This window comes from Pseudomonas helleri (genome assembly GCF_009600315.1).
In the GTDB taxonomy this organism is placed as follows: Bacteria; Pseudomonadota; Gammaproteobacteria; order Pseudomonadales; family Pseudomonadaceae; genus Aquipseudomonas; species Aquipseudomonas helleri_A.
This window is the reverse complement of the sequence record NZ_WIWC01000038.1, coordinates 1-50,977: the sequence shown is the minus strand read 5'-3', so window position 1 is coordinate 50,977 and position 50,977 is coordinate 1. Positions and strand designations below refer to the sequence as shown.

39 protein-coding genes and 1 pseudogene are annotated in these 50,977 nt (G+C 57.7%); 19 read left to right on the top strand and 21 right to left on the bottom strand.

Translation table 11 applies throughout. The features are described from left to right. Nucleotides 1-104, bottom strand: a pseudogene (locus GHN86_RS18670) (electron transfer flavoprotein subunit beta/FixA family protein); the annotation flags it as partial. 349 nt (nucleotides 105-453) lie between these two features. Here GHN86_RS18670 and GHN86_RS18665 point away from each other — a divergent pair. The 4 genes from GHN86_RS18665 (at nucleotide 454) to GHN86_RS18650 (ending at nucleotide 4,128) form a co-directional block, all read left to right on the top strand. Further along, entirely contained in the window at nucleotides 454-1,128 is a 675-nt protein-coding gene (locus GHN86_RS18665; RefSeq protein WP_153380661.1) for a histidine phosphatase family protein, read from the top strand. A 163-nt stretch (nucleotides 1,129-1,291) separates the two neighbouring features. Continuing rightward, nucleotides 1,292-1,513 carry a YgdI/YgdR family lipoprotein gene (locus GHN86_RS18660; RefSeq protein ID WP_153380659.1) on the top strand — a complete coding sequence of 74 codons (222 nt, stop codon included), beginning with the start codon at nucleotides 1,292-1,294 and terminating at the stop codon, nucleotides 1,511-1,513. Between the two features lie 281 nt (nucleotides 1,514-1,794). Next, a complete protein-coding gene (locus GHN86_RS18655; RefSeq protein ID WP_153380673.1) occupies nucleotides 1,795-2,523 on the top strand; it encodes a carbonic anhydrase in 729 nt (242 codons plus the stop codon). Nucleotides 2,524-2,607: 84 nt separating this feature from the next. Next, on the top strand, nucleotides 2,608-4,128 hold the full coding sequence (locus tag GHN86_RS18650) for a SulP family inorganic anion transporter (protein ID WP_153380657.1): 1,521 nt from the start codon (nucleotides 2,608-2,610) through the stop codon (nucleotides 4,126-4,128). 255 nt (nucleotides 4,129-4,383) lie between these two features. Here the strand turns inward: GHN86_RS18650 and GHN86_RS18645 are convergent, their stop codons facing one another. The 10 genes from GHN86_RS18645 to GHN86_RS18600 all read right to left on the bottom strand — a co-directional run bounded on the left by GHN86_RS18645 (nucleotide 4,384) and on the right by GHN86_RS18600 (nucleotide 21,419). Continuing rightward, nucleotides 4,384-5,412: an AraC family transcriptional regulator gene (locus GHN86_RS18645; RefSeq protein WP_153380655.1), complete on the bottom strand. Its 1,029-nt coding sequence runs from the start codon at nucleotides 5,410-5,412 to the stop codon at nucleotides 4,384-4,386. Nucleotides 5,413-5,503: 91 nt separating this feature from the next. Further along, nucleotides 5,504-6,541, bottom strand: coding sequence for a Rieske 2Fe-2S domain-containing protein (locus GHN86_RS18640; protein WP_153380653.1), 1,038 nt, complete (start codon nucleotides 6,539-6,541; stop codon nucleotides 5,504-5,506). Nucleotides 6,542-6,850: 309 nt separating this feature from the next. Beyond that, nucleotides 6,851-7,684: an SDR family NAD(P)-dependent oxidoreductase gene (locus GHN86_RS18635; protein WP_153380651.1), complete on the bottom strand. Its 834-nt coding sequence runs from the start codon at nucleotides 7,682-7,684 to the stop codon at nucleotides 6,851-6,853. Nucleotides 7,685-7,700: 16 nt separating this feature from the next. Continuing rightward, complete coding sequence (locus tag GHN86_RS18630) at nucleotides 7,701-8,468, bottom strand: SDR family oxidoreductase (RefSeq protein ID WP_153380649.1); 768 nt, start codon at nucleotides 8,466-8,468, stop codon at nucleotides 7,701-7,703. Nucleotides 8,469-8,561: 93 nt separating this feature from the next. Next, nucleotides 8,562-9,806, bottom strand: a complete 1,245-nt coding sequence (locus GHN86_RS18625) for a helix-turn-helix transcriptional regulator (protein WP_323369434.1) — start codon at nucleotides 9,804-9,806, stop codon at nucleotides 8,562-8,564. Between the two features lie 156 nt (nucleotides 9,807-9,962). Continuing rightward, nucleotides 9,963-12,392, bottom strand: a complete 2,430-nt coding sequence (locus GHN86_RS18620) for an efflux RND transporter permease subunit (RefSeq protein ID WP_153380645.1) — start codon at nucleotides 12,390-12,392, stop codon at nucleotides 9,963-9,965. Further along, a complete protein-coding gene (locus tag GHN86_RS18615) occupies nucleotides 12,389-13,369 on the bottom strand; it encodes a WD40/YVTN/BNR-like repeat-containing protein (protein WP_153380643.1) in 981 nt (326 codons plus the stop codon). Before GHN86_RS18615 ends, GHN86_RS18620 begins: the two co-directional genes overlap by 4 nt. Before the next feature lie 433 nt (nucleotides 13,370-13,802). Beyond that, on the bottom strand, nucleotides 13,803-16,031 hold the full coding sequence (gene glgB, locus GHN86_RS18610; protein WP_153380641.1) for a 1,4-alpha-glucan branching protein GlgB: 2,229 nt from the start codon (nucleotides 16,029-16,031) through the stop codon (nucleotides 13,803-13,805). Next, nucleotides 16,031-19,375 (bottom strand): maltose alpha-D-glucosyltransferase, encoded by a 3,345-nt coding sequence (gene treS / locus GHN86_RS18605; protein ID WP_153387101.1) that lies wholly within the window; start codon nucleotides 19,373-19,375, stop codon nucleotides 16,031-16,033. The genes glgB and treS overlap by 1 nt, the downstream gene beginning before the upstream one ends. A gap of 46 nt (nucleotides 19,376-19,421) precedes the next feature. Further along, nucleotides 19,422-21,419: an alpha-1,4-glucan--maltose-1-phosphate maltosyltransferase gene (locus GHN86_RS18600; protein WP_153380638.1), complete on the bottom strand. Its 1,998-nt coding sequence runs from the start codon at nucleotides 21,417-21,419 to the stop codon at nucleotides 19,422-19,424. A gap of 211 nt (nucleotides 21,420-21,630) precedes the next feature. Between GHN86_RS18600 and GHN86_RS23450 the strand changes: the two genes are divergently transcribed. Further along, nucleotides 21,631-21,795 carry a hypothetical protein gene (locus GHN86_RS23450; protein WP_194286250.1) on the top strand — a complete coding sequence of 55 codons (165 nt, stop codon included), beginning with the start codon at nucleotides 21,631-21,633 and terminating at the stop codon, nucleotides 21,793-21,795. A 4-nt stretch (nucleotides 21,796-21,799) separates the two neighbouring features. On the opposite strand, the gene GHN86_RS18595 is transcribed toward GHN86_RS23450, so the two are convergent. Then, complete coding sequence (locus tag GHN86_RS18595) at nucleotides 21,800-22,297, bottom strand: MgtC/SapB family protein (protein ID WP_153380636.1); 498 nt, start codon at nucleotides 22,295-22,297, stop codon at nucleotides 21,800-21,802. 742 nt (nucleotides 22,298-23,039) lie between these two features. Here GHN86_RS18595 and GHN86_RS18590 point away from each other — a divergent pair. The 3 genes from GHN86_RS18590 (at nucleotide 23,040) to mapR (ending at nucleotide 26,352) form a co-directional block, all read left to right on the top strand. After that, on the top strand, nucleotides 23,040-23,780 hold the full coding sequence (locus GHN86_RS18590; protein ID WP_153380634.1) for an ABC transporter permease: 741 nt from the start codon (nucleotides 23,040-23,042) through the stop codon (nucleotides 23,778-23,780). Next, complete coding sequence (locus GHN86_RS18585; protein WP_153387098.1) at nucleotides 23,780-24,487, top strand: ATP-binding cassette domain-containing protein; 708 nt, start codon at nucleotides 23,780-23,782, stop codon at nucleotides 24,485-24,487. Before GHN86_RS18590 ends, GHN86_RS18585 begins: the two co-directional genes overlap by 1 nt. 455 nt (nucleotides 24,488-24,942) lie before the next feature. After that, nucleotides 24,943-26,352 (top strand): GntR family transcriptional regulator MpaR, encoded by a 1,410-nt coding sequence (mapR, locus tag GHN86_RS18580; protein ID WP_153380630.1) that lies wholly within the window; start codon nucleotides 24,943-24,945, stop codon nucleotides 26,350-26,352. Between the two features lie 12 nt (nucleotides 26,353-26,364). On the opposite strand, the gene GHN86_RS18575 is transcribed toward mapR, so the two are convergent. Then, the gene (locus tag GHN86_RS18575) at nucleotides 26,365-26,778 is read right to left on the bottom strand and encodes a hypothetical protein (RefSeq protein WP_323369433.1); all 414 of its coding nucleotides are present in this window, start codon (nucleotides 26,776-26,778) and stop codon (nucleotides 26,365-26,367) included. Between the two features lie 220 nt (nucleotides 26,779-26,998). Between GHN86_RS18575 and GHN86_RS18570 the strand changes: the two genes are divergently transcribed. From GHN86_RS18570 to GHN86_RS18560, 3 genes are read left to right on the top strand one after another with little or no spacing between them, the layout of a single operon-like run. Further along, complete coding sequence (locus GHN86_RS18570; RefSeq protein ID WP_153380626.1) at nucleotides 26,999-30,220, top strand: efflux RND transporter permease subunit; 3,222 nt, start codon at nucleotides 26,999-27,001, stop codon at nucleotides 30,218-30,220. After that, nucleotides 30,210-31,376: an efflux RND transporter periplasmic adaptor subunit gene (locus tag GHN86_RS18565; protein ID WP_153380624.1), complete on the top strand. Its 1,167-nt coding sequence runs from the start codon at nucleotides 30,210-30,212 to the stop codon at nucleotides 31,374-31,376. The genes GHN86_RS18570 and GHN86_RS18565 overlap by 11 nt, the downstream gene beginning before the upstream one ends. After that, nucleotides 31,360-32,772, top strand: a complete 1,413-nt coding sequence (locus GHN86_RS18560) for an efflux transporter outer membrane subunit (protein WP_153380621.1) — start codon at nucleotides 31,360-31,362, stop codon at nucleotides 32,770-32,772. Before GHN86_RS18565 ends, GHN86_RS18560 begins: the two co-directional genes overlap by 17 nt. A gap of 102 nt (nucleotides 32,773-32,874) precedes the next feature. On the opposite strand, the gene GHN86_RS18555 is transcribed toward GHN86_RS18560, so the two are convergent. After that, nucleotides 32,875-34,152: a Zn-dependent hydrolase gene (locus GHN86_RS18555; protein WP_153380620.1), complete on the bottom strand. Its 1,278-nt coding sequence runs from the start codon at nucleotides 34,150-34,152 to the stop codon at nucleotides 32,875-32,877. A gap of 40 nt (nucleotides 34,153-34,192) precedes the next feature. Beyond that, the gene (locus GHN86_RS18550; protein ID WP_153380618.1) at nucleotides 34,193-35,680 is read right to left on the bottom strand and encodes an NCS1 family nucleobase:cation symporter-1; all 1,488 of its coding nucleotides are present in this window, start codon (nucleotides 35,678-35,680) and stop codon (nucleotides 34,193-34,195) included. Nucleotides 35,681-36,273: 593 nt separating this feature from the next. Between GHN86_RS18550 and hydA the strand changes: the two genes are divergently transcribed. The 3 genes from hydA to preA are packed head-to-tail and all read left to right on the top strand — an operon-like array spanning nucleotide 36,274 to nucleotide 40,414. Beyond that, the gene (hydA, locus tag GHN86_RS18545; RefSeq protein ID WP_153380616.1) at nucleotides 36,274-37,713 is read left to right on the top strand and encodes a dihydropyrimidinase; all 1,440 of its coding nucleotides are present in this window, start codon (nucleotides 36,274-36,276) and stop codon (nucleotides 37,711-37,713) included. Between the two features lie 58 nt (nucleotides 37,714-37,771). Beyond that, a complete protein-coding gene (locus GHN86_RS18540) occupies nucleotides 37,772-39,139 on the top strand; it encodes an NAD(P)-dependent oxidoreductase (protein ID WP_323369432.1) in 1,368 nt (455 codons plus the stop codon). Next, entirely contained in the window at nucleotides 39,140-40,414 is a 1,275-nt protein-coding gene (preA, locus tag GHN86_RS18535; RefSeq protein ID WP_153387096.1) for an NAD-dependent dihydropyrimidine dehydrogenase subunit PreA, read from the top strand. It abuts the gene before it with no gap. Between the two features lie 218 nt (nucleotides 40,415-40,632). Here preA and GHN86_RS18530 read toward each other — a convergent pair whose 3' ends face one another. Beyond that, a complete protein-coding gene (locus GHN86_RS18530) occupies nucleotides 40,633-41,253 on the bottom strand; it encodes a TetR family transcriptional regulator C-terminal domain-containing protein (RefSeq protein WP_153380669.1) in 621 nt (206 codons plus the stop codon). Between the two features lie 118 nt (nucleotides 41,254-41,371). Further along, a complete protein-coding gene (locus tag GHN86_RS18525) occupies nucleotides 41,372-41,731 on the bottom strand; it encodes a hypothetical protein (RefSeq protein ID WP_323369431.1) in 360 nt (119 codons plus the stop codon). Between the two features lie 251 nt (nucleotides 41,732-41,982). Here GHN86_RS18525 and csrA point away from each other — a divergent pair, with 251 nt between their 5' ends. Then, entirely contained in the window at nucleotides 41,983-42,177 is a 195-nt protein-coding gene (gene csrA, locus GHN86_RS18520; protein ID WP_153380612.1) for a carbon storage regulator CsrA, read from the top strand. 257 nt (nucleotides 42,178-42,434) lie between these two features. Continuing rightward, nucleotides 42,435-42,980: a DUF1269 domain-containing protein gene (locus GHN86_RS18515; RefSeq protein WP_153380610.1), complete on the top strand. Its 546-nt coding sequence runs from the start codon at nucleotides 42,435-42,437 to the stop codon at nucleotides 42,978-42,980. Between the two features lie 114 nt (nucleotides 42,981-43,094). Here GHN86_RS18515 and GHN86_RS18510 read toward each other — a convergent pair whose 3' ends face one another. Beyond that, complete coding sequence (locus GHN86_RS18510; protein ID WP_153380608.1) at nucleotides 43,095-43,415, bottom strand: YbjQ family protein; 321 nt, start codon at nucleotides 43,413-43,415, stop codon at nucleotides 43,095-43,097. Between the two features lie 287 nt (nucleotides 43,416-43,702). Here GHN86_RS18510 and ppnN point away from each other — a divergent pair, with 287 nt between their 5' ends. Continuing rightward, the gene (gene ppnN, locus GHN86_RS18505; RefSeq protein ID WP_153387093.1) at nucleotides 43,703-45,076 is read left to right on the top strand and encodes a nucleotide 5'-monophosphate nucleosidase PpnN; all 1,374 of its coding nucleotides are present in this window, start codon (nucleotides 43,703-43,705) and stop codon (nucleotides 45,074-45,076) included. An 84-nt stretch (nucleotides 45,077-45,160) separates the two neighbouring features. Here the strand turns inward: ppnN and GHN86_RS18500 are convergent, their stop codons facing one another. Together GHN86_RS18500 and GHN86_RS18495 are read right to left on the bottom strand one after the other, a co-directional pair. After that, on the bottom strand, nucleotides 45,161-45,838 hold the full coding sequence (locus GHN86_RS18500; protein ID WP_153380603.1) for a glycoside hydrolase family 19 protein: 678 nt from the start codon (nucleotides 45,836-45,838) through the stop codon (nucleotides 45,161-45,163). Between the two features lie 389 nt (nucleotides 45,839-46,227). Beyond that, nucleotides 46,228-47,148, bottom strand: a complete 921-nt coding sequence (locus tag GHN86_RS18495; RefSeq protein ID WP_153387091.1) for a LysR family transcriptional regulator — start codon at nucleotides 47,146-47,148, stop codon at nucleotides 46,228-46,230. A gap of 305 nt (nucleotides 47,149-47,453) precedes the next feature. On the opposite strand from GHN86_RS18495, the gene GHN86_RS18490 reads away from it, so the two are divergent. Then, on the top strand, nucleotides 47,454-48,179 hold the full coding sequence (locus tag GHN86_RS18490; RefSeq protein ID WP_153380599.1) for a DUF969 domain-containing protein: 726 nt from the start codon (nucleotides 47,454-47,456) through the stop codon (nucleotides 48,177-48,179). Beyond that, nucleotides 48,176-49,126: a DUF979 domain-containing protein gene (locus GHN86_RS18485; RefSeq protein ID WP_153380598.1), complete on the top strand. Its 951-nt coding sequence runs from the start codon at nucleotides 48,176-48,178 to the stop codon at nucleotides 49,124-49,126. The genes GHN86_RS18490 and GHN86_RS18485 overlap by 4 nt, the downstream gene beginning before the upstream one ends. Before the next feature lie 24 nt (nucleotides 49,127-49,150). On the opposite strand, the gene GHN86_RS18480 is transcribed toward GHN86_RS18485, so the two are convergent. Then, nucleotides 49,151-50,890, bottom strand: a complete 1,740-nt coding sequence (locus tag GHN86_RS18480) for a TonB-dependent receptor family protein (protein ID WP_228389628.1) — start codon at nucleotides 50,888-50,890, stop codon at nucleotides 49,151-49,153. Nucleotides 50,891-50,977: the final 87 nt, after the last annotated feature.

Below are 50,977 nucleotides of genomic sequence, written 5' to 3'. Positions count from 1 at the left end.
ATCGACATCTTGACGTTGGCGAGGTCAACGCCGGAGTTGTCCGCTTTGACGCGCACTTTAACGTTGTAATCGACCACGCGCTTGATACAGGCCAGCACCTTCATTGCTTCTCCCCCGATAGATCCCGTGAGTACAGACACGGCACCATAACGCTGGCCTCTGCCCTGCGTATCGACCATTCGGATTAGGTGGCACGGCCTTCGGTGGCGATATGATCCAAACCACTGAATGATTCAGTCACACAAAAACAGCTGTAATTACCTCATCGCGTAGGCCAAATCGTCATTTGACGTAAGTAGAATCGAACCAATAGTGGAATAGGCGTCTAATAAACACTTCATTAAAAGGAAGGAAAGCAACAGGACTTGCGTTAACGACAGGGATCAACACACGACGCAACCCGCTCGATGTGCCAGGCCGGTCGGCCTTAATAGCAGTAGACAGAAGACCCTCATGAACCTGTCCGTCTGGATCAAACCTCGACTCAAACCGTATGCACTGGCGCTTAGCTCGCTGTTTCTGATCACAGGTGCAACCACCCTCGCGGTACATGCCGATAAAGTCTTTGCCCATCCAGTGGACGGTGTGCAGACGCTGGTATTTATGCGTCACGCTGAAAAACCGTCCGATGGCCTTGGGCAACTCAACTGCCAGGGTTTAAACCGGGCCATCGACCTGGCCACTTTGCTGCCACAACGTTACGGCAGCGCTGACTATGTCTTTGCCGCCAATCCCTCACGGGAAGTCGAAGAAGGCGCAGCGGATGATGCCTACAGTTATGTACGCCCACTGATGACCATCAACCCCAGCGCCATAAAATTGGGCTTACCCATCAATCTGCAATACTCCGCCAACGACACCCGCGCCCTCGCCAACGAATTGACTGACGACAAGTATCACAACTCGACCATCTACACCGCCTGGTCCCACGGCTACTTGCCCGAACTGATCAACAGCGTTGCTGGCAAGGCGTTGGGCAAGAAGACCACATTGACCGAAGATTGGTCTGGCGATGACTTTGACTCACTGTACGTGCTGACCCTGACCTGGAAAGACGGCAAGGCCACGCTGGTCAGTCGCCTTGATAAGCAAGGCCTTGATCATGGCACGCAGGTTTGCCCAACCTGAACAGCTCACTAACAGTTTTGAATTCATACGTGAAAACGACCACAATCTGACGCACTCTTAGGAAAAATCGCTGTCATACCCGGCAATTACTGTTTCAAACAGTGGTTGAAGCGATTCTGGCTCGATCTCCCCCTAATTATTTGCGAACGACTCAAGGACTGGCATGAAGCTCAACGTTATTGGTTTGCCGTGGGTCATGGTGGCGGCATTGGCATTGGCGGGCTGCGCCACCCCCACCGTGGTGACCCTGCAAAATGGCACGCAATACCTGACTAAAGATCTGCCCAAAACGACCAACAAGGATGGTTTTTACGAGTTTGTAGACATTGCCGGCAAACACATCAAGGTCAAGGCCGATGATGTAGCCACCGTCAAATCCGAATAGGGCAACGCCTCGGCGGGTTCGTTTACGTGGTTTTCCCGGCTCGGATAAGGCTTGCAAGATTGCTTTGTGCCATCATCAAACCCCCGTTCCAGAGCGGTTAATTAAGGTTTAGTTAAGTTTGGCCCGCTACTGTGGCCTTGAGTCACCCCTGACTCGAACTTACTAGGGTCTGTACGAAATGTTTTCGAGCGAAGGTTAGGCGAGCCTGTTTTCAACGCCGTATAACCGAGCGCAGATACAATTTGTACAGAGCCAAACCTGACTCCGCGAGAGGATGCATGATGGATCATAAAGTCACACAGCTGTCGGCTGCAGCACCTGCCCATCCCGCAACGGAGCATGTCGACGCAGCGCTGCAGCAGATCGTAGAAGGATTTCTGCATTTTCATCACGAGGTCTTTCCCCAACAGAAAGACCTGTTCAAAAAGCTGGCGACGGCACAACGACCACGGGCCATGTTCATTGCCTGTGCCGACTCCCGAATCGTTCCCGAACTGATCACCCAAAGCGCCCCCGGCGATTTGTTCGTCACCCGTAATGTTGGCAATGTGGTGCCGCCCTATGGCGAGATGAACGGCGGCGTCTCCACGGCCATTGAATACGCCAATCTGGCGCTGGGTGTTCAGCACATCATCGTCTGCGGGCACTCTGACTGTGGCGCCATGCGCGCCGTGCTCAATCCACAAAGCCTGAGCAAAATGCCCACCGTCAAAGCCTGGCTGCGCCATGCCGAAGTCGCCAACAGCATGCTGCAAGACCACTGCAACTGCACCACTGAAGCGGACAGCATGCACGTCCTGACCGAAGAGAATGTGATCGCGCAGTTACAGCACCTGCGAACTCACCCCTCAGTGGCGTCGCGCATCGCCAACGGCCAGTTGTTTATCCACGGCTGGGTCTACAACATCGAGACCAGCCAGATCAAAGCCTACGACGCAGAACTGGGGCATTTCCTGCCCTTGGACAATGCACAGGCAATCCCTTGCGCGACCCCTAAGGCGCGCTTCTAAACCATCACCCACGGGTTAAGGCAGTGGCCGCTATTCAAGCCGCCAGGTTTCGCTGCGCCTCAACAATCCTTAGGGAGAATCATCATGCGTGCTGCCCAATTAAAAGCGGTACTGCCACGGGAGCTGTTGGCCTCTGTGGTTGTGTTTCTGGTCGCCCTGCCCTTGTGCATGGGCATTGCAATCGCCTCCGGGATGCCACCGGCCAAAGGCTTGATCACCGGCATCATCGGCGGTCTGGTGGTGGGCTGGCTGGCCGGTTCGCCCCTGCAAGTCAGTGGCCCGGCAGCCGGTCTGGCTGTGCTGGTGTTCGAGTTGGTGCGCCAGCATGGCATCGCCATGCTCGGACCGATTCTGCTATTGGCCGGTTTTTTACAACTGGTGGCCGGGCGACTTCGTCTGGGCTGCTGGTTTCGTGTAACCGCCCCGGCCGTGGTCTACGGGATGCTCGCGGGTATTGGTGTGTTGATCGTGTTATCGCAAGTCCATGTGATGCTCGACGGTGTGCCCAAACCGTCAGGGCTGGACAACCTCTCGGGCTTTCCGGCAGCCGTCGCTCAAGCCATTCCAAGCCTTGGCTGGCAAGCTGGCCTGCTGGGCCTGGGCACCATGCTGGTGATGTGGACATGGGATAAGTGGCGCCCGCAAAAACTGCGTTTCGTGCCCGGCGCCTTGCTCGGCGTGGGCTTGACCACCGGGGTCAGCCTGCTGCTGGCCTTGCAGGTTAAACGCGTTGAAGTCCCGAACAATCTGGCCGAAGCGATTGACTGGTTGCGCCCTGCCGATCTGTTGAACCTGGCCGATCCCAACCTGCTTATCGCAGCCTTTGCGGTCGCCTTTATCGCCAGTGCTGAAACCCTGTTATCGGCGGCTGCGGTAGATCGCATGCACAACGGTCAACGTTCCGATTTCGACAAGGAACTGACCGCCCAAGGCGTGGGCAACATGCTCTGTGGCATTGTCGGTGCGCTGCCGATGACCGGGGTCATTGTGCGCAGCTCAGCCAATGTTCAGGCCGGTGCAACTACGCGTTTTTCCGCTATTTTTCATGGGGTGTGGCTGCTGGCCTTTGTGTTGCTGCTGTCCAGTGTGCTGCAAAGCATTCCCATTGCGAGTCTGGCGGGCGTGTTGGTCTATACCGGTTTCAAGTTGGTCGATCTGAAGGCCTTTCGCGGTTTGGCACGCTATGGTCGCATGCCGATGTTTACCTACGCGGCCACCGCGCTGGCAATCATCTTCACCGACCTGTTGACTGGGGTACTGGTGGGGTTCGGCCTCACGCTGGCAAAACTGGCGTGGAAGGCATCGAGGCTCAAAATCAGTCTGGTTGATTTGCCGCAGGCAAACGAAATGGAATTACGTTTGAACGGTGCTGCGACCTTTCTCAAAGTACCCGCCTTGACTCAGATACTGGCCCAGGTGCCTGCTGGAAACACCCTGCATGTGCCGCTCAACTACCTGAGCTACATCGACCACGCCTGCCTTGAGCTGTTTGAAGAATGGGGCCGGGCCAATGCGGCCAAAGGGTCTAAATTGATGATCGAACCTCGGGGACTTAAACGCCGGCTGGAGGGACGGCTGCGAACCACGCGCAGCATGGCCACTTAAGGTAGCAGCTGCCGAAGGCTGCGTTCGGCGGCGCAGCCGTCGTAAATCCGGAATGTGCGGTGTGACAGGTCTACGACTGCTCCGCAGCCGGACGCAGCCTTCGTTCCTCGTCAGCTGCTACAGGAATATCTGCAACCGCCGACGAGCAGCGCGAAGCGATCGTAAACCGGGCACTGACGTTTTATCTGCTGTACCGGATTGAATGGCTTTGCGACGGCTGCGCCGCCGATCGCAGTCTTCGTTCCTCGACAGCGACTACAGGTTTGCGGTGCGCGGGTTAGCCAAAATCAAACTGCGGTAATGCCCCGGATTAGACCCGCTCCATTTGCGGAAGGCCTTGTAAAACGAACTGGTGTCAGCAAAACCCAAACGCTGGGCAATGTCGGCAAAGCTCAATTGCGGCTCGCTCAGCCACTGGATCGCCAGTTCCTTGCGCACGCCGTCTTTAAGCCCTTGGTAAGTCTGCCCCTCGTCGGCCAAGCGCCGACGCAGGGTGGACGCTGACATGTGAAGCCCTTGTGCCACACCCTCTGTTTCCGGCCACTGCTGAGCAGGCAACACCCGCAGATCCTGTTTGATCTGGCTGGCCAAACTGAGCGGGTCACGGTATTTGACCAGAATGTTGGCGGGCGCCTCTGCCAGAAAGCATTGCAGCTCCTGTGCGCTGCGTTTGAGGGGCGCATCCAGACAGTCAGCCGCGATAATCATGCGCGTGCGCGGACGATCAAAACGCAGGTTTTCGGAAAACATCACGCGGTAATCATCGCCGTATTCGGGGGCCGCACAGCGCAATTCGATGGCCAGAATCGGAATTCGTCGCCCGGCCAACCAGCAGGCCACGCCATGCACGATCATCCAGTAGGTAAAGTAGGTGAACGCCCGATTCGGCTCTGTCTCTGGCTCGTGCAAGACGATTTCTGCCAAGCTTTGCTGGCGAACCAAACGAGCGGGCAGACGTTCCAGCATCAACGACAAAAAACCCAGCATCAGGTCCAGCCCCTGCGCCAGGGTAGGCTGCGCCATGGCCGCGCGACACATGAATTCAAGGCTGCCGGCCCGCAGCTTACGCGGGTCCATGGCAAAAAATTCATCGTCCAGACGCCGCGCCAGCAGTCGCCACAGCCGTGCATAAACCGTGGCCGGCACACGGGCATCCGACAGGTTCAAACGCGCCGGGTCGATGCCGACCTTGAGCAACACCTCGTCGCGGATACTCGCTGACGCACAACTGTGCAACAGCGCTTCGCGCACCAAGTGCATGGAGATGGTGTCTTTGTTCAACATTGGCCTTGATCCAAGCCCGATGACCGGCAGATGCCGCTCATCTTAAAAGGCTCGGATCAAAAAGCCAGCACCGCTGCGCAACTTGGCTCAATCAGCGATTATCCACCGTGGTGATTTCACGGCGCTCGGCCATGCTTGCCGGTACGCTGGCTTCATCGGTGAAGAACTGCTGATACCACTCGCGCAGTTGATAAACCGGGCCATCACCTTCGGCCAGCACCGGGTTGTTGATGCGAATCTTGTGGGTCCAGATGTCCACATCCTGATAGAACGAGTCACGGTTGCGCTGCACGTAGTCGATGGCCAGTGCTTCGTTTTGCTCATCGGTCCAGCCCGGTACTTTTTTCACCATGCAGCCGAAACGCAGTTCAAAACTGTTGGGCCCGATCGGTATGTGGCAGTTGAGCAGGATCGACTTGATTTCCATCCCGTCGAACATGGCACTCATGCGCGTGAAGTGCGTGGCCGGGCCAAAATACGCCGACTCTGCAACCAGATCACCGCCCAGACGCTCGGAGTCACCATGAAAAATCTGATGGGCGATGTGCCCTTCAAAAATATTGTGGAAGTACTTGGTCGGGGTGCCGTGAACCGGGCCGAAATGCTGGGCATCCACCAGGTTGTCGACCAGCTCGCGAGGGTTGGTGTTGATGATCAGCTTGTCCATGTGCCAGGAGTGCAGCCACTCGTCGCTGTCAATTTCCGGCAGGTGCGGGATCACCACGTCATCCGCGGGCGGCTTGCCTTCAGGGTTGTTCCAGACAAACAGCAGCTTATTCACTTCGCAGGTTTGCCAGGCACGGGTTTTGGCTTTGGGCGGAATGCGCTTGCAGTACGGAATTTCAACGCATTTGCCACTGGCGTCGTACTGCCAGTGGTGGAACGCGCACACCACACGGTCGTTTTCAATCGTGCCTTGGGACAGGTCAGCGCCCATGTGCGGGCAGTGGGCGTCGAGCACACTGATTTCGCCCTTGGAGGTGGCGAATGCGAGTAGACGGGTGCCGAACACATTCAGGGTATGCAGCTTGCCATCACGGTACTCATCCGCATCCCCCAGACAATGCCAACCGCGGCCAAAGCGCGGAGCCAAGGCATTCTCGACGTGGATTTCAGCGAGTTTAGTCATTTTTATTATTCCTCAGGTTAAAGGGCCAGGGCGCCTGCCTGAGTGATCTTCTCCGAGGAGGCAAGTGAGCTCATCGTTCACTTGGACTAGATATACGCGCGACCGGAACGTCTTCGTAGCAGCTGACGAGTAATGCGAGGCTGCGTTCGACGATGCAATCGTCGCAAGTGCCGGGCGTGCGATGGATCTGAAATGCCACACCCAGCAAAAGCGATATGCCTGATGCACTGAAGTGAATGGATGGGCGACGGCTTTGCCGCCGAACGCAGCCTCGCATTACTCGTCAGCTGCTACGGTCAACAGGCTGCTTCACCGCCAATCAGCCACGATCCCGTGCTCGCGGGCAAAGGGCTGGCAGTGAATGGTTTTACGCTGATGATCCACCGCAGCCTCATCGGTAGCCAACCACAGCATGACCGCCGCAGGGACTTCAGGCGGCGCCGAGCCTGCACGCAAGGCAATCACCCCTTTGTCGCCAATAGTGGCGCGCAAGGCATCGGTGGTCACTACACCCGGATTGAGGGTGTAGGCGCGAATGCCCTGATCGCCCAGCTCCACTGACAAAATACCCGACAACCTCGACACCGCCGCTTTGCCTGCGCCATAGGCATACCCCCAACCGCCCTTGCCTGCCGCCACCGGCGGATCCGTTTCACCCGCCCCCGAGGTGACATTGATGACCACGCCGCCGCCCTGCTCCAGCATCTTGCCGACTACAGCGCGGGTCAGCAGAAACGGCGTCATGACATAGCCTTGAAACACCCGTTCCAGCGTCTCGGGCTGCAACTGCATAAAGGGCAGATTCAGGTCACTGCCCTGATAGATCGCGTTATTGACCAACACATCGACCCGGCCATATTCGGCAAACACCGCTTCACTGGCCGCCAGCACCGAGTCACTGTCCAGCAAGTCCATGGGCACCACCAACGCTTTGCGACCCAGTTCGCGGACCGCCGCTGCAGTGCCGTTCAAGCTGCCGGGCAGCGCAGTGCCGTCCGGGTTGCGCAGGCCGTGAGCATGGCTTTGGCCCTCTTCCAGACTGCGTGCGCTAATGGCCACATCAAACCCTGCACGGGCAAAAGCCAGCGCGGTTTCGCGACCAATACCCCGGCTGGCGCCGGTAATAAATGCCACTTTTCTCATGGGTTGTCCTTAACAGTCAGAAACGTTGCGCACGCACCATCGCGTCCATACCGCCATCGACGAACACCACGCTGCCGGTGACAAAACTGGCCTGCGCGGATTGCAGAAACGCCACCACATTGGCGATTTCTTCCGGATGCCCGGCACGGCCCAGAGGCGCCACAAACTCGCGTACCGACTTGCCATACCGCGCGTCATCCTTGGACGCCTGATGCAGCGGGGTTTCAACCGCACCGGGGGCAACGACGTTCAAGCGAATGCCTTGAGCGGCCCATTGCACCGCCTTGAGCCGCGCCTGACAGGTCACAGCGTACTTGGAGCAGGCGTAGGCAATGTGCGGCTGAGCCAGTGTGTCGGCCAACGTCAGGGCTTGCGCCTCATCACCGGCCAGCATCGCACTGACCATCGGTTGCGGGTCTGCACCGACGTGGGTCGCCGCCACCGAGCCAATCACCACCGCGGCCGGGTGCTGACCTTTGGCCAAGGCGTCGGCAAAGCCGTCCAGCAATTCACTGACGCCAAAATAATTGACTGCCAATACCAGACTGCTGGACGTGGCTGTCACCCCCAGGCCCGCACAACAGACCAACCCGTCAAGCACCCCACCGGACTGTTCGAGTACCTGTGCTACCGCCGCCTGACGGCCCTCGCGGGTCGACAGATCAGCGACCACCTCGGCATTGGCGCGGTCTATTCCAATGATGCGATGGCCTGCGGCGCGCAATTGGGCACACACCGCAGCGCCGATTCCAGACGCAGAACCGCTGACAGCTGTAACGGGCATAGGACATTCCTTGATGATGCAGGCGCGGATTGGCCTGACTGACGGGCAACCGACAGGGGGGGATAAGCCCCCCTGTCGGCCAGTGAACAATGCTTAAGCGCTTTGACGAGCCGAACGCGCCAACTGCGGCGCCGGGACAATTACCGACTCAACTGCGCGCAAGGCGCACTTGGGCTTTCCCAGGGCGACCACACTGTTCAGTAAAATCCTCACCAGCTCGGTCTGACGACGCACGCCGGTCTTGGAAAAAATCGAGCGTAGATGAGCCCGCGCCGTGTTGCGGCGTATGTTGAGGTTTTCCGCGGCTTCTTCCAGCGACAAACCGTTGGCCAGTTCCATCGCCAATGCGGTCTCCGCTTTGGTGAGGTTGAACAGTTGCTTGGTGACGACTTCACTGGCCAGCGATTTGCCCACCGAGTCGCGAATGTAGATCACTGCCGCCGGTTTGCTTTTGCCTTCGGCCCATTCCAGCGAGGGAATCGCTTCCACCACCAGGCCCAGACTGACCTGCCCCGAAGGCCGAGTTACCGACATGGCGTCTGCCGTCACCCCGCCATCGCGCACTTCAGGACAAAAGGCGTGCTTGATCAGGCGCTGCAACTCGCGGTTGTCACTGGGGTAAGTCGCTTCGAGACGGCCACCGACCACCTTCAGGCCATCGGCGCTTTTAAGCATGTCTTCGGCGACAGGGTTGAGGCGCAGCACCTTGCCGCTCTCGTCCAGCACAATCGTGGCCACCGAGAGTCGATTGATGGCTTGCGCGTAAAGCTCGCTCATGGATTCACTGCGGTCGAGCAAGTTGTGCAGGTGCAAGGCCCGACGCAAATGCGGCAAGAACATGGCACACAGCGCACGTTCTGCATCGGAGAATTTGGGCGATGATTTAGGCCGGGTGATGCGAAAGCGCAACTTGCCGCCGCCCGGCGTGGAGATGTCGGCGCCCATCACGTGAAAGACGTTTTGCGGGCCGCAGTAGGCTTTGAAGTAGGCCGAGTCTATCCAGTCGGCCTCGGTCATGATGTCTTCAACCGTGAACACCTGATCCAGCGCCTGACCCACAAAAGGTGTATTGGCCTGCGGGTACGTCTGGTAGCTCAGCTCACCTTCTCCTTCAACGTCGCCCGCCACAATCATCAGGCCCAGATCAGGCTGGTCGGGAATGCGCAAAATCAACGTCGCGTAGTTGGCCGCAAACATGCTCCGCACGGCACACAGGGTCCGACCCATCACCTTCGGGTCCAGTGCACCATCATAAAAACTGCCGACCATTTGATCGTAGTCGGACAATTCGAGCCCCAGACTGGCCAGGGTTTGGTGATTCAAGGTCACTTTATCCACGGACTTTCCCTCGCAACGGGCAAGGCTCAATGGCCTGCCCTTTTTATTGTTCTTATTACTCGCGTTCACAGCGTAAGAAAGTTCCCTTACAGCTGTGCGAAAAAACCAAGCGTGTCTTTATGCTGCTTGCCACTCCACGCCGTCAAGCTCTCTAATTCAACGGTTTGACGCGTCTTTAGCGGCCACGCTCTGCTTGAGCGGGTAATGGCCCGACGCTGCACTTTTAAGGGGCACGTTTACCTTGACCAGCGGGCGTCCCAAGTTGAACCAGGCGGCTAACGCCGGCAGCAGGAAGATCGCGCCTAACACATTGACCAGGAACATAAATGACAGTAATACGCCCATGTCTGCCTGGAACTTGAGGGGGGCGAATGCCCAGGTACAAACACCGATAGACATGGTCAGTGCAGTGAATACTGCGGCGGTTCCGCGCTGACACATTGCCTCATAAAAAGCATGGCGCAGGTCCTTGCCGTCACGCATTTCGTGAGCGATCCGTTCGTACAGGTAAATCCCGTAATCCACCCCTACCCCGACACCCAATGCCATCACCGGCAAGGTGGCCACTTTCAGGCCGATGCCCAGCGTGGCCATCAAGGCATTGCACAAGATGGCCACAATCGCCAAAGGCACGAGGATGCACAGCACGGCGCGAAACGAGCCGAACGTCAGCCAGCAAAACAGCGCCACTGAACCAAACAAGGCCGCCAGCATGATCACCTCGGCCTGTTTGACCGCTTCGTTGGACGCGGCCATGACGCCTACATTGCCGCCCGCCATCAAGAACTGCACTTCATCGCTCTGCAGGCCGGCGATGATGCGCTGAGTCTCGTTCACCACATGGCTGACCGTGGCCCCTTCATGATTGGTCAGGAACACCAGAATCTGCATACGCTGACAGCCTTCGGTTACCAGCCCGTCATCCGGCATATAAGCGCGCGCGCCTTGACTCAAACCGCGCTCGGAGCCTGGAATGGCCGACCAACGCGGGTTGCCTTCGTTGTTGCCGGCAATCACGTTTTTGCCCATGCCAGCCACGCTCTGCACCGACTGCACGCCCGTCACGCTGCGTATTTGAAAGTCGAACGACTCGATGGCGCGCATCACTTGCGGCGCCAGGCATCCCTCTTCAATGCCCTTGACCTGAACAAACACCGACATCACATCCAGACCGATGGAGTAACTGTTGATGATCTTCTGGTTATCCTGGTTGTAACGCGAGTCCGCACGCAGCTCGGGTGCACCGGCGCCGATGTCGCCGGTGGCCAGATCCCGCGCCTTGTAAGCCCCCACACCGAGCAGCAGCAGACTGATCGCAAACACCGCCAGCGCAGGTTTAGGCTCGGCCAGCGCCGACAACCGCCACCACAACGCGTGCTTGCCTTGCGCCGCTTTAAGGCCCTGAGCCATGGCCCGGGGTTCAAGTTGCAGATACGACAGAATGATCGGCAGCATCAGCTTGTTGGTGATGATCATCAGCATCACGCCGATGCACGCCGTGACTCCCAACTCATGCACGATGGGGATATCGATCAGCATGATCACGCCAAAGCCCAACGCGTTCATCAGCAACGCCAGCGAGCCGGGAATGAAAATCTTGCAAAAAGCCGTGTGCGCCGCCTGCACCGACGGGCTACCGGCGAGCACGTCCTGTTTCCAGGCGTTGGTCATCTGCACCGCATGGGACACCCCGATCGAGAAGATCAGGAACGGCACCAGAATCGACATCGGGTCGATGCCCAAGCCCAGCAACGGCAACAGGCCCAGCAACCACACCACGGGCAACAGCGCCACCACCAGCGCAACCACCGTCAACCGCCAGGAGCGCGAGTAAAACCACAGCATCACCCCGGTAATGACAAAGGCGATCACAAAAAAGCCGATGACCGTGGTTAACCCCTCAATCACATCGCCCACCAGCTTGGCGAAGCCGACGATGTTGATCTCGATATCGTCATTGCTGTACTTGGCGCGAATGTCTTCAAGGTGCTGGGCGACGTCCGCGTACGACACCGACTTGCCGGTTTGCGGGTCAAGATCCTGCAAATCGGCACGCACCATCGACGAGGTTAAATCGTTGGCGACCAATCGCCCGACCTGCCCCGAGCGGCCCACGTTATTGCGCACCTGAGCTAAATCTTCACCAGAACCCGTGAAGCGTGGCGGCACCACCACATCACCGAAAAAGCCCTCTTCGGTGATTTCGATATAACGCACATTGGCGGTGAACAACGACGTCACACTGGCGCGGCTGACGCCATTGATGAAAAACACATCGTCCGTGACTTTGCGCAGGGTATCGAGGTACTCCGCGTTATAGATATCACCCTCGCCTTTCCACTTCACACTGACCAAAAATCGATTGGCGCCCGTGAAGTACTGACTGAAATTGAGGAAGTTGACCATGAACGCATTGCGCACCGGGATCTGCTTGTTAAAGCCCGGATCGAGTTGGGTGTGCGTCGCGCTATAACCGAGCGCGACGGTCAACACTACGAACAGCGCCAACAACCCTTTACGCCATTCAATCAACAGATCAGCCATGCGTTCGACCACCCGAGTGGTCGCCGATTTATCAACACTCATCGGCTGCCTCCCAGCGCGGCAACACTGCCGTCAGTGCCCTGGAACACCCCGCGCTCGCCCCCCACCAGCAAGCGTTGAGCACCTGCCAATACCGCCGACGTCAACGTGCCCAAGCCCGACAAACGCGTAGCGCTGACCAGATGACCATTGCCGTCCAGACGCACCAGTGAACTGCCAGCCCCGACAATCAACAAGCCGGCGCCATTGGGCAACAGTGCATGCCCGTACAACGGCAAGGTATTACCCACCTCGACCGCAGACCAGCTCTTGCCGAAATCCTGGCTGACAAACACATGCCCACGCATGCCGTAAGTCACCCAACGATCTGCACTCAGACGCACCACTCCAAACAGCGAGCCGTTATAGAAAGCCGGGAGTTTCTCCCAGCTGGTGCCGCCATCGGTGCTGCGCATCACCAGCCCCTGCTCGCCCACCAGCATGCGTCGGCCGTCACTGCCGCCGTCCATGCCATTGAGGTGTGCGCTGTCGACTTCCAGCGGCTGGGCTTGCCAGGTACGGCCGTCATCCACGGACTGATAAAACTTGCCAAAACTGCCAAACGCCATGACGCGTTTACCGCCTGCGTTCCAGATGCCCAGCAAAGGTTCGGCGACCTCGGCGTCGTAACGCACTTCAGTCCAGTGAGCGCCCTCGTCTTCGGAGCGCAGAATCCAGCCATCGTGGCCCACCGCCAGAAGACTTTTATCGGCCAGTGCCACCAGCGCGGTCAGGGTCAAATCCCGTTGCGGCGTGACCACGGCGGACTGCCAGGACGAGCCTTGGTCATCGCTGAGCAAAATATTGCCGCGTTCGCCCACGGCCACGACCCGTTGATCGAGGTAGAGCATGCCATTGACTTGCAAGCGATCGGGGCGCAGTTGAGCGGACGCCACGTCTTGAGATTTGTGAGGCGTAAAGGTGAACGCGATGGTTGCCGCGACGATCAGGCACACCAGATATCCGATCATCGAACGCATGGTCGGCACCTCGCGGCGGGAGGCAAATGCTGGGCAAAAGGCATGCGGCCAGTCCTCTTTTTATTATCGTGGATGCTCGAGCGACCTCGGGGTTGAGGTGGCGGGAACCTGCCTTGGATAATCGGACTGGTCGGTCATGGACACATCGTCCATATGGCCTAGCTGAGCGCGGGATGCTGTTATAGGGTGGCGAGGCAGGGAGAGATCAGAAGCCCTCTTACCTTCCTCATGAAGCCGCTGCCGAGGAATGAAAGCGGCGTTCAACGATGCAATTATCGCCAGGTCTGTGCGCGCGGCGTCTCTCAAAACTCGACCCGGCCAATGTAATGTGAGGGATGTGCAGAGCTGAACGCCAGCTTCGTGGTTCGTCAGCGGCTACCGCTCCCTGTAGCCGCTGACAAAGACTGCGATGGGCCGCGCAGCAGCCCGCCTGTCAACCCATCGGCTGCAACACCAACACCCCCAACGGCGGCAAATTCAATGCCACCGAACACCCTTGCCCATGACTGGGCAAGTCATCACTGACCACCCCGCCGCCATTGCCATAATTGGACCCGGCATACAGCCCTGCATCACTGTTTAACACTTCATGCCAGGTGCCCGCGAACGGCACCCCAATGCGATACCCCTCACGCGGCACCGGGGTAAAGTTGGCCACCACCAACAGCGGCGAGCCATCCTTGCTCCAGCGCAACCAGGCATAAACACTGTTGGTCGCATCGTCACCAATCAACCATTGGAATCCCTGCGGCGCATCGTCCTGATCATGCAAGGCCGCAAAATCGCGGTAGAGCCGGTTCAAATCCCCCACCAGCTTCTGCACGCCTTGGTGCTCCGGGTATTGCAGCAAATACCAGTCCAGTTGCTGATCGTGATTCCACTCTCGCCACTGGCCGAACTCGCAGCCCATAAACAGCAATTTTTTGCCCGGATGGGTCCACATAAAGCTCAGATAAGCGCGCAGGTTGGCAAACTTCTGCCAGCGATCACCCGGCATTTTGTCGATCAGCGAATGCTTGCCATGCACCACTTCATCATGGGAAATCGGCAGGATAAAACGCTCGCTCCAGGCGTACACCAGACCAAAACTCAACTCATTATGGTGATGGGCTCGGTAGAGCGGGTCTTGCTGGATGTAATGCAACGAATCATGCATCCAGCCCATGTTCCATTTGTACGAAAACCCCAAGCCGCCATGCTCGGTGCTCTGACTGACACCCGGCCACGCCGTCGACTCCTCGGCAATCATCAACGCACCTGGCGCTTCCAGCGCGACTACGTCGTTGAGGTGACGCAAAAAATCAATCGCTTCAAGGTTTTCGCGCCCGCCTAGACGGTTAGGCACCCATTCACCCGCTTTACGCGAGTAGTCGCGATACAGCATCGACGCGACGGCATCCACGCGCAGGCCGTCGATATGGAAATGCTTGAGCCAGTGCAGCGCCGAAGCCAGCATAAAACCGTGCACTTCGGTGCGGCCCAAGTTGTAGATCAGCGTGTTCCAGTCCTGATGAAAGCCTTCGCGCGGGTCGGCGTATTCATATAAGGCCGTGCCGTCAAATTGCGCCAGCCCGTGGGCATCATTGGGAAAATGCGCGGGCACCCAGTCCAGAATCACGCCAATGCCCGCCACATGACAGGCATTGACGAACGCGCCGAAATCATCCGGCGAGCCGTAACGTGCGGTCGGCGCAAACTGCGACAACGGCTGATAACCCCACGAGCCGCCAAACGGATGCTCCATGATGGGCATCAGTTCGATATGGGTGAAACCCAGTTGCGTGACGTACGGGATCAGCCGCTCAGCCAGTTCCTGCCAGCTGTACTGGCGCTCAACGTCGCCCACATCGTCGACTTCGCATTGCCACGACCCCACGTGCAACTCATAAATGGACAGTGGCTTGTCGGGGCGATGGTATTCGGCGCGGCCTTCCATCCAGGCCGAGTCCTGCCAGTCCACCGCCAGTGGCGACGCGACTTTGGATGCTGTATCGGGCGGCAGCTGAGTCGCCAGCGCCATAGGGTCAGCCTTGAGCGGGAGGATGCCGTGCTCGCCGAGGATTTCGTATTTGTACGCTTCACCGGCTTCAAGGCGCGGAATAAAGATCTCCCACACACCACTCGGGTGGCGCAGGCGCATGGGGTGGCGACGGCCATCCCAGATGTTGAAGTCGCCGACCACCGACACCCGACGGGCATTTGGCGCCCAGACCGCAAACCGCACACCCGGTACGCCGTCGACACTCATCACCTGAGCACCCAGGCAACTGCTCAAGTCACGGTGATTGCCTTCGGCAAACAAGTACAAGTCCATTTCGCCCAATAAAGGGCCAAAGCTGTAAGGGTCTTCACTGGTCTGCTCGGCCCCGGCCCAATTGATCCGCAGGCGGTAGGGTTGCGTGTGATCAAAATGAGCGGCAAACAGTCCGGCCACGTCCGTGCCATGCAAGCTGCCGAGCAGGTCATCGCTGTCGCGGGCAACCACTTTGACACTCAAGGCGCCGGGCAGGAATGCCCGAATCACCTGCCCGCCCTGCCCGTCCGGGTGCGGCCCCAATACGGCAAACGGGTCTCGATGCTGGGCGCTGATCAAAGCCTCAATATCCTGCTGCTCAGGCAACAATGCCTGTTTTACTGCACCCAGATCCTTGCTAGAACTCATTACTTCTCTCCATCCGGTAAAGGCTTGGCCCTGCTTGGCAAATGGGCGAGTAATTCGCTTAGGCCCTGCAAGGGCACGCGCAGCCACGCAGGCCGATTGGCCGCTTCATAGATAACTTCGTAGGCCGCCTTTTCCAGGCTCATGAGCGCCAGCGCAGACTCTTGACCGCGTGGCGATTTCATTTGAAAGCTAAGGCTAGCTGTTGCCAGCCGATATGCATCGATCAAAGCATGACGTGCATCATTTAAGTAGCGCTGAACGACCCGTTGCCGCGCCTCGTCCGCCTCGGGTGAGTGGTCAGCCTGTTGCACGTTGCTGATCGCCATCGCACCGGCGTAGTCGAAGGAACGCAATAAGCCGCTGACGTCCTTGTAAGGGCTGTGTTTGGCCCGTCGCTCTGCGAGAGTACGCGACGGCTCGCCCTCGAAGTCGATAAAGAACGCATCGCCCTGCACCACCAGCACTTGCCCCAGATGCAAGTCGCCATGTACGCGGATGTTCAGCCCGCCTTGGGTGTCCGCAGCCAGTTGTTGGATATAGGCGTTGATCGCCCCTTGCTGGTCGATCAGGTGCTTGACCCGTTGTTGATCGGCGGCGGGCAAATCGCTCAGGTGCGCCTTGAGCTGTTGCAAAGCCTGCTTGACCTGCGCCGTGATGTGCGTAGCCAGCCGTTGGGTGTCTTTTAACGTGCTGAAATGCGGCGCAAAGTCCGGGTTGTCGTGAGCCTGCGCAAGAACGCTGTGCATCTCGCCCAGTCGCTGGCCCAGCACACGGGCAAATTCAGCCAGCTCGACCAACGCGTTGTAATGCTGTTCGTTCTCGGATTGGGCATCGGCCAGTTCGTCGCGAATCGCCCGCTCAAGGGTGTTGTGGGTCCAGCTCCAGGCATCGCCCTGATTGCTCAAATACCCTTGGGCAATCATCAGCAACGTGTCTTCACCCTGAGCATCACGGCGTAGCACCGACCCGAGCAGCGGGGAAATATTCGGATAACCGGCGCGGGTCAGGAAGTCCCCCATTTCCAATTCAGGGTGCTGGCCGCTGTGGAGTTGGCGCAGCAGTTTGAGCACCAATACCCCACCCACCACCACCGAACTGTTTGATTGTTCGCCCGTGAGGTAGCGCACTTCGCTGTGTTCATCGAGGCCCAGCGTGGCCAACTGTTGCGTTGCGCTGAAGTGAATGTCACCGGCACTGCTGCTGACCGTCTGGTTGTTTGTCAGGCCCGATAACACGGCGCGCACAAAGGCCTCCTGTGTGAACGCATCAGTTAGGAAACCGACATGACGCCCGCGACGCATGCGTGACACGACCTGTTGGGCCACAGCAGTATTCGCTTGCTCCTCACCCAGTGTGCCCAATGGCACCTGATAACGGTGCGGCTGCCCGGCGCACGTGACCTCCAGCTCCGTCAGTAATACCGGCGATTCGGCAGCGCCAAAGGCGGCACCGTCAATAATGTTGACCTGCTCAATGGGCGCCTCTTTGTGCCCGAACCAACGGCGATTGGGCAACCAGCCTGGCAACACGGTCTGCTCCAGCACCGTGCGCACAGGCGGCTTAAGCACATCTTCTAGGCCTTCTTTGAGCACCAGCGTCACTAGCTCCGGCACGCTTTGCGAAGGTGCTGTGTGCCAACCGGGCATCTGGTTTTCGCTGGCCAGCAGAAACCAGAAAAACCCATAGGGCGCCAAGGTCAGCATGAACGGTGTCTGGCCAATGGGCGCAAAGGCGTTACCGCCAATCATTTCAACCGGCACTTGGCCCGTAAACTCGGACAGATCCAGTTCGACCCCTTGAGCACTGCGGGACACATTGGCCACACACAAAATGGTTTCAGTCTTGCCATCGCTGTCAGTGAACGCGCGGGTGTAGGCCAGAATGCGCCGATTGCTCGGCGAGAGCATTTTCAGGGTGCCACGGCCGAAGGCCTTTTGCTGCTTGCGCACGGCCAACAGGCGGCGGGTCCAGTTGAGCAAGGAGTGTGGATCGCCCGACTGCGCTTCCACGTTAACCGACTGATAGCCGTACAGCGGGTCCATGATCGGTGGCAATACCAGGCTGGCCGGATTGGCCCGCGAGAAGCCGCCGTTGCGATCAATCGACCACTGCATGGGCGTGCGCACGCCATCGCGGTCGCCCAGATAAATGTTGTCGCCCATGCCGATTTCGTCGCCGTAATACAGGGTCGGCGTTCCGGGCATCGACAGCAGCAAGCTGTTGAGCAATTCGATGCGGCGACGGTCGCGTTCCATCAGCGGCGCCAGACGCCGACGAATGCCCAGGTTGATGCGGGCGCGCCTGTCAGCGGCGTAATAGTTCCACAGGTAATCGCGCTCCTGGTCGGTGACCATTTCCAGCGTCAGCTCATCGTGGTTGCGCAAAAAGATTGCCCACTGGCAATTGGCAGGAATTTCCGGGGTTTGGCGCAAAATATCGGTGATCGGGAAGCGATCTTCCTGCGCCAGTGCCATGTACATGCGCGGCATCAGCGGGAAGTGAAATGCCATATGGCACTCATCGCCGTTGATGCCGTCGCTGTCACCAAAATACTGCTGGGTGTCTTCCGGCCATTGATTGGCCTCGGCCAACAACATGCGATCAGGGTAATGAGCGTCGATTTCAGCGCGGATCTGTTTAAGAATCTGATGGGTTTCAGGCAGATTTTCGTTGTTGGTGCCGTCGCGTTCGATCAAATACGGGATGGCATCCAGACGCAGGCCATCAATACCCATGTCCAGCCAATAGCGCATCACCGCCAACACTTCTTTCATGACCAGCGGGTTGTCGAAATTGAGGTCGGGCTGATGGGAGTAAAACCGGTGCCAGAAGTACTGCCCGGCCACCGGGTCCCACGTCCAGTTCGAGGTTTCGGTATCCAGGAAGATAATTCGTGTGCCATCGTATTTTTCGTCGGTGTCCGACCATACGTAGTAATCCCGTGCTTTGGAGCCGGGTTTGGCGCGACGGGCTTTCTGGAACCACGGGTGCTGGTCGGAAGTGTGATTGATCACCAGCTCTGTGATCACCCGCAAGCCACGAGCATGGGCCTCCTTAATAAAGTGTTTAACGTCGGCCAGCGTGCCGTAGTCCGGGTGTACCCCGCGATAGTCGGCAATGTCATAGCCGTCATCGCGCCGTGGCGAGGGATAGAACGGCAGCAACCACAGGGTGTTGACACCCAGCTCGGCGATGTAATCGAGCTTGCTGATCAACCCCGGAAAATCGCCAATGCCGTCATTGTTGGCGTCGAAAAAAGACTTGATATGCACTTGGTAAATCACCGCGTCCTTGTACCAGAGCGGGTCTTTGATAAAGCTTGCCGATGCGGGTTTCTTCGCCATGTGGACTCCCTGCCAATGCATGTGGGTCGGGCCTTGCAGCCGTTGCCTAAAGAGGTTTGATGCGCCAGATTCCGAAGGGCTGTTGCCAGGGCTCAAGGCGCATCCATTGAGTCTTGCCGTACCAGGTCCAGCGATGACCGTTCATCAAATCTTCGCCTGAGGTGTGTGCGTCATCGGCCAGACCCATCTCCCACAGCGGCAATTCGAAATGCGCTTCCTGTGCGTTATGCGGGTCAAGGTTCACCGCCACCAGCACAAAGTTGCTGCCATCGACGCTGCGTTTGCCGAAATACAGGATGTTGTCATTCCACGCGTTGTACAGCGTGAGGCCCAAGTGCGTATGCAGGGCGGGGTTTTGCCGGCGGATGCGGTTGAGCTGGGCGATTTCAGCGACGATATTGCCCGGTGCGCCGTAGTCCCTAGGGCGAATCTGGTACTTCTCGGAATCCAGATACTCTTCCTTGCCGCCCAGCGAGGCCGACTCGCACAGTTCAAATCCTGAATACATGCCCCATAAGCCCGAGCCCATGGTCGCCAGCGCAGCGCGAATCAAAAAACCGGCGCGGCCGGACTCATGCAAAAACCGCGGGTTGATGTCCGGGGTATTGACGAAAAAATTGGGCCTGAAGCATTCACGCAACGGGCTCTGATTCAGCTCGGTGAAATACGCCGCCAGCTCGGCCTTGGTGTTGCGCCAAGTGAAATAGGTGTAGCTCTGCGAATAGCCGATCTTGCCCAGTCGCGCCATCATCGCCGGGGTGGTAAAGGCTTCAGCGAGAAAGATCACTTCGGGGTGGCGGGTGCGCACATCCGCAATCAACCACTGCCAGAACGGCAAGGGCTTGGTGTGCGGATTGTCGACACGAAAAATCTTCACGCCCTCTTCTACCCAACCGAGCACGATGTCACGCAGTTCCAGCCACAGGCTGGGGATCGCGTCAGGCGCATAGAAATCGACGTTAACAATGTCCTGATATTTTTTCGGCGGGTTTTCCGCATAGCGAATGGTGCCGTCAGGCCGCCAGTTGAACCAGCCGGGGTGCTGTTTGAGCCAGGGATGGTCCTGGGAGCATTGAATGGCAAAATCCAATGCGATTGCCAGCCCCTGGCGCGCTGCGGCAGCCACCAGCCGACGGAAATCCTCACGGCTGCCCAACTGCGGATGAATGGCCTCGTGCCCACCTTCCTCACTGCCGATGGCATAGGGGCTGCCGGGATCGTCCGGGCCAGCCTGCAATGAATTGTTGGGGCCTTTGCGATGGCTGCGACCGATGGGATGAATGGGCGGAAAATACAGCACGTCAAAACCCATGTCGTGGATCATCGGCAAGCGTTCGAGCACATCATTGAAGGTGCCGTGACGGCTGGGGTCATCGGTGGCTGAACGGGGAAACAGCTCGTACCAACTGGCAAACTGCGCCAGCGGGCGCTCCACGTCCACCGGGAACTCGGGGCTCAGGCTGACGTATGCATGGTGTTGGGCCTGAGCCATCAATTGCGCACTGTGTTCGTGCACAAACAGTGCTACCTGCTCGTTTTCCAACAGGGCAGACAGCTGGCGCAGCAACACCTGCAATTGCTCATGCAATTCACCCTGACTCAGCTCTATGGCGTGCTGCACCAGAATGCGCCCTTCCTGAAGCTCCAGACTGACGGGAATCCCGGCCTGATGCTTCTTTTCCAACTCATGGCAAAAGCTGGCAAAGCGATCGATCCATGCCTCGATGCAAAACACATAGCGGCCCTGCACCGGCACCGTGAACTGGCCACTCCACGCGTCATTGCCCACAAAGCGCATAGGCGCGGCCGACCACTCGTCGCTACTGGCCAAGCGCCAATGCAGCGTCACCGCCAACTGGTCATGACCGTCGCTAAATACTTTGCTACTCACCTGCACCGTTTGTCCGACCACCGCCTTGACCGCAAACTCGCCGCCATCCAGCACCGGCGACGTGGACTCAATGGCAATGCGCGGCATCAATAGCGCTTTGGACAGCGGCAGCGTGGAAGACAGATCGGGGTCCAGCGGGAAATCAGCATTCATCGAGCCTCACTCCTCACGCCCTGAGACGCTGATGGGTGGTCGTTTCACAGCACATTCCGGCATCGGCACCGGGGGACCTAGGTTGGGAGCAAGGTAGGCGCTTAAAAGTTCAGACTATTTGACGATAGGCCGTTGGTCATGGCACGGGAACCGTTGCGGCACAAACAGGGTCGACCGGCTACACCTTCCATGCAGCAATGAGGCCAACGCCATGAACATCCCTATCCCCGCTGAGACCCCCGATCCCAATATAGATAACCCGGTGTTACCGCCTGTCGACCCAAACCACATTCCCGAGGAAGAACCGCCGGTGAGTGATCCAAAGCCGATTGGCGATCCGCCGGGTGAGCATCCGCCAATAAAGACTCGGCTATAGACAGTTAGCGCTTATCGAACAGGTTCACCACTTTGGGCATGACACTGAAAATGCCCAATGCCAACAAGGTGCTCAGTACGGCCGTGGATTCACGGCCCATCCCCGCCGCGACACCAATGGCGGCGGTCATCCACAGGCCGGCGGCGCTGGTCAGACCTTTGACTTGCTCATCGTCTTCGCCATTGACCTTGCCTTTAAGAATGGTGCCCGCCCCCAAAAAGCCAATGCCGGCGATAACACCCTGAAGCACCCGGCTCATGGCGTCCGCCTGAGACCCGGACATCTGCGGCACCAGCACAAACAGCGCCGCTCCCAACGCCACCAGCATATGCGTACGCACCCCGGCGGCCTTGCCTTTTTGCTCACGCTCAAAACCGAGCACGCCACCCAACACGGCGGCAATCAATAAGCGCACAGTGATTTGGGTCAGCTGTTTTGCATCCGTGATATCGGCGAACTCTGCGATCAGGGTCAACCACACCTCATGCCACCATGCGTCCATGTTCTAGCCCTCTGATTACGTTCTACTAGGTTTAACACTCGTAGAAACAAAACGTTCATACCGAGATAGCAGAGCCTGCTATGTACTGGGTTGGCAAGCCCCTCACCCACACACCTCTGAAGCGGCGCAGTTCTTGTAGCCGCTGACGAGGAACGAAGGCTGCGATCGGTTTGATGCGCCACTGCGACGCGCAGCCGTAAACCATTCCTCTCGGTATTTTTGGGTACATATCCATTACTGCGGTAACGACTACTTAAGATTCCGGCCTTACGCCGTGCCACTTTGAAAAGCGCAAAGTGGCCAAACGCTTTCGCCCCTACCACTCGGTGCCTCGCTGTGGCTCGGCATGTCCTCACTCAGGCCTTGCTCCGTGGGCCCGCCGCGATCGGCCATCCTTGGCCGTGTCGCGGCTAACCCGGCGTCCTGCCGGGTTACCCACTGCGCAAAACCTGTGTGAGGCCAGCGTGGTTTAAGGGGGCCCTTAGATCAAAAGCAAATCAACAGCTCGGCGACCACCGCATGCGGCACCTCACAATCGAGGTCACATTACAACCCTATTAAAAATACATTTCACATCTAGAAAATTCTTACAACTTACTAGAACTTATCCCAAATAACATTGCTCAATATTGACAGCACAAGTGACACCCATTAAATCTATGCCCACCCATAACCCAAGACGATAGTTTTATCCTTGGCGTAGCGAGCCAAATAATGGCGTCCTTTCTTCAGAGAGTCATTCATGATGAGAAGCCTATTAATCAGCGCCCTCTCGCTAGCCGGAATATTTATAAAAGAGCAACTCAAAGAACCCAGCGCTTTTTTCTGGATACTGCTGTCTCCAGCCGGGTTTTTCTATTTGCTGGCTTATTCAAAAGGCCCTGACTACTTTCTACAGCCCTACAGCAGCGCGACGGCTTGGTTTTACGCATACATCTCGTTGAACGTTGCACTTTTCGGATTTTCCTTCTACATCATAGGCAGAAGAGAAAGTGGTTTTATGCGTTCTTTTATTTACACCCTGCGCGCCAAACACATTTTTGTCATCGCCCAGGTCTTGGCTTATTCAACTATCGCCCTCATGTACTGCTTCGCTTTCTACCTCATGACCCGCCTGCCCTTCGGCACTTATTCTGCAATTGAGGCCCTGCATATTGGCTTGAAGTTCTACAGCTGTTTTATATTATTCTGCATTCCGGGCGCCCTACTTACTCTGCCCCCACTAAACTTTCAAACCTCCAATACTTTATTTTCCATCATCTCTTTTACTCTGCTCGCGCTAGGCATCGCTCAGACAGCACTTCCCGACACCGTTGAAATCATCATGCACTCGGTCAATATTTTGAACATTGGCAAAGGCATTATGCACGATGATATTCAATTATCTCGGAGACTCATTGCCATGATTTTTATAGTCTTCGGCATTACATTAATAATCGTGTGCAAGCACTTGCGTATCAATCCCGTCTGGAGCCGTTATTAATGAGTATTCTCAGCGCTGTCGACATTCATTTTGAATACCCAAACAAACCATTATTTGTCCAGACATCGTTACAGGTTGAGGCCGGACAGATCGTCGGTATACTCGGGCCCAACGGAGCCGGGAAAACCACTTTTTTTGATATTGTATGCGGCTTGAAAAAAATCTCGGGCGGACTATTGACCCACTCTTTCACCCAGCAACTTTATTTATCACAGACCGTCATGACGCCTCCCGCATTGCGGATGTTTGATATTTTCAGAATGACTGAATTGTTGTGCTCTACTACGCCGCTCAAAAAGCAGCATGTTTTGGACAAACTGTCCCACTGGAGCCCGCCGATGCTTCAACGTTATAACGAAATCTGGGACAAAAAATCCTCGCTGTGCAGTTACGGTGAAAAGCGCTGGTTCTTCACGGTGTCATTACTGGCCCTATCGGCAGAGTTGATTATTTTGGACGAGCCCACTGCAGGGGTAGATCCCGAGTTTCGCTTTTATATCTGGGAATGTCTTCGCGGCGCTGCACAAGAAGGCGCAGCGATTCTGGTGTCTTCGCACAACGTTGAAGAAATCAGCGAGAACTGCAACGGCTTTTATATGATCAGTCAGAAGCAATTTATACATTTCGACGATGGTGACAGCTTCAAAAAACGCTATCAGGCGGATAGCCTTGACCACGCATTTATAAAGGCTGCCGCCGCCATTTGAGTGATCCCGTCTCGGAGATATTCACCTCACTGCGCACATCACACTGAAAACAGGCAACACAGCCCCTACCGGCAGCGTCTCCACACGTGGAATCAAAACGTTCATATCCAAGCTGATCTGCTGTTTAATGCGATAGCTGAGCCTGTTATGTCAGTTGACAAGGGATAGTGGTCGGCGCGGACAAGCCCCTCACCCTAACCTTCTCCCAGAGGGAGAGGGGACTGATTTTTGGTGTGTCTGAAAGGGTCTGAACGATCCGAGCCTGATAAAACGTTAGAGACAATTTTCTAGCGTTCATACCCAAGCTGATCTGTTGTTTAATCCCCTACCTGAGCCTGTTATGTATTCAGTTCACAAGGGATAGTAAGCCCCTCACCCTAACCCTAACCCTCCCCCCAAGGGAGAGGGGACTGATTTGGGTATGACTGAAATGTTGTGACGGAACCGAGCTTCTAATGAAACGCTACGAACAATTTGCCGATGAGATTGCCGAACTGATCCGCAGCGGGGTGCTCGGCCCCGGGCAGCGCGTTCCCTCGGTGCGTTATGCCAGTCAAACCTACGGCATCAGCCCGTCAACGGTGTTCCAGGCCTATTACTTGCTCGAACGCCGGGGTCTGATCCGCGCCAAACCGCGCTCCGGTTATTTCGTCAATGTGCACACCCCTACCCCGTTCGCGGAACCGGTGGTCAGCAGCCACGGGGCCGAGTCAACACAGGTTGATGTCAGCGGTCTGGTGTTCTCGGTACTGGACTCGATCAAAGACCCGCACACTGTGCCCTTCGGTTCGGCATTCCCCAGCCCGATGCTGTTTCCACTCCAGCGCATGGCCCGCTCTATGGCCAGCGCATGCCGTGACATGGACCCGCACCTGGTGGTCACTGACCTGTCGCCGGGCAATCCGCAATTGCGGCGCCAGATAGCCCTGCGCTACATGGTCGGTGGGCTGATGCTGCCCATGGAAGAATTGTTGATCACCAATGGCGCACTGGAAGCCCTGAACCTGTGCCTGCAGGCGGTGACGGAGCCGGGTGATCTGGTCGCCATTGAGGCCCCGGCGTTTTATGCCTGCCTGCAAGTGCTCGAACGGCTCAAACTCAAAGCGGTCGAAGTGCCGGTACACCCCCGTGACGGCATTGATCTGGAGGCACTGGCCGAGACCCTTGAGCGGCACCCGATCAAGGCCGTGTGGTGCATGACCAGCTTTCAAAACCCAATTGGCGCCACCCAGCCCGAAGCCCGCAAAAAGGCTTTGGTTGAACTGCTGCGCAAGCACCAGATGCCCTTGATTGAGGACGATGTGTACGCCGAGTTGTATTTCGGCCTGCACCCGCCAAAGCCGGCCAAAGCCTTTGATACCGAAGGATTGGTGATGCATTGCGGCTCGTTTTCCAAGAGCCTGGCCCCCGGCTATCGTATCGGCTGGGTCGCGGCCGGGCGTTATGCGCAAAAGGTCGAACGGCTGAAACTGATGACCTCGCTCTGCGCTTCAATGCCTGCGCAAGCCGCCATTGCCGATTACCTGCAACACGGCGGCTACGACCGTCATTTGCGTAAATTGCGCGATGCGCTGGAGGAGCAACAAAATGCCATGCTGGGAGCCATTGCCCGCTACTTTCCGGCGCAGACAAGGGTCAGCAAACCCTCCGGCGGCTACTTTTTATGGCTGGAACTGCCCGAGCAGATGGACTCACTCAAGCTGTTCGAAATGGCCTTGGCCCAAGGCATCAGCCTTGCACCGGGGCCGATTTTTTCGCCGACCCAACGCTTTCGCAACTGCATTCGCCTGAACTACGGCAGCCCGTGGGACAGCACCAGCGAAAAAGCCATGGAAACCCTGGGCAAAATCATCAAATCGTTTTAGCGATATCGACGATCAACCCGGCATGCAGTTGAAGTCCGCCGTGTGCGCCACTTCCTTGCCGTGGGAGTCCACCAGCCGTGCGCTGACTTCTGGCCCCAGGCTCGACTCAATCAACTCGTAGTGTTCACCGGCCTTGAACCCGGTGTAATTGAGTTTGCCCTGGCAATCGACCTCGTTTTCATCACCCGTGGCGCCTTCATACAGGGTCACGTCCAGACGATGCGCGCCGGGCATCACTTCGAAGAACCGACCATCTTGCGTGTTTTTACCGTCCACACGCTCTGCCATCAGGTCGCTGTTGCCCTCTTCTTTAAAGCCGATCCAGGCTTCGCTCGGGTCTTGTTTGGGCATCGGCCCGGCACAGGCCGACAGCAGCAACACCAACCCCAGGGCGGGAATCAACAGCAGCGGTTTAAAAGTCTTCACACGTACACCTCGCAAGGGGAACCAAAGAGTGCGACAGACTCAAACACCGGCCCGTCGATGGTCACTAGCTTGGTGCTCATCCCGCCTTACGCCTAATGAACGAACGTGAAGGGATTTTCAGCGCTTATCTAAAGGAACCTTCACGTTTGTGAAAGGTGATCGTTAGGTGCGGGCGGTAAGACTGCCGAGGTTTGCAATTCCACTCCCCGGAGGTTCAGGCATGCTCGGGCTGGTAAAGACCGCACTGCACAAGCCCTACACGTTTATCGTGTTGGCGATTTTCATCTGCATCATTGGGCCGCTGGCTGCCGTTCGTACCCCCACTGATGTATTTCCTGACATCGGCATTCCGGTGGTCGCCGTGGTGTGGCAATACACCGGCCTGGCACCCGCCGACATGGCGGGTCGAGTGATTTATACCTACGAGCGCTCACTGAGTACCACGGTCAACGACATCGAACACATCGAGTCGCAGTCATTGCCCGGTATGGGCATCGTGAAAATCTTCTTTCAGCCCGGCGTCGATATTCGCACGGCCAACGCGCAAGTGACCGCCGTGTCACAAACCGTACTTAAACAGATGCCCCCCGGCATCACCCCGCCGCTGATTCTTAACTACAGCGCCTCCACGGTGCCGATTCTGCAATTGGCGTTTTCCAGCCCCACGCTGTCTGAAGCAAAAATCCGCGACCTGGTGCAAAACAATATTCGCTTGCCCCTCAGCTCACTGCCCGGTCTGGCCATGCCGACGCCGATGGGCGGCAAGCAACGCCAGATTACCCTCGACCTCGACCCGCAGGCATTGGCCGCCAAGGGCCTGTCGGCGCAGGACGTGGGCGCAGCACTGGCCGCGCAAAACCAGATCATCCCCGTGGGTACAGCCAAATTGGGCACCTACGAATACACCGTGATGCTGAACAACAGCCCCAAGGCCATCGACGAGCTCAATGACTTGCCGATCAAGACCGTCAACGGCGCGCTGATCACCATCGGCCAAGTGGCCCACGTGCGGGATGGCTCACCGCCACAGACCAATATCGTACGGGTCGACGGCCACCGTGCGGTGCTCATGCCCGCCTTAAAGAACGGCAATATCTCGACGTTGTCGATTGTCGACGGTATTCGCGCCATGTTGCCGCGCATCAACGAAACCTTGCCGCCGTCGCTGAAAACCTCGCTGCTGGGCGATGCCTCGGTGTTCGTCAAACAGTCGGTGGGCAGTGTGGCGCAGGAAGGCATTATTGCCGCGCTGCTGACCAGCGCGATGATCCTGCTGTTCCTCGGCAGCTGGCGTTCCACGCTGATCATTGCCGTGTCGATTCCGCTGGCCGTGTTGTCCGCCATCGCCCTGCTCGCTCTCAGCGGTCAGACCCTGAACGTCATGACCCTCGGCGGGCTGGCCTTGGCCGTGGGGATATTGGTGGATGACGCGACCGTCACCATCGAGAACATCAACTGGCACCTTGAGCAAGGCAAGTCGGTGCGTGATGCCATTCTCGACGGGGCCAGGCAGATTGTCGGCCCAGCCTTTGTGTCGCTGCTGTGTATCTGCATCGTGTTTGTGCCGATGTTCATGTTGCAGGGCATTGCCGGTTATCTGTTCCGGCCGATGGCGCTGTCGGTGATTTTCGCCATGGGCAGTTCGTTTATTCTGTCGCGTACTTTGGTGCCGACGCTGGCGATGTTTCTGCTCAAGCCCCATGTGCCGGAGCAAGGTGCGGGCCATCACCCGGAAGACGGCTACATCAACCACCATGAGGGCGATCACCCGGCCAAGCCGCACTCGGCGCCGGTGCGCGCCTTGTTGAGTTTTCAGCAAGGTTTCGAGCGCCGCTTCTCGGCGGTACGCGACGCCTACTACGGGGTACTGGAGCTGGCGTTGGCCCACCGCAAACGCTTTTTGCTGGGCTTTATGGCCTGCGTGCTGGCCTCGTTTGCCCTGCTGCCCAGCCTCGGTCAGGACTTCTTCCCGGCCACCGATGCCGGTGCGCTGGCGCTGCATGTGCGCCTGCCGTTGGGCACACGCATTGAAGAAAGTGCTGCCGCTTTTGACCGGATCGAAGCGCGTATACGGGAAATCATCCCGGCCGATCAGTTGGACACGGTAATCGACAACATCGGTATTCCGTTGAGCGGGATCGATATGGCCTACAGCAGCAGCGGCACCATCGGCCCGCAAGATGGCGATATTCAGGTCAGCCTCAAGGCCGATCACAGCCCGACGGCGGACTATGTCAAACGCTTGCGTGAAGCGCTGCCCGAGAGTTTCCCCGGCAGCCAGTTTGCCTTTATGCCTGCGGACATCAGCACCCAAATCCTCAACTTTGGTGCCCCGGCGCCGCTGGACATCAAGGTGTCCGGGCGTGATGACAGCGCCAACCGGGCCTATGCGCTGGAGCTGCAACGGCGCCTGCAACATGTGCCCGGCATTGCCGACTTGCGTATCCAGCAGTCCGTGGGCTATCCGTCGCTGCAAGTCAATGTCGACCGCCTGCGGGCCAACGGGCTGGGGATTACCGAGCGTGACGTCACCAACAGCATGGTTGCCTCGCTGGCGGGCAGCTCGCAGGTGGCCCCGACCTTCTGGCTTAACCCGCAAAACGGCGTGTCTTACGGCGTGGTCGCCGCCACTCCGCAATACCGACTGGACAGCCTGCCCGCGCTGGAGGCCTTGCCGGTGACCGGCAGCAACGGCCAGTCACAAATTCTTGGCGGGCTGGCGACCATTACCCGGGTCGACAGCCCGGCTGTGGTCACCCACTACAACATCCAGCCGACACTGGATCTGTACGCCAACATACAGGGCCGCGATCTGGGCTCGGTGGCGGCCGACGTGCAAAAGGTCATTGACGGTGCCGCCGACCTGCGGCCCAAAGGCGCGACCATCAGCCTGCACGGGCAGATCGACGCCTTGCATGAAGCCTTTAGTGGTTTGAGCTTTGGTCTGCTGGGCGCGGTGGTGCTGATCTACCTGCTGATTGTGGTCAACTTCCAATCCTGGCTTGACCCGTTTGTGATCATCACCGCCCTGCCCGCCGCGCTGGCCGGGATTGTCTGGATGCTGTTCCTCAGTGGCACCTCGCTGTCGGTGCCGGCCCTGACCGGGGCCATCCTGTGCATGGGCGTGGCCACCGCCAACTCGATTCTGGTGGTCAGTTTCTGCCGCGAACGGCTGGCCGAACATGGCGATGCCCTCAAGGCTGCACTGGAAGCGGGCTACACGCGCTTTCGCCCGGTGTGCATGACCGCCCTGGCCATGATGATCGGCATGCTGCCTCTGGCCTTGTCTGAAGAACAGAACGCGCCACTCGGACGCGCCGTTATCGGCGGCCTGATGCTGGCCACCGTTGCCACCCTGCTGTTCGTGCCCGTGGTGTTCAGCCTGGTGCACGGCCGTAAAAAAAATCGCGCTGCTGCTGGAGAAACTTCCCATGTCGTCTAATCAAAAACCTTCGCGCAAGCGTTTGATGTTGCTGGGCATCGGTGGCCTGACCCTGGCAGCCCTGCTGGTGGCCAACGGGCTGGCAGCGCGCAGCCGGCATGAGCAGGCCGTCGCCAGCTGGACCGAAACCGCGGCCTTGCCTGTGGTCAGCGTGTTCCAGCCGTTGCAGAACGCCCACGGCGACACCCTGCGCTTGCCTGCGCACCTTGAGGCCTGGAGCAAGGCGCCAATTCATGCACGGGTCAACGGCTACCTGAAAAGCTGGCAAACCGACATCGGCAGCAAGGTCAAAGCCGGGCAAATTCTGGCCGTGATTGACAGCCCCGACCTTGATCAGCAAGTAGCGCAAACCCGCGCCCATATGTTGCAAGAGCAAGCCAACGCCACGCTCGCCGCGACCACCGCCAGCCGTTGGCAAAACCTGCTGGCCAGCCACTCCGTGTCGCGTCAGGAGGCTGACGAAAAGCGCTCGGATGCCGCGGCGGCCAAGGCCAATGCGCAAGCCGCCGAAGCGGACTACGCACGGCTTTCGACGCTGGAGGACTACAAAACCATTCGCGCACCGTTCGCGGGCACCATTACCGCGCGCAACACCGATATTGGCCAGCTGATCAAGGCCGACACCGACAGTGACGCCGAGCTGTTTGACATTGCCGACACCCATCAACTGCGCCTGTACGTGCCGGTGCCGCAGAACTACGCCAGCGTGATTCGTCCCGGCATGCAGGTGCAACTCAGCGTTCCCGAACATCCGGGGCAAACCTTTACCGCGCGGCTGATCGGTAATTCGACCTCGGTTGATCCGCGCTCGGGCACCTTGATGGCGCAATTTGTCGCCCTCAACCCCGGTGACGCGCTGATGCCCGGCGACTATGCCGAAGCGGTGCTATCGATTCCGGCCGACACCCACGGCGTCAGCATCCCGGCCAGCGCCCTGATCTTTCGAGCTCAAGGCACGCAAGTGGCGGTGCTCGACAGTGCCCAACACGTGCACTTGCAAGACATCCACATCGGTCTGGATCTGGGCGAACGGCTGGTGATCGATCAAGGCCTCAAGCCCGCCGACCGGGTGATCGACAACCCGCCTGACGCCTTGCGCGAAGGCGACTCGGTCAAACGTGCCGACACAGGAGCCACCCATGCAGCCAACGCTTAAACGAGGCGCCGTGTTGTTGGCGCTGGCCCTACAGGGCTGCTCACTGGCGCCGAGCTACACCCCCCCGACCCTGAATTTGCCACAGCATTACCGTGAAGCCACCCGTGACGGCCCGTGGCACAGCGCGCAACCTGCCGACCAACTGACACCGCAGTGGTGGCGCGAATATCACAGCGAGCGCCTTAACGGCTTGCAACAGCGTTTGCAGACCGCCAACCCGGATCTGGCCGCCGCGCTGGCGCATTACGATGCCGCTCAGGCCTACGCCGGCCAACTGCATGCCGGACTGTTCCCGCAAATAACCGCCAGCGGCCAGCCGCTGCGCCAGCGTCAATCAGACAACCGCCCCTTGCGCGGTACCACCCAGCCGTCGATCTACAACAGCAACACGGCGGGTTTTGCGCTGAATTTCGACCTCGACCTGTGGGGCAAGATTCGCAATCAGGTGGCCGCCGGCGATGCGCAGGCGCAGGCGTCCGCCGACGATCTGGCCGTGGCGCGGTTAAGCCTGCAACGCCAGTTGGCCAGCCTCTACGTGCAGCTGGACGGGCTGGACGCGCAACAGCGCATCCTGTCCACATCGTTGGAGGATTACAGTCAGGCACTGGAACTGACCCGCGCACGCTATCAGGGGCAGATTGCTTCAGAAATGGACCTTACCCGCGCGCAAAGCCAACTGGCAGAAGCCGAAGCGCAATTGGATGACGTTCGTGGCCAGCGCAACCTGACCGAACACGCGATTGCCGAACTGGTGGGCGAACCCGCGAGCACCTTCCAGCTGCCACCCAGTGAGCACCCGCTGAACCTGCCCACCGCCCCCGACACCTTGCCCAGCAGCTTGTTGCAACGCCGTCCGGACATTGCCGCGGCGGAACGCAGACTGTTTGCCGCCAATGCCGGAATCGGCGTGGCCAAGGCGGCGTGGTATCCCGACTTCAGCCTGACCGGGCTGCTCGGTGGCCAGACTCAGGGCAGTGGCAACTTGTTGGCTGCGGCCAATCGGTTTTGGGCGTTGGGGCCGCTGGTGAGCCTGCCGATCTTTGACGGCGGCCGGTTAAGTGCACAAGAACAGCAAGCCAAAGCCGAATTTGAAGAAGCCTCGGCCCATTACCACGGTCAAGTATTGCGGGCGGTGCGCGAGGTCGAAGACAACCTGGCGCAACTGCGCGACCTGCAACAGCAAAACCTCGACGAACAGGCCGCGGCCAATGCCGCTCGGCATACCCAAACCCTGGCCACCAACAGCTATGAAGCGGGCGCGGTGAGCTATCTGGATGTGGTGACGGCGCAGACCGCGGCCTTGCAGGCCGAGCGTCAGGTGCAGGCGCTGCACACCCGCCAGCTGCAAGCCAGCGTTGGCTTGTTGACGGCACTGGGCGGGGGTTGGCAGGGTTAACAGCCATGTAGCCGCTGGCGAGGCACGAAGGCTGCGATCGGCGGCAGAGCCGTCGCAAAACTGGCACACTGCGGTGCGCTCGATCGCAGCCTTCGGCAGCGGCTACAGGCCCCGCGCGAAATCTGTCGTCGCGGCCGCCAGCATCGCCTTGAGCAATACCGCACACCCCGCTGCCAAATCCTTGGGGTCGGCATTTTCGATTTCGTTGTGGCTGATGCCGCCTTCACACGGCACAAAGATCATCCCCGCCGGGCCCAGTTCGGCCACAAAGATGGCGTCATGCCCTGCACCACTGACGATGTCCATGTTGGACAATCCGAGTTCATTGGCCGCATCGCGCACCGCATTGACGCAATCGGGGTTGAAGTACAACGGCGGGAAATCAGCCGTCGGGGTCAGCTCAAAACTCAGGCCATGGTGCTCGCAGGTGGCTTCGATGACCTGACGGACTTGCGCAATCATCGCGTCCAGCCGCTCGGGCAACAGATGACGAAAATCGAGGGTCATGCGCACTTCGCCGGGGATGACGTTGCGCGAGCCGGGATAGGCTTGCAAGCAGCCGACCGTGCCGCAAGCATGGGGTTGATGGCTCAACGCAGCCTGGTTGACAGCCGCGACCACCGCCGCCGCGCCGACCAGCGCATCCTTGCGCAGGTGCATCGGCGTTGGCCCGGCGTGCGCTTCAACACCACGCAGGTTGAGGTCGAACCATTTCTGGCCCAAGGCCCCGAGCACCACGCCGATGGTTTTGCGCTCGTCTTCCAGGATCGGACCCTGCTCGATATGCGCCTCAAAATAGGCACCGACCGGGTGCCCGTTAACCGTTCTACTACCCGCATAACCGATAGCATTCAGTGCCTCACCAACGGTTACGCCGTCGGCATCAGTTTTGGCCAGGGTTTCTTCCAGGGTGAATTTATCGGCAAATACCCCGGAGCCCATCATGCACGGTGCAAAGCGCGAACCTTCTTCGTTGGTCCACACCACGACTTCCAGCGGTGCTTCGGTCTGAATGTTCAGGTCATTAAGGCTGCGCAGCACTTCAACTCCGGCCAGCACGCCATAGCAGCCGTCAAACTTGCCGCCCGTGGGTTGGGTGTCGATGTGGCTGCCAGTCATCACGGGCGGCAAGTCGGGGTTGGTGCCCGGTCGCCGGGCAAAAATATTGCCCACCGCATCGACGCTGACGGTACACCCCGCCTCTTCGCACCAGCGCACAAACAAGTCGCGGGCCTGGCGGTCTAGGTCGGTCAGGGCCAGGCGACAAACGCCGCCTTTGACCGTGGCACCCAATTGCGCCAATTCCATCAAGGAGGCCCACAGGCGTTCGCCATTGATGGTCCCCTTGCGATGCTGCTGAAGGTCGTGTGCTGCGTTCATGGTGGTTTCCTCAGGCAGTTTTTATTGAATGGTTGAGGCTTCAAACAACGCCTTTGACGGCCGCCGTCCGTGGGCTGCTCAGGCGAAACAAGGCGTAATAAATGGCCGCACCGAGCAGTGACCCGGTAAACCAGCCGAAATCGTAGAACCAGCTGAATGCACTGCTGCCCAGCGACAGCAACGTCAGCACCACGGGCACGCCGAAAGCTATGAAACCGTTCCAGTTCCAGGCCGGGTACACGCCATCGACATAAAGCCCGGCAAGGTCAAGCCGTTGCTGGCGGACGATGAAGTAGTCCACGACCATGATCCCGGCGATGGGCCCCAGCAGGCTGGAGTAGCCCAGCAACCAGTTGGAGTAGACGGTTTCGAGACTGACATCCGAAACCAGCAGGCCCAGCTTTTTCAGTAACTCGTGGGCCATCAGGGCCAGCCCGACCAGACCGGTCAACATCACGGCTTTGGTGCGGTTGATCAGCTTGGGCGCAATGTTCTGGAAGTCGTTGGTCGGTGAAACAATGTTGGCCGCGGTATTGGTCGACAAGGTCGCGATGATGATCAAGGCCATGGCCAAGGCCACCCAGCCCGGACTCTGGATGTGGCCGATCAGGCTCACCGGATCAGAAACCGTCACCCCCACCAACTTTTCGGAGGCGGCGGTCAGCACCACACCCAAGGCCGCAAACAGGAACATGGTCAGTGGCAAGCCAAGAATCTGTCCCAGAATCTGGTCTTTCTGGCTTTTAGCGTAACGGCTGAAATCCGGAATATTCAGTGACAGGGTCGCCCAAAATCCGACCATGGCGGTCAGGCCCGCAAAGAAATATCCATACACGCTGGCCCCTTCAGGGCGCTTGGGCGGTTGAGCCAGTAATTCGGTCATCGATACGTTAGGCAATGCCCAGACCAGCAAGCCAATACCCACCAGAACCAGCAAAGGCGCGGACAGGGTTTCGAGCCATTTGATCGACTCTGCACCGCGCAACACGACCCATAGATTGAGGGCCCAGAAAATCATGAATCCAATCACCTCACCAGTGCCGCCCAGACTTTTCCAGCCCTCGAATACGGAACCCAGAAACAGGTGAATGGCCAGACCGCCAAATAGCGTTTGAATACCGAACCAGCCACACGCCACCAGCGCGCGAATCAGACAGGGAACATTGGAGCCGATAATGCCGAACGAAGAACGCAGTAATACGGGAAAAGGAATGCCGTATTTGGTGCCGGGAAAGGCATTGAGTGTCAGCGGGATCAACACCACGATATTGGCCAACAAGATGGCCAGCAGTGCCTCGCCCACACTTAATCCGAAGTAAGCGGTTAATACACCGCCCAATGTATAGGTGGGCACACAAATGGACATGCCCACCCATAACGCGGTGATATGCCATTTATTCCAGGTGCGCTCATGAACTTTGGTGGGTGCCATGTCGTGGTTATAGCGAGGACTTTCAAGAACTTCAGGGCCAGCGTCCAACTCGTACAAACCGTCCCGTTCGGTGACGTGTGATCTGCTCGATTGCATGCGCGTTCACTCTCTTTTTTATGTTCTTCAAGCCCTGCGTTTTAACGCAGTGCGGCTCACTTGGCTGACCCGGTGGTTCCGGTTGCGGCAATCACAATCAAGAACTGTGCCGGGTTGCCCGTGCCTTGCACTATTCCACGGCCCAACCCTGCAACTCCCTGGTTTAACAGGCTTTAGTTCTTGGCCGAAATAGCACTCATTCTTATTAGTCCCGCCTTACTACCCGTTTTGAAAAAACTCATATAACAAAACGAAACAAGTCGGTGCACGCTTATTTATTTTAAGTACCAATCCCGTTGCACTCAGGGCACCTCAAACACCTGATTTCACATAAGAAACTTCGCTTATATTTGATTCCTGTCAAGTGCGTCAAAATGGTGAGGCCCTGCACCATTTTGGTTATACACAAAATAAATATATAAAAAACAATGAGTTAAACGATTAATAGTTAATTAAAAATAAAGTTTGATCATTTCCCGACAACCCACTAGATTTCATTCCTGACACCAGTGACAGGAATCTCACCTGCACCGTGCTGGTAATAACAACACTTAGAACCGGCACTTAGTCGGTCTGCCTGCGAGGAACTCCGTATGTCACTGTTAATCCGTGGCGCTACGCTTGTGACCCATGATGAAAGTTATTGCGCGGATGTTTATTGCGCCGACGGTCTAGTCCGCGCCATTGGAACCGATCTTGATGTTCCGGCCGGGTGTGAAGTGCTCGATGGCAGCGGTCAATATTTAATGCCCGGCGGTATTGATCCGCATACTCACATGCAACTTCCGTTTATGGGCACAGTGGCCAGCGAGGACTTTTTCACGGGCACGGCGGCCGGTCTTGCAGGCGGCACAACGTCCATTATTGATTTTGTCATTCCCAATCCACAGCAATCTTTGCTGGAGGCATTTCATCAATGGCGGGGCTGGGCGGAGAAGTCTGCCTCGGACTACGGTTTTCACGTCGCAATTACCTGGTGGAGCGAACAGGTGCGCGAAGAAATGGCCGAGTTGGTCAGCCACCACGGCATCAACAGCTTCAAACATTTCATGGCGTATAAAAACGCCATCATGGCCGCCGATGACACCTTGGTGGCCAGCTTCGAACGCTGCCTGGAACTGGGCGCGGTGCCCACGGTGCATGCTGAAAACGGCGAGCTGGTGTTTCATTTGCAACGCAAGTTGCTGGCACAAGGCATGACCGGCCCTGAAGCGCATCCGCTGTCGCGCCCTTCGCAGGTGGAAGGCGAAGCCGCCAGCCGGGCGATCCGCATTGCGCAGACCATCGGCACCCCCTTGTATCTGGTGCATGTGTCGACCCGCGAAGCGCTCGACGAAATCACCTACGCCCGCAGTCAGGGCCAACCCGTGTATGGCGAAGTGCTTGCGGGGCATTTGCTGCTGGATGACAGCGTGTACCAGCACCCTGACTGGCAGACCGCCGCCGGTTACGTGATGAGCCCGCCCTTCCGTCCGCGCGGTCATCAAGAGGCACTTTGGCACGGCTTGCAATCGGGCAACCTGCACACCACCGCCACCGATCATTGCTGCTTTTGCGCCGAGCAAAAGGCCGCCGGACGCGACAATTTCAGCCTGATCCCCAACGGCACAGCTGGGATTGAAGACCGCATGGCGGTGCTGTGGGATGAAGGGGTCAACACGGGTCGCCTGTCGATGCAGGAGTTTGTCGCCCTGACGTCCACCAACACCGCGAAGATTTTCAACATGTACCCGCGCAAAGGTTCAATCCGGGTCGGCGCCGATGCCGATCTGGTGCTCTGGGACCCGGCGGGCACCCGCACCATTTCAGCGAAAACCCACCATCAAAAAGTCGATTTCAACATTTTTGAAGGCAAAACCGTGCGTGGTGTCCCGAGCCACACCATCAGCCAGGGTCGCGTGGTCTGGGCTGATGGTGATTTACGGGCAGAGCGCGGTGCGGGTCGTTATATCGAACGACCGACCTACCCGGCAGTGTTTGACCAACTGAAAAAACGCGCCGAGCAGCACATCCCCGTGGCGGTTAAACGCTAACTACAAAAACCACTGTCCGACAGAGGCAGAAGCTTCCCACAACCGTGAGGCACTCACTGTGATCAAATCCCTGAATCATTTGCCGCATCCTCATCAAGATGCGCTGGTATTGGCCAGTCAGTTCACTGATCTGGCGCCGCCATTGACCGCTCGACAGGCCGTACTGGAAAGTTCGCGCTGCTTGTATTGCTACGACGCGCCCTGCGTCAATGCATGCCCCAGCGACATCGATATTCCGTCGTTCATTCGCAATATCCAGCAAGAGAACGTGCAAGGCGCGGCGCATAAAATCCTCTCGGCCAATATTCTGGGCGGCAGTTGTGCCCGCGTATGCCCCACCGAAGTTCTGTGCCAGCAAGCCTGCGTGCGCAACAACGAGCAGGAGTGCGCGCCTGTATTGATCGGTTTATTACAGCGTTATGCCGTCGACCACGCCGAGTTCAGCGAACATCCGTTTAAACGGGCGGAGCCGACCGGCAAGCGTATCGCCGTGGTGGGCGCAGGGCCTGCCGGGCTGGCCTGCGCTCATCGGTTGGCGCTGCATGGCCATGAGGTGGTGATTTTCGAAGCCCGGGAAAAAGCGGGCGGGCTCAATGAGTACGGGATCGCCAAGTACAAACTGGTGGACGACTTCGCCCAGCAGGAAGTGGACTTTGTACTGGACGTTGGCGGAATCGAAGTTCGCCACGGTCAGCGCTTGGGTGACAACCTCAGCCTCAGCGAGCTGCATCAACGCTTCGACTCGGTCTTTTTGGGCCTTGGCCTGGCCGCCAGCCGTCAGTTGGGCCTGCCCCACGAAGACGCGCCCGGCCTGTTGGCCGCGACCGATTACATCCGCGAGTTACGCCAGAGTGACGACTTGACCCAATTACCTTTGGCTGAACGCTGCATTGTGCTGGGTGCCGGTAATACGGCCATCGACATGGCCGTACAAATGGCCCGGCTGGGTGCGCAAGAAGTGAATCTGGTGTATCGCCGCGGGTTGGCAGACATGGGCGCCACCGGGCATGAACAAGACATCGCCAAAGACAATCAGGTGCGATTGATGACGTGGGCACAGCCCGACGAGGTGTTACTGGATGAGCACGGGCAAGTGCGCGGCATGCGCTTTGCCCGGACCCGCCTTGAAAACGGGCGGCTACAGACCACCGGCGAAACCTTCGAGCTGGCTGGCGACGCGGTATTCAAAGCCATCGGCCAGGCGTTTGACGAAACAGCGCTGAATGATCCACTGGCACGTTCACTCAATCGCATCGGCGACCGCATCGAGGTTGACGAGCAATTGCGCACCAGCGTGGCCGGTGTGTACGCCGGTGGCGACTGCACATCGCTGGGCCAGGACCTGACCGTACAGGCTGTGCAACACGGCAAGCTTGCCGCCGAAGCCATTCATGCCCAACTCATGCTCAATCAGGAGGCTGCGTAAATGGCCGATCTTTCGATTAACTTCGCCGGTATCAAAGCGCCTAACCCTTTCTGGCTGGCTTCTGCCCCGCCGACCGACAAAGCCTACAACGTAGTGCGCGCCTATGAGGCGGGCTGGGGCGGCGTGGTCTGGAAGACATTGGGTGAAGACCCGGCAGCCGTCAACGTGTCTTCACGCTATTCGGCACACTTCGGGCCTAACCGCGAAGTCATGGGCATCAACAATATCGAGCTGATTACCGACCGTTCGCTGGAAATCAACTTGCGCGAAATAACCCAGGTGAAAAAGGACTGGCCCGACCGCGCACTGATTGTGTCGCTGATGGTGCCGTGCGAAGAAGCGGCATGGAAACACATTTTGCCGCTGGTTGAAGCCACGGGTGCCGATGGTATCGAACTGAACTTCGGTTGCCCGCACGGCATGCCAGAACGCGGCATGGGCGCCGCTGTTGGCCAGGTGCCCGAGTACGTCGAGATGGTCACGCGCTGGTGCAAAACCTATTGCTCGCTGCCGGTCATCGTCAAGCTGACGCCCAATATCACCGATGTGCGCCTCAGTGCCCGCGCGGCTCACCGTGGCGGTGCTGATGCGGTGTCGCTGATCAACACCATCAACTCAATCACCAGCGTTGATCTTGAGCGCATGGTGGCGCTGCCGGTGGTGGGCACTCAAAGCACCCACGGCGGGTATTGCGGCTCGGCAGTCAAGCCGATTGCATTGAACATGGTGGCGGAAATCGCCCGTGATCCTTTGACCAAAGGCTTACCGATTTGCGGGATTGGTGGCATTGGCAGCTGGCGCGATGCGGCAGAGTTCATCGCATTGGGCTGTGGCTCAGTACAGGTGTGTACGGCCGCGATGCTGCACGGATTTCGCATTGTCGAAGAGATGAAAGATGGCTTATCGCGCTGGATGGACAGCCAGGGCTATACCAGCCTGGATGATTTTTCCGGTCGGGCCATGGGCAATACCACCGACTGGAAATATCTTGATATCAACTATCAGGTGATCGCCAAGATTGATCAGGACGCCTGTATTGGCTGCGGACGCTGCCATATTGCTTGCGAAGACACTTCGCACCAGGCCATTTCCAGTGTGAAGCTGGCGAACGGAACCCATCGTTACGAAGTGATCGACGATGAGTGTGTCGGTTGCAACCTGTGCCAGATTACATGCCCTGTGGCTGATTGCATCGAGATGGTGCCGCACAACAACGGCTTGCCGTTTCTGGACTGGAACCATGACCCGCGCAACCCCTACTGCGTGGCATCGTAAACGGTAGCCGCTGCCAATCGTGGACTTTGGCAGCGGCGCATACGACTTAAACAACGCCCGTAGCAGTTGACGAGTAGTACGAGGCTACGTTCGACGATGCAATCGTCGTAAACCCTATGAGGCAGGAACCTCGAAGCTGAACAAATTTTGCGACTGCTACGCAGCCGGACGTAGCCTCGTACTACTCGTCAACTGCTACGAGATGCGCGCCCTGATCTTCAGGGCTCCAGCCCGATCCCCCGCAAAATCACGCTGGTCACGGTCTGCACAGCGCGCTCGAACTGAATGTCGGACAAGGGCTGATGGTCATTGAGGATGTTCACTTGATGATCAAAGTCGGCGTAATGCTGGGTTGAAGCCCAGATCATGTACAACACACTGGCCGGTTCTACCGCCAGAATGCGTTTATCAGCCACCCACTGGCGGATTTTCGCTTCTTTCATCTTGGCCCAGTCATACAGGCTGGCATCCAGCGCCAGGCCCAAAGACGGCGCTCCATGAATGATCTCGTTGGCCCACACCTTCGAACCATAGGGCCGGGTGCGCGAATGATTCATTTTGGCGCGGATATAACTGCTGAGCACCAGACGTGGGTCATCGTAGGTTTCGAAGCACAGTGCGTCCTGTTTCCACACGTCGAGCAAGCCCAATAACACTGCGCTGTACAGCTCGGTCTTGGTGCTGAAGTAGTAATGCAGATTGGAACGCGGGAGTTGAACTTCCGCGGCAATGTCCGCCATTGCAGCGCCCGCAAAGCCCTTTTCTGCGAACACTTTCTCTGCGCCGATCAAGATTTTTTCAATATTGCTTCGACGAATCTGGATCTTGTGATTGCTCATGCCATTAATGCCCTTAACGTCGTGCATCGTCGGCGAACACCCGGACAGATCCGCGAATATATAAACCGTAAAAGCGCCAGCAAGCAGCTAGACGCATTCTGCGTATGGCGCTGTTTGCTTATGGCTTGCTGGCGGGCAGTTCAATAATGTTGGTTTCAATGCCGTCCAGCTTGGGTTTGAGCTTGATCTTTTCCTGGGTCTCCAGGGCTTGAGCCTGGGTCGCGAACGGCCCGATCAGGAAATGCTTAACACCATCATGTTCGTAAATATAGGGCGTGAAACCATGCTCCATGAGCCTGCCCGTAGTGTCGGTGATGGTTGCGCGCTGACCTTCAGTGATCTCCAATGCCCAGTGAGCAACAGGCGCCTGTGCTACCGTTGACTCAGAAGCTGCTTTAGCCTGCTGGATTTTATCGTTAGACTCCTGACCGCAAGCCGTCAAGGCCAATATTGCTGTCATCACGATGACTTTGCGCACTGCATTTCCCCTATCTGTTTGAGTGGGTCGATTTTATCACCGGGACAGTGCATTTGCTCTCCTTGAACAAATCCAATACGCCCTTATTAAAGGTCTGTACCCAAGATATTCCCTGAGTCAGGGAATTTAACCCTTGGTGAGGACGTCTGTAATGAGCGGGGCATTTATATCCACTTAGCAGTATTCTGTAGCCATGAACGAAGCCGCACCGTCTCAGAGACGTGCCTTACAAAGCCATCAAGGAGAAAAAAATGCTGATACTCACCCGTAAAGTTGGTGAAAGCATAAACATCGGTGACGATATTACGATCACTATTTTAGGTGTCAGCGGGCAACAGGTCAGAATCGGTATCAATGCGCCGAAAGATGTGGCTGTCCACCGTGAAGAGATTTATCAACGCATCCAGGCTGGCTTGAATGCTCCAGACAAGGTAGATCTGTCCTAAGCGTTCGAGGTATCAGCCCTCGAACTGAGTGTCAGGGCTGCTCAGCCAGCCCTTCTTAATCACACCCTCCCCTGCAATGACGCTCCCAAGCCCATTGTTGCCAAAGCGCTCGCAGAATCCTCCTCTCGACTTGACCGTTTCAAGGTTAGCGACCACGCTCATTCCTCGCAGAAGGTCAAACCGTCCAGCGGGTGACTCACCTTCACAAGCGTCAGCCCGACCTTGGGCTGGACCTGTACAGTCAAGGAATGAAAGACATGTCAGATTTAATCGTTGTGGGATTTCCAGATACCGAAACAGCCGACCGCGCCCTTACCAAATTAGCCTCGTTGGGCAAAGAGCATTTGGTCGAGCTTGAGGATGCCGTCATTGTTGTACGCAACGCTGAAGGCAAGGTTCATATCAAGCAAAGCGTCAATCTGAAAGCCTTGGGGGCAACCTCGGGTCTGGTGACCGGGGGACTGTGGGGCGCGCTGGTCGGTCTGTTGTTTCTTAATCCATTGGCCGGCTTCGTCATCGGCGGCGCCGCGGGTGCGGGCATGGGCGCACTGTCAGGCTCGATGGCCGATTACGGCATTGACGACGACTTCATCAAAAATCTCAGTGAAACCATTCCTAAAGACTCGTCTGCCCTGTTCGTGCTGTTGCGCAAGTTCCAGCCCGAAAAAGTCCTACAGGAACTGGAGCAGTCAGACTTCAAAGGCAAGGTGCTGCGCACTTCCCTTTCGCCTGAGCAAGAAGCCAAGCTTCAGCAAGCCCTGTCAAACCATGCCGCTGCGGCACCAGTAGCGACCACGATTTAAGTCACAGCTCCTTCAGCTGCGTGCGCATGTATCGGCTGCCCGTCAGGGCAGTCGAATTTATCACCCCGTTCACAGCGTTAACTTCCAATCCGAATATTCCCTGTCACGCCCTGATCAGTTCAACCGCACCGCCGTGCCCGTGACAAACACCACCAACATGCCACCCCGCCCGGAAGGCATGCTGATTTCAAAGTTCAACCCCACAATGGCATCGGCTTGAAGATGCTGCGCCCGGTCGCGGATTTCGTCCGTCACCTCGGCACGCGCCTCTTTCAGTGCCCGCTCAAGGGTCTGGGAGCGCCCACCAAAAAAATCCCGCACGCCGGTAAAAAAATCGCGCACCACGTTAATGCCGTGAACGGACTCGGCACTGACAACCCCCAAGTACTCGGTGATCTGGCGGCCTTCAATCCTGTTTGTCGTTGTGATAATCAACGGCGTTCCCCTTGGTAGATGCTGATTTTGAACCGAAGCTTATCTCAGACACTCACACCTGTGTCGCGATCCGGCAATGGAACAGGTCGATACTGGCCTTATGCGCTTGCAGTGTTACTGTAGGCAAAACCGCAACCAGCCTCATCTGCGGCGACTATGCTGATAGTGAAAACAACCAAAAGCCGTAAGAGTTGGGACCTCTCGCCCGGCACATGCGAATCGCTGACAGGGATTAAACAGCTACGCCACGCCATGCCAATTTCGTTCCCGCTCACAGGAAGCCCACAATGGTTCAAAGACACGTCATCAATGCTTCGGTTAGCCCCAAAGGCAGCCTGGAAACTTTATCCCAACGTGAAGTTCAGCAACTGAGTGAGGTTGGCTCGGGTAGTAGCTACACGCTTTTTCGTCAATGTGTACTGGCTATTCTCAACACCGGCGCCCACGTCGATAACGCTAAAACCATTCTTGAGGCGTATCAGGATTTTGAAGTGCGGATTCACCAGCAAGACCGGGGGGTTCGCCTGGAATTACTGAATGCCCCGGCCGATGCCTTTGTCGATGGCGAAATGATCGCCAGCACCCGCGAAATGTTGTTCAGCGCCCTGCGTGACATCGTGTACACACAAAGCGGTCTCGACAGCCCGCGCATCGACCTGAGCAGTTCGGCGGGCATCACTGACTATGTGTTTCACCTGCTGCGCAATGCCCGCACGTTGCGTCCCGGCGTCGAGCCCAAAATAGTCGTGTGCTGGGGCGGCCACTCGATCAACACCGAAGAATACAAGTACACCAAAAAAGTGGGCCACGAACTGGGCCTGCGCAGCCTGGATATCTGCACCGGCTGCGGGCCCGGCGTGATGAAAGGGCCGATGAAGGGCGCAACCATTTCCCACGCCAAGCAACGCCTGACAGGCGGGCGGTATCTGGGACTGACCGAGCCGGGCATTATCGCGGCCGAAGCACCCAACCCTATCGTCAACGAGCTGGTGATCCTGCCGGACATCGAAAAACGTCTGGAGGCCTTTGTACGCGTTGGCCACGGCGTGATTATCTTTCCGGGCGGCGCCGGAACTGCTGAAGAGTTCCTGTACCTGCTGGGGATTTTGATGCACCCGGACAACCGCGACGTGCCCTTCCCGGTGATCCTGACGGGCCCGCGAGAAGCCGCGCCGTACTTGCAACAGTTGCATGAGTTTGTCGGCGCCACGCTGGGCGATGCGGCCCGGCAGCACTACCAGATCATCATCGACAACCCGGCGGAAGTTGCCCGGCAAATGACCGCAGGACTTAAAGCGGTTAAACAATTCCGCCGCGAACGCAATGATGCGTTTCACTTCAACTGGTTATTGAAAATCGATGAAGGGTTCCAGCGCCCTTTCGACCCGACCCACGCCAACATGGCTGATCTGCAATTGCGCAGTGACCTGCCGCCCCATGAATTGGCGGCCAATTTGCGCCGTGCCTTTTCGGGGATTGTGGCCGGTAACGTGAAAGAAAAAGGTATTCACCTGATCGAGCAATACGGGCCTTATGAAATTCATGGCGACCCGGCCATCATGAAGCCTCTGGATAAACTGCTGCATGCTTTCGTTGAACAACACCGTATGAAACTGCCCGGCGGCGCGGCCTATGTGCCGTGCTATCGCGTCGTCAGTTAATACCCGCTGACAAAGCTCGCCAAGCGAAAAGCGCAGATTCACTTTGCACTTTGCCTGGCGGGCCTTTCAATCAAATCCGAGGTTTCAGGATAAAAGCCCCAAGGCCCTCTCAAACACCGCCAATCGCTGTACATGGCCATTAAGCCCGCCATTGATCGCTCGCGTCAGGGCTTCGAAATCTTGCCCGTCAGCCCGTGCATTGAGCTGGCGCGACGACCAGTACCACCCCGCAGACGCCACCGCTCCAGGCCACTGTTCCAACAGTTGTGGGGTCTCTAACAATCGTTCGTCGCCATACAGGCCGAGGCTGCAATGCTGATAGTTGCTTTTGCCGGTAATCTGGATCAAACCCCTGCCGCGATACAACCAGCCCTCTCCTGACGCTTCAGAACCATTACCCAGTCGATTGCTGTACACCCGATTGGCAATGGCTTCGGGTTGGCGGTGCAATTTTTGCGCATCGCTGTTGGGCAACCTGCGCACACGCCCGCCGTCCATGACCGTAATGTATTGACCGGCACTGGTGCGTTGTGCGAATCGTGCGCCCCACGTTGCGGCCAGACCGTCAGCGCTGTAGTTGAGGTTTTCTATGAGCGCAGTAAAGCCTGCACTTTCGTGACCCACTTGGGCCATGAATGCCGCCAGACGTCGGGGAGTATCGATATTATTGGCCAGCGTGACGGCTTGCACGATGGGTAAATAAACATCTACAGATGCTGCACTTTTGGGAAATAACGTTATGAACATTTCACGGTTCAACATGAGGGCCAACTCTTAATTAATGAAAACTTAAAAGTTAACCACTCATGCTTTTTGACCCAAGGCAGGAATTAAGCCGGAGAACAAACCTACGCAATTAAGAGAGCTGACCCACCTTCGCTCACCAACTAAAGAACGGATTCAGCCCGGCGGAATGGTCGCCAAAATACCGATGCCAATAGTCAACACTAAAAAGCCGCCCAAAAACCATCCCATCTTGCCCATGCTATTTCCCCTGGCACACGTTCGTAAAAAAACAGGCGCAGAACATCAGCTGATCCCATGCGAGCGTTGCTGTTTACTCAACGTTCTGGCTGTCTTGAAAGGTTGTGGCTCATTCTGCTCCGCTGTCTGCACACATAACAGTCGCAGATAACACGAAAAAATACGGATCAGTTGCTCGGCAAGATGAGATGTTCAGGCAGGACACTGCGCTGATAATCAGCCACCACCGTCTGGCTCAGGAGGACCACCGCTTCATTCAGCTCCAGACCCGCCCCCACCCGCCAACTGGCGTACACCGAAAAACCCGGTGCAGCCTCAATCGCCAAGGCACGCAGCGCGCCGCTGTGCAGTTCACGACTGACCAGTACCGGCGGCAACGCGCCAATACCAAAGCCATCAGTGACCAGCTTGATAATCGCTGCCACTGAATTGATACAACTGATGCGCGGTGTCGCGATGCCGTGCTGATGCAAGTAGTTGAGCATGTCCTGATGCGGTCGCGAGTGCCTTGAAAAGGTCAACAACCGCTCCTCACACACGTGCGCAAGGCTGTCATAGGGCCTGTCCAATGCGCCATTGCTTGCTACTACCCAGCTCAACGGATAGCGGGCCAATTGCACATTACGCACCCCGTCAGCCCTTAACAGGTCAGTCTGAAAGATCAAGTCCAACTGCCCCTTGAGCAACTGTTCACTGAGGTTCAGCGCCGTGTCGGCTGTCAGTTCGACTTCGACTTGAGGATAGTCACGACTTAATGCGCTGACCAGTTCGCTCAGCCAGCTGTGAATCACGGTGTCCATCACCCCGATGCGCAACCGCCCGGTAAAACTGTCCGCCTGCCCCAAGGACTGAAGCAAGCGCTGTTGGGTGGCGAGCATCTCTTCGGCGTAACCCAGCACTTTATGGCCTTCGCGCGTCAGGTTCACACCCCGCGAATCACGCAAGAACAATTGCACGCCCAGCTCGGTTTCAAGCACTGAAATACGGCTCGAAATGGCCGCCTGTGTGCTTGAAAGCTTTTCTGCGGTGAGTCGGAAGCTGCCAAGGCGGGCCACCCAGACGAATGTCAGAAGAAATCGCATATTCATGTAGGACATCCCACCCGGTCAAAACAGTGTGCCACTGTAAACGCTCACCGTGCCTTCAAGCCAGACCGCTTAAGTCGGTGATTGATAAAACTTTTTTGTTCGGCGGCGACAACTTTTTTTGACTGAACGCATCGCCAAAAGCCCCCAACCATGTGGGTCAAGTCGCCATTCCATGAGCGTCAACAATAAAAAAACACGCTGAGTCCGGCAGCGTACCGATTTTGTGAAAGTGTGCCTGACCGCTTTCGCCTTGCTCACACCAGCCTGCCCTGGTGAGTCGCAATCAGCTAAGAGACCTCACCCTCATGCAAACCGTCGTAAATCTTTGGCCCTTGATCGGCGTGCTCGTCATCATCATGGGCTTTTTGCTGCGCTTCAATCCTCTGCTGGTGGTGAGCGCGGCGGCCATTGTCACCGGGCTTGCGGCCAACTTTCCGCTGGAAAAAATAATCAGCGAGATGGGTGAAGGGTTTCTGCAAACCCGGGCCTTGCAGCTCATTCTGTTATTGCCGCTGGCGGTTATCGGCTTATTGGAGCGCCATGGTCTGCGCCTGCACGCACAAAAATGGATCGCAGGCTTTCAACGGGCCACCGTGGGACGTTTGTTGATCATGTACCTGTTTTTGCGCGAAACCACCGCAGCGGTAGGCCTGACCAGTCTGGGCGGACACCCGCAAATGGTGCGCCCGCTGCTGGCGCCCATGGCCGAAGGCGCTGCTGAAAACACATACGGCAAACTGCCGCCCGCCGTTCGGCAAAAAGTACTGGCCATGTGCGCGGCCACAGACAATATCGGTTTGTTCTTTGGCGAAGATGTGTTCGTGGCCTTTGGCGCGATTGCCCTGATGCACACCTTTTTGCTGGGGTCGGGGCTGGATGTCGAACCGCTGCATATCGCGTTCTGGGGTATTCCCACGGCCATTTGTGCCTTTATCGTGCATGCACTACGGCTTTATCGCTTTGACCTGATGCTGGCACGTAGCCTGAGCGAAGTGGCCCACGCTGACGACTCCAGGGAGCTGGCCCGATGATTGTTTCTATCCAGTATTTCTATTGGCTGGCCGGTGCGCTGTTGCTGATCACCGCCGGCATGATTGTGTCGGACCGCAGCCATCCCAAGCGCTGGACCAGCGCACTGTTTTGGGCGTTGTTCTCGATGGTGTTTCTGATCGGTGATCGTTTGTCGCCCTTTGTGGTCGGTGTGGGCGTACTGGTGATGGCGGGTATTGCCGGCATCGGCGGAGTCGGCCGCGGTGCGCATGCCGAATTGCCGGTCAAAGCGGCCCGCGCCAGCGCCGGGCGTCTGGGCCACAGGTTGTTTATCCCGGCCTTGTCGATCCCGCTGGTGACGGTGATCGGCACGGTAGTGCTCAAGCATGTGCAGATCGGCGGCGTACCGCTGCTCGATCCAAAGAACACCACCTTTGTGTCGTTGGGGCTGGGTTGTCTGGTCGCCCTTATACTGGCCTGCATCCTGACCCGCGATACACCGCTGCAAGGCTTGCGCGAGTCTCGCCGCCTCACTGAAGCCTTGGGCTGGACCATGGTGCTCCCGCAAATGCTGGCCATGCTCGGCCTGCTGTTCAATGACGCCGGGGTCGGCACAGCCGTTGCTCACGTCACCACGGCGTACATCAACATGGACTATCGCCTGATCGCGGTGATGGTCTACGTGCTCGGCATGGCGTTGTTCACCATGATCATGGGTAACGGCTTTGCCGCCTTCCCGGTGATGACCGGCGGTGTCGGCGTGCCGGTACTGGTGGGTATTTATGATGCCAACCCCGCCGTGATGGCCGCGATTGGCATGTTCTCAGGTTATTGCGGCACGCTGATGACGCCAATGGCGGCCAACTACAACATGGTGCCCGTCGCGCTGCTGGAACTGCCGGACAAGTACGCCGTGATCAAGGCGCAAATCCCCACGGCGCTGGTGATGCTGGCGGTCAATATTGTGCTGCTATACGTGTTGATGTAGCTCAATACCCCAGAGCCGCCGGGGTCAGAAGTGGTAAGCCACACCCGTGGTGACGTTAAAGGGATCGCCTGGAAAGAAATTCGCCGAGTCTTGCCCTTTGGCGTCATAAGTGGTGTTAGCCGCCGTGGCGTAGCGTTGATTGGTCAGATTGCGCGCATCGACAAACACCTCCCACTTTTTGCTCGGCGCTTCATAGCCAATTTTGGCGCCCCACAGCACATAGGACGGGGCGCTCAAGGTGTTGGCAAAGTCGACGAAATAGCTGGACGCGGCGCGGGCATTGAGTTGCGCGTAAAAGCCAGTGGCCTGACGGTATTGCAGCTCGGCCTGGTACACCTGACGCGGCAGGCCCGGCAGTTCATTGGCGCCGAAAACCGGGTCGTTGCGGTAGTGGAAATCGTTATAGGTATAGGCCTGACGCAACGCTACGCTGTCGCCGTTCTGATTCTCCCAAAGCACGGTATTGAGCCCCGCCTCAACCCCTTGGTGGATGGTGGCGCTGCCATTGGACGTCGCGATCAGTTGATCCTCAGTGGCACTGGCCGGGCGTACCACCACGGAGAGCAATTCCTTTTGCACCCATGAGCGATAGACCGTCAAGCTGCCGTCGAAGATACCGTGCCCGCCACGAATACCGAACTCCACGGTGTTGGCCTTTTGCGGGCGCACATCACGAATATACGGCGTGCCGGTGCTGCCCAACTGCCAGGTCACAGGCGGGTCAATGGAACGGCTGACGTTGCCGAACAGTTCGAACTCGGGGGTTAACTGATAGCGCAGCCCAAGGCGCGGCGCCCAGTCGTATTCACTGTATTCAACACCACTGGGGAACTCGCTGGTGTTGGCGCTGGTGGTGTACTGAATATCGGCCTTGCGTTTGATATCGACCCACGATACGCCGCTGGACAGCCAGGTGCGCTCGCCCAATTGCAATTCGTTACCCACCGAGAACACCGTATCGCGGGAGCCGGTGTAATCGGTTTTTTGCAGCGTCTGACCGGTAGTGCGGCTGTGGGATTTAACGTCGGCCAACCAGGCACGGGTGGTACTGAAGGTCAGGTTACTGTCGCTCGGCAAACCAAAGACCGTATCGCCGGTGCGCAGGTAACGCAGGGTCAGATTGAGGTCTTTGGAGCGCCAGTCCTGCGGCTGGGCCGCATAGCGCCAGCCGTTGAGCAACGGGTAATCGTTGTAGCCAAGGCCGACTTCCAGCTTGGCATCGTCATCGAAGGTGTAAGTGGTTTTGCTGCCGAGCAAGGTCGAGCCATCTTTTTTGCGCCCGAACGGCACTTCGTTGCTCTTGGGATCATGCTTGAGCTGATACTTGGTCAACGCATTGCCTTGGGTGAGGGTTTCCTCGCGATAACGTAAGAAAAAACGGGTTTGCAGCTTGGGGCTGAACACATACCCGAAGTTGGCCACCAAGCCCTGTCCTTTGTTGGACGTGTCGTGCTGATAACCGTCGCGCTCGTTGTGCAGCACACTGACGTAGTAATCACTGTCGCCCACCACCCCGCCCGTGCTGAGCTGCTGTTTGCGATAACCAAAACTGCCCGCTTCCAGACGCACGGAGTTACCCGGATCGGTGCGCCCGGTCTTGCTGACCATATTGATCGCGCCCCCCAGCGACAAGGCGGAATACAAATAGGCATTGGCGCCATAGAGCACTTCGGTGTGATCGACCGAGGCCATGTCGAGCATGTCTTCCTGAGTCCCCCCTGGCCCGGTCAGTGGCAAACCGTCAAACAGGAACTTAATGCCCAACACATAGCCTTGGCGGCGGCAAAAACTGAGTGCAACACCTGACCTTTCCGGTACGGTGCTGCCCTATGTCTTATTCCGAACTCAGCG

Bases quoted from the DNA above. Each gene is read 5' to 3' on its own strand.
- GHN86_RS18665 (WP_153380661.1), top strand. From the start codon at position 454: ATGAACCTGTCCGTCTGGATCAAACCTCGACTCAAACCGTATGCACTG.
- GHN86_RS18660 (WP_153380659.1), top strand. From the start codon at position 1,292: ATGAAGCTCAACGTTATTGGTTTGCCGTGGGTCATGGTGGCGGCATTG.
- GHN86_RS18655 (WP_153380673.1), top strand. From the start codon at position 1,795: ATGGATCATAAAGTCACACAGCTGTCGGCTGCAGCACCTGCCCATCCC.
- GHN86_RS18650 (WP_153380657.1), top strand. From the start codon at position 2,608: ATGCGTGCTGCCCAATTAAAAGCGGTACTGCCACGGGAGCTGTTGGCC.
- GHN86_RS18645 (WP_153380655.1), bottom strand. From the start codon at position 5,412: ATGTTGAACAAAGACACCATCTCCATGCACTTGGTGCGCGAAGCGCTG.
- GHN86_RS18640 (WP_153380653.1), bottom strand. From the start codon at position 6,541: ATGACTAAACTCGCTGAAATCCACGTCGAGAATGCCTTGGCTCCGCGC.
- GHN86_RS18635 (WP_153380651.1), bottom strand. From the start codon at position 7,684: ATGAGAAAAGTGGCATTTATTACCGGCGCCAGCCGGGGTATTGGTCGC.
- GHN86_RS18630 (WP_153380649.1), bottom strand. From the start codon at position 8,468: ATGCCCGTTACAGCTGTCAGCGGTTCTGCGTCTGGAATCGGCGCTGCG.
- GHN86_RS18620 (WP_153380645.1), bottom strand. From the start codon at position 12,392: ATGAGTGTTGATAAATCGGCGACCACTCGGGTGGTCGAACGCATGGCT.
- GHN86_RS18615 (WP_153380643.1), bottom strand. From the start codon at position 13,369: ATGCGTTCGATGATCGGATATCTGGTGTGCCTGATCGTCGCGGCAACC.
- glgB (WP_153380641.1), bottom strand. From the start codon at position 16,031: ATGAGTTCTAGCAAGGATCTGGGTGCAGTAAAACAGGCATTGTTGCCT.
- treS (WP_153387101.1), bottom strand. From the start codon at position 19,375: ATGGCGAAGAAACCCGCATCGGCAAGCTTTATCAAAGACCCGCTCTGG.
- GHN86_RS18600 (WP_153380638.1), bottom strand. From the start codon at position 21,419: ATGAATGCTGATTTCCCGCTGGACCCCGATCTGTCTTCCACGCTGCCG.
- GHN86_RS23450 (WP_194286250.1), top strand. From the start codon at position 21,631: ATGAACATCCCTATCCCCGCTGAGACCCCCGATCCCAATATAGATAAC.
- GHN86_RS18595 (WP_153380636.1), bottom strand. From the start codon at position 22,297: ATGGACGCATGGTGGCATGAGGTGTGGTTGACCCTGATCGCAGAGTTC.
- GHN86_RS18590 (WP_153380634.1), top strand. From the start codon at position 23,040: ATGATGAGAAGCCTATTAATCAGCGCCCTCTCGCTAGCCGGAATATTT.
- GHN86_RS18585 (WP_153387098.1), top strand. From the start codon at position 23,780: ATGAGTATTCTCAGCGCTGTCGACATTCATTTTGAATACCCAAACAAA.
- mapR (WP_153380630.1), top strand. From the start codon at position 24,943: ATGAAACGCTACGAACAATTTGCCGATGAGATTGCCGAACTGATCCGC.
- GHN86_RS18570 (WP_153380626.1), top strand. From the start codon at position 26,999: ATGCTCGGGCTGGTAAAGACCGCACTGCACAAGCCCTACACGTTTATC.
- GHN86_RS18565 (WP_153380624.1), top strand. From the start codon at position 30,210: ATGTCGTCTAATCAAAAACCTTCGCGCAAGCGTTTGATGTTGCTGGGC.
- GHN86_RS18560 (WP_153380621.1), top strand. From the start codon at position 31,360: ATGCAGCCAACGCTTAAACGAGGCGCCGTGTTGTTGGCGCTGGCCCTA.
- GHN86_RS18555 (WP_153380620.1), bottom strand. From the start codon at position 34,152: ATGAACGCAGCACACGACCTTCAGCAGCATCGCAAGGGGACCATCAAT.
- GHN86_RS18550 (WP_153380618.1), bottom strand. From the start codon at position 35,680: ATGCAATCGAGCAGATCACACGTCACCGAACGGGACGGTTTGTACGAG.
- hydA (WP_153380616.1), top strand. From the start codon at position 36,274: ATGTCACTGTTAATCCGTGGCGCTACGCTTGTGACCCATGATGAAAGT.
- preA (WP_153387096.1), top strand. From the start codon at position 39,140: ATGGCCGATCTTTCGATTAACTTCGCCGGTATCAAAGCGCCTAACCCT.
- GHN86_RS18530 (WP_153380669.1), bottom strand. From the start codon at position 41,253: ATGAGCAATCACAAGATCCAGATTCGTCGAAGCAATATTGAAAAAATC.
- csrA (WP_153380612.1), top strand. From the start codon at position 41,983: ATGCTGATACTCACCCGTAAAGTTGGTGAAAGCATAAACATCGGTGAC.
- GHN86_RS18515 (WP_153380610.1), top strand. From the start codon at position 42,435: ATGTCAGATTTAATCGTTGTGGGATTTCCAGATACCGAAACAGCCGAC.
- ppnN (WP_153387093.1), top strand. From the start codon at position 43,703: ATGGTTCAAAGACACGTCATCAATGCTTCGGTTAGCCCCAAAGGCAGC.
- GHN86_RS18500 (WP_153380603.1), bottom strand. From the start codon at position 45,838: ATGTTGAACCGTGAAATGTTCATAACGTTATTTCCCAAAAGTGCAGCA.
- GHN86_RS18495 (WP_153387091.1), bottom strand. From the start codon at position 47,148: ATGAATATGCGATTTCTTCTGACATTCGTCTGGGTGGCCCGCCTTGGC.
- GHN86_RS18490 (WP_153380599.1), top strand. From the start codon at position 47,454: ATGCAAACCGTCGTAAATCTTTGGCCCTTGATCGGCGTGCTCGTCATC.
- GHN86_RS18485 (WP_153380598.1), top strand. From the start codon at position 48,176: ATGATTGTTTCTATCCAGTATTTCTATTGGCTGGCCGGTGCGCTGTTG.